Genomic DNA, 57,671 nt, shown 5'->3' with positions numbered 1-57,671 from the left:
GCGTGGCTCGCCTGCCGCTATGAGGATGTTCGGCAGGTACTTCGGTCGGATGCATTCTCGCGAGCACGGGCGGAGTCCGAGTCAGCCCCACGAATGTCGAAGATGGTGCTGCCGTCGACAACGCTCATGGGCATGGACCCACCCGCGCACACGCGAGTCCGGCGGGCACTAGCACCTCTGCTTTCGCAGCGACGTGCGGATAGGGCGCGCGAGGGGATTCGACGAGCAGCAGATCAGCTGCTCTCCGACTTCATAGACGATGGTTCATCCGGCGACATCGTCTCTATCACCAGACGCCTGCCCGCCATATCGATCTGCCACCTGCTCGGTATCGACGGCCAGGACGCGGATTCGCTTGCCGAACTGGCGACTGCAGTCCTCACCGTCACCCCGACTGATAATGACGAGCGGAAGAAGCGAGGAGAGCAACTGGAAGAGGCCATTCGAACTATCCTCGACGCATCGGATATTCGCGTCCGAACTGCAGCCGTGAGCGAGCTGCAAGAAGATTCCAGTTTGAGTCGCGATGAAGTTATTCAGCTGGTGAAGTCGCTCTTTATGGGTGGTATAGGAGCGCCAATGACTCTGCTGTCCAGCTCCGTGCTCTTCCTCATGAGTGACCCCACGCTTGTCGAGACCATCGCTCGAGACAACGACTACGTGCCCCGAGCGGCCGATGAGCTGATCCGCCTGGTTCCAACCGGCGTGGGCGGCTTCACAAGACTCGCGATCCGTAACACCCAGGTAGGCCAAACGATTGTGAAACGAAATGAGATCGTGGTGCCAGTAACAACAGCGGCCAACAGGGATCCGAAAGTGTTTCGGAACCCAAGCGCATTCGACCTCACACGGACGGCACCCGCAAGTATCGCGTTCGGGGCAGGACGCCACTATTGCCCCGGCGCTAAAATCACAAGAGTAGAAGTCCAGGAGTTTTTGCGGGCCATGGTCAAGCGGGCACCGAATCTTCACCTCTCCAACCGTGCCCGTGCGATTGAGTGGCAGGACGGCACTATGGTTCGACGACTGAGTCGATTAGAGGTGGAGTGGGATTGACTCACGGACTGCAGCGCAGTTCGCGGCACCGGCGCGCTAGCCAGAGGGAACTGGGTGATGCCGACTGGATCGCTGGCGTGGGCTAGCGCGACAAGCCACGGGACCACAACGTGAGGCTTACACGATCCGGACCACTGGGGCGCCCAACGCTGTCTCACGGAACTCGCGAACCAGTCCGGTGATTTGGCTCCGCAAGCAGCGGCGCTCCGTGTGACCCTGTGAGCTACGGTCCGTCTGCCACCGGCAACTCGACAAGGTTGCCGTCGTACCCGATAGCTACGAGCACTGGAGTTGGGGGCGACCGCATGAAGTGGATCAAGCAAGCCCCGATGAGCGCGATCAGCGCACTCAATACCGGGGTGGGCATGCCACCAGCCATCTCGAGTCCCATGAAGGTTCTCCTAGAGAAAGTGCGCTTCCTTGCAGAGAGTCTACGTGCAGTGACATTCGAGGAACATCTCCACCAGGCCAATGCCCGCCGGCAGTTTGGGACATGGTCCGCCGGACCGGTGACAGCAAGCAGTATCTCGAACCGTCGATCGGCAGATCCAAGCCAGGACACGCCGGAGTGCTCTCAAGCAGGTCAAGACCACCGGAGTTCAGGACAGGAGCCCGTCATCCTCACAGCTCTCTCGCCCCGCGTTGTCTGGTGGTTCGGCGGGCGGAACCCAGCGCTGAGCGTGCTAGGTCCAGATCGCGAGTCAGCTCGGGGCATCGGCCTGCAGCGGAATGTAATTCTCAGGACTGGGTATGACATAGGCGAGTCCGTCGGTTGCTCGTTCCAGGTCTTCGGCGTAGTCGCGGTCGATGGTGGACAGTGCGATCATCAGCAGCCCTGATCTGGGATGTGGTGCTGTCATGGTGATTCTGGGCTGGGCATCGGCGACTGGTCGGTCCTTGCTTCGGAGCCAGGCTCGGACTCCGTCAATCTCGGTCCGCGATGGCTTCCAGCGGCGGACTCGCAGGTTGTTTGGACGCGTGAGTAGCCCGGGCAACTCTGTCTGGGCTCTGACCATCTCGTCATGGTTTGCGACGTTGACGATGAAGTAGGAATAGCCGTTCCTGGCTACGCCGTGTGGACGCATTGATCGCCACGAATCATCGTCGTCGGAATCTGCTACTTCTGTCAGCCGGACGGACCCGGTGGCGTTGGCCTGGATCCAGGCCTCGATGACCTGCCGATCCGCGACCGATGAATCGTGCTGCGTTTGGTCCGTCACCCTCAATGCTCCTTTCGCCCGTACTGCAGCGCTCTGGATCTACCCATCTGGCCTAGACCCGTCTATCGTCATTTGTGGGGGTGGGGCAGATGGTTCGAGCCAAGGCACGTAGGGCAATGCTGATTTTCGCCGCGGCCATCGCTGCGGTCGTCCTAGCATCGACCGCCAACGCGACAGGGCCGATCAGTCAGGGAGGCGATCCAAAGGACCCTTCAGGTCCGATCTCAGGAGAACTGCTGCCAACGCCGGAAGAGACGACGGCCCAGGCGTTGATGCAGTGGCTCTCGCTGAACCCGAACACCAGTGTCGGCGGCGTCCGGATACTCGATGACCATAAGACCGTCGTCGTCTATTGGAAAGGGAGTCCTCCACCAGCGCTGCAGGACTTCGCGAGCACCCTGCCAGTGCCAGTCACGTCCCGCGGAGCCGCGTACAGCAAGGACGAACTGGTCGCCGCTGGACATGAGGTAATGCGCGAGAACCCTGAGGTGACGTCGGCCGCGCCGAGCCGCGACTACTCCGGCGTTACGATCACCCTGAGCTCCAAGACCGCGGCGCCGGCGACAACCCTGACCACAATAAGAGCGCAAAGCGCGGTGCCGATCGTGCTCCGCGGAATCGAAGATATCAACTCGCTGGCGCGCACCACGTCGTCGGCCACCGTCTGCCCGGTCCCGGCACGATGCGGCGACCAGGCGCCGTGGTTCGGCGGCGGCTTGATACGCAAGTACGGTGTATCCGGTAGCGCGTGCTCGATCGGCGCCAGCGTCTATGCCGGCCCCTACAGCTACGTCACCACAGCATGGCACTGCGGTGGAGGGACTTGGAAGGGATACAGCAGCGGCAACACAGTCGGAGTCGGCACGGACTGGCAGGAGAACCAAGGACACGACATCAGAGTCATCCCAGCCACGAGTGGCCCAAGGATCTGGACCGGTAATGGCTACACCACGTCCTCGCGGGCGGTATACGCGGCCGTGAATCCGGCAGACTTCGTGCGCGTCGTGTGCAGCTGCGGCGCATCGGGCAGCAGCCTCATCGCCCAGTATGTCAGTTTCACGTACATCGAGTGGCGAGATACACTTGGGGCTGCCTACTACCCGGGCTTCAGAGTCGAGACCTACACAAACAGCTTTACGGGCACTGTCCAGCCGGGGGATTCCGGCAGCCCGATAATCCGCTCGAACTCCCAAGGCAACTTTGAGGTTAACGGCTTCCTGTCAGGTGGTGTCCGCGGCTACGAAACGGTGGACTGCCAGGACGGCAGGCACGAAGGTTTCGACGGGCCCTGCTATAACGCTTACTACGCCGCCAATTCGATCGAAGCGTTGGCAAGCATGGGCCTGCACCTGAAGCTTGGGGCGTGACGACCTCGAGAACCTCGCAGGCCTCTCTCCGGCATGCAGGTGATGCCCGCCCGCGAAGTGGATCAGCCGACGTCATGGGGGCGGCGGAGCAGCGCGCATCGACCGCGACTGTCGGGGGCGGCTCTAGTGGGCCCGTGCCATAGTCCGGTGAGGCCCGCGGACGCCCGCGCGGAGTGCGAGACCAGCATTCAGCAGGAGCACTGCCAGATCACCGCGCATCAGCATGGGCGGATACTGCCGCTTCAAGCGGCCAGACAGGATTCTGACGAGCATGCCACTACGGACGCGAGAGGACCCGCTGCGCCGCCCCCACCGGCATGTTCGATCTTGCGCCGCCGCCGGGCGCCACTCGGGTTCTGCGGCCATTAGCTGTTACCTGCCGTTTGGGCGGCTCGGGAGTTCTTGGCCTCTTGAGTTCTGAGTCGTCGGTGCGGTCAGCGTACGGGTTGCTGGTTAAGGCTGTGGGTGAGCCGCTAGGAGTCGGTTCCGGTCTCGATGATATGGCCCACACCCGTTCGTCTGGAGGCCGAAGGTCAGGCGGTCGACGATGGCGGCATAGAGTCTTGGGTCGGTGAATGTTCGCCGCCGCCGGCGAACGACTCGTTCGAGGCGATCGCGTCGCGTCGGAATTCTTTTCCTCCCGCTCGGTCAAGACTTCGAGCAGCAGTTCGGCGCCGCGTCGGTCGAGGTACATGTATCCAAGTTCGTCGATGCAAAGCAGGTCGCCGCGTCCGTAGCGGGCGATGATCTTGGTGAGGGTCTTGTCATCGGCGTCTCGACCCGGAATCCGGCCATCGCGGCCTCTGCGGGCCGCGGCCCACCAGGTGTCGTGGATCGGCGTGAACTTGCCCGCTCCCCGCGCCTGTTCCAGCGCGGTCGCGCCGGGCAGTGCCTGGCTTCGCGGAGCAGTGCCTCGAGGAAGTGGTTCAGGTCTGTTCGCCGCCTTTGGCGATCAGCCGCTCGTGCCGGGCGACCGGTTCACCACTGGTCCGGCCGTCGAACACCAGCAGTTCGGACGCGTTCAGCAGCACCCTCACCTGGCGCCCGGTCAGCCGGCTCGGCACCGAGTACCGGTTGGTGCGGACCGCGATCTCGGCGTACTGGTCGAGGCGCTGGTTGAACCAGCGCGCCCAGTCTCGAACCGTTCCATCGGCAGTTGCTGTAGGAGCGGTTGCTCGACAGCGAACATCTCAGCGATCGGCCGGCGGCCGGCGGCCGGCGACCGGCTCCGACGGGCATCGTCGGCGGTGTCCATTGATCGATCAGTCCGTTGAGTTCGGCCAACGAGTCGACTTCAGGGACCGGGACCAGGTGGTTTCGCCGAAGCCAGCCGATCTGCCCCTCCGCCCCGCCCTACTCATGCGCACCACTGATGCCAGGCTGGCAGTGGAAGGCATCCAGCCTGAATTGGGACCGGAAGGCCGTCCGCCGTTCGGTCTCAACCCGTGCTCGGGAGAACTCGATCACCTGCGCCACCGCGCTCTGCGCGTTGTCATCGCGCACCTTGCCGGTTGGGACGCCGCCCATGTTTCCGAGGCCTCGGCCACACCGACTCCAGCGCGGCCGTGACCGTGCGGTACCCCACCCGTACTTCGCGGCAACGCCCATTCGCCGTCGCCACCCGGGCATTACGACGGGTCGCGGCGTACAGATCCCCCCTCGACATCGGCGACATGCCCGCCTCCACCAACAGGCCGCACTAGACTCTTTCGTCGTACGCCTTCATGCCACGCCGACCACCTCGATGCTCTCCAGATTTACCGCTGCTGACCGGGTCGTAGGAGTTCTCGCGCTTCTCGCACGTGCCGGCGACCTGGGCGTCGCGCATGGACGGCCAGGCATATTGAGGCGGGTAGCGCCGGTAGCGAATCGCCGCGCGGCCGTTCGCTGAAGCCTCAGGAAATTGGCGGCGAGCCGCCCGAGCGATGACTCGATAGATCGATGGTCGACCGTCCGGTGTGCACTCGCCTCGACGTGCCTGACCCCGGAACCACCAATCGAGGTTGCGATGGTCGCATCCTGGGCGAGCAAGGGCCTTCGACCTCGGCATGATCAGGCTCAGGATTCGGCCCGGATGCCTTCAGCAACCGATTGCGGACCGTCTCCTGGCTGACCCGAGCGCGCAGTCTTGCTCACAACGTGGACAGCGGCCCGGGGCTCGGGCACCGTGATTCATTCCGGCGTGCGCTGATCCAGTTCTCGCCTAGGGAGGGTCACCATCATGTCACTCAACCGTTCCGTGCATCGCCAGGAAGGGCACCGCGGGTCTGAAGAAGCTCGCAGCCCGAGACCCCGCTGCCTCCTCCGACTCTGCACGGCGCTGACCATCTTCCTGTTCGTCGGACTACCGACGCCCTCAGCAGAAGCGGCTGAGCAACCGGGCGATCAGACCTTGAGCGCTACGCTTCAGGACGTTCCGGACATCGTCGGCAACCTGAGGATCGTCGTTGGTGGCCCCTGGATTAGCGCGCTGCCGTTCAGGATCCGAGTGGCAGACCAGTCGTCACCCATTGCGTACAGCCTGAATCTTCGCCGCCCGCCGGCGTTCGGCACATCATGGCGTGCTGTGACAGAGGTCGGCGAGAGGGTCAGCAAGACGGGGGTCGAGGACCCGGCCATCGCGACGCTGATTGCCCGCGGAGCGCCGAGTGGTCAAGCCGAGGTGTACCCAAGGAACGACTTCGAAGCGGCCGCACGCCAGATCGCGATCTGGCACTACACGAACAGCCTTACGATATCGGCCGCAACTGTGCCGGATCCCGCTCTCGCCCGTGCCGCCTCGCGGATCGTGTCAGAGACCGACAGTGCGATCGCCTGGAAAGTCAAGATTCCTCTTCAGCCAGCGACGTACGGAATCGACTTGTTCACCAGGCAGGTGACCGCGACCGAGGTGCGCGTCGGCATCGCGCTCCGCGTCGACGCGAACACCCACCTCGGCTCTGCACAGGACATCGACCTCTATCTCGACGGGACGCGCCTGACAGTCAAGACCCACCACCTCACCCGCGTGCACAACGATGGCGTCGGGAGCTACGCGGCGGATGCACCCGAAGATCTACCCTCCGGCGAGAACGAGCTCGCCGAGGTTGGCGTGAAACGGAATACGAAGGTCGTCGATCTCGCGGCGATCTGGGTCAACGTCACGTCCGAAGCGGGCATGACCTTCGTTTCCGACGGCGGCGGGCCGTCAGTGATCACCGCACAGCCCGCGACCTACAACTTCCGCAAATCCATGACTCTCGACCCTGCAACGTACCCGGGTCCAACGGAACTGCTCGGCTCGATCGCGACCACGCTGCTGACTTTCCTACCGGGACCATGGAGCATCGTGGCAATCATCGTCGGCCTGTACCTCATCGCCAGACTCGGGCGGGGCGTCGACCGTCTGCTGCTGAAGGCCTGGTCGAGAATCCGCCGCTCCCGGAAGGTTCCAAAGGCGAGCCATGAACCCGCCGCCCGACCAAACGAGAAGCCGCCTCCTGAGACGTTCTGGGGTTAGCTCGGACCAACCGGCCGATGGTCAGCTTGGCAACGCGCAAGACCAGCTCCTCAGAGACATTCGAGATAGGCAAGGCAGCGAGTCGCTGTATGCGGACCACGAGTCGACAACAGCCAGCTCAGCGGGTTGGCATCCCGCACATCGGATTTACGACCCGGTACCGCCTTCATGTGCGCTTGACGGCCCGCGTCGAGATGCCGATGGAGGCCGACGGTCAGGCGCAGTCGTCGGCGGCAATGTTGCAGCCGTCAATGCTCGATCGTCGGTTTGGCTGTGGACGTGGTGGAACGAGTGCTTGAGGCTGGATCAGGTGTCGCTGGCTCTATGGCCACGCCGCCTTGGATGTCCTGGAACCTTCGCTTGAGGTGATTGTGGTGGCGCTGCTGGACGTGCGCTGTGGGTGGCGCTGAGCCGAGGGGATCCGGCGCGTGGACTTGATAGCGCTCGCGGTAGGCGGCGATGTCGCGGATGAGTTGGTGCCGTCGCTCGGTCGGCTCTGGAACGGACTTCGTGAGGTGTCGGTACCACGGCTCGTTGGCCGACGCGGCTTGTTCGACGAGCCAGTCAGCGCGTTGGGCGATCTGTGACTCGATCTCTTGAAGGCCGGCTTTGTAGGTGGGGTTGGTGACGTAGACGGAAGGTGTGAGGAGGCCGGCGATGAGGGTGGGCGGTGTCGTGCGCGTACGGCGTGCTGCTCGGCTGATGATTCGTTCGACGCGGGCGTGGAGGACTGAGGCGAGGTCCTTGGCGTTGGTGAGGGAGGACTGGGTGACGGCCTGGCGGAGGGTCGTGGGGACGTCCAGGCCTAGGTGTTCGGCTCGGCGTAGGGCGGTGATGAGGGGGCCGAAGGCGGAGGAGGATAGGAGGGCGGCTTGGTCGACGGAGTCGAGGCCGCTGTTGGTGATGGCGGGGCGATAGTGTTCGCGGGCGTCGAGTTGGCAGAGGTGTTCGTGGATGGGGACTAGGCGGTTGAGGCGGGTGGCGTTGTCGAGTTCTGTGCGCATGATCTCGTGTGCCGAGCGTTCGATGCCGTCTTGTTCGAGGACGCTCTCAAGAACGTCTTGCATGGTCTGGGGGAACTGGGGTTCATGCATCTCGGCGGTTGTCGTGTGGGTCGCGACGTATGCGCGGTTGCTGTGGCGGCCGCGAGTCATGCCGACGTACATGAGGGCTCGGGTGAGCTTGTCGGTGACGAGTAGGTGTGCGGTGTCGACGGTGGCGCCTTGGGCGCGGTGCACGGTGGTTGCGTAGGCGAGTTCGACTGATTCGCGGACGTAGGCGCTGGGGAGGGTGACTGTTTGCAGGTCGTCGTTCTGAACGGTGAGCGAGCCGTCGTCCCAGCAGCGGATGACGGTCCAGCGGTTGCCGTTCTGGACGAAGCCGCGTTGGCCGATGCGGAGGCGGCGGTTGTTGAGGCGGGTGACGATGTGGTCGCCGAGGCCGACGTGGTTGCCGTCGTGGAGAGTGATTCCGTCTGGTTCGACTTCGCCGGTGGTGACTCGGTCGAGTCGGGCGCGGGCGTTGATGCGGGTGACGGTGGCGTTGTCGGCGGCGATGAGGAGGCTGGTTTGTCCCGCAGCCGTGTCGGCTTGCCAGGCCAGGTAGGCGGCGCTCTCCATGTCGTCGAGCGATCCATGTGAGAGCCGGTTGTGTTCGTCGTAGACATCAATGACTTGGCGTTCTCCGTTGCGGAGTTGGAGGCTGGCTTCGCGTTCCCAGTGTTTGCTGAAGCGCCACACATCACTGAGTTCGGCCGCTTGGGTGTCGTTGGCGATGAGGCGGAAGGCGCCGCCGACATCTGCGGCGCCGAGTTGGGCGTCGTCGCCGACGAGCAGGAGTTTGGCGCCGGCCTTGTCGGCTTCGCGGGCGAGCGTGGCGAGTTCCATGGTGCCGGCCATCGAGGCTTCGTCGACTATGACGAGTTGGCCCCGGCGGAACTGCCATCTGTCGCGTTCGGTGTACGCGCGGGCAAGTGCTGCGACGATCCGCTGGTGCCGTCGGCGGCGGCCGGCTGTCTCGGCTGCCTGGGCCGCGTGTTCGAGCTCGCCGATCCAACGGTTGCGTTGATCGGCTGCGACGCCGACGGCTTCGTGGATCCATTTGGCGACGTTGTCCGCGGGGAGACCGAGGGTGTCGGACAGTACGGTTGCTGCGGCGGATGAGGGGGCGAGGGCGATGATGGATCCTTCGCCGTGTTCTGCTTCCCAGTTCGTTCTGAACGCAGCGAGAAGGCTGGTCTTACCAGTGCCAGCTGGTCCGACGAGAGCTTCGACCGTCTGGCCGCTGAGTGCCATCCGGTGGAGTGCTTGGATCTTGTCGTCGCTCAGGTTCGGAGCGCGAAGTTGGCGGTCAGGGATGGTCGGGCCGTCGAGCTTGGCGGCGAGATCGAGAAGCACACTCTCGGCGCCGAGGATCACGGGGGACGTGAAGATCTCTCCGTTATGGACTGTGAAGGCGCTCTGGCCGTCGGCGCGACTGAGCGGTGCTGTGAAGGTGGCGGGTGGTGTGATGCTGATCGACTGGCGCTCGGCGTCGTGCACGATTGCCTTGAGCACCTGAAGGCGGTCTCCGGTGCTCGCCAGGCGTAGCAGGCGACTCTGCCGGGCTGCCTCGGCGAGGAGGTTCCACCGTGTCCAGGTGGAGCGCTTCGTCTGCAGAGCGAGCACTGTCGTGGCACCGTACGCATGGATTGTCTCGGTGCTCAGGTCGGCGGCGGTGAGGGGCCGGTCCGCGGTCCGGTTGAGGACCTTCTCGATGATGGCGGCCGCCTGGCCGTACGTGACCCGCTCCGCGCGTTGGCGCCAGTCGCGCATCATGTCGGCGAGCGGCTTGGCCAGATGTTTGGCCGGCCGATTCATCAGGGTTGCTTGTTGTCGAAGGACGTACATCTCGCGTCGACCGGGTGGATGGGCCTCGTCTGCGCGTTCGGTCAGGAGCATGTCGAGATTGGCCTCGATCTGTTCAGTGCGTGATGAGAACTCGCGGATCAACTCGTCCGGGATTCCGTCGATCTCGAAGGCGGGGTTTCGGCGTTCCCCGCGTTCGTGCAGTTGCCAGGCGACGCCGAGTCGGCGACTGAGGTTGTCGGCGAGCAGTGCGTTGTGTACCTCGGACATGGCCACGGCCGCGGCGTACAGGACTCTGCCGTCGATCGTGCGCCATCGACCATCGTCTGCGCCTTGAACACGGTTCGCGACGACGAGGTGAGTGTGGAGTTGCGGGTCGCCACTTCTGGTGTCCCAGTGATCGAACGCGGTCGCGATCACGCCGCGGGTTTCGACTTGCGCGAAGCCGTCCTCGCCGGTCCTGGTGAACACGGCTTGGTCTTCGAGCAACGCCAGTACGTCGTTGACGGCCTCATGGTGGGCGGTGACGATCTGCTCCTGTACGCCGACGTCAGAGATTGTCCACAGCGCCGATACCGACTTGACCGGGGAGAAAGTCAGGTCGTAGCCGGCAACTGCTTGCCTCGTCTTCACGCGTGATTCGGCCTTGCGGATGAGCGCGATCGCCAATTCGCGCTCTCCTTGCGTCATGGCCGGATCGAGTGCGCGCACCTGCTCAGCTACGCGTTCGATGGGGGTCTTGTAAATGCGGTACGGCTCACCGAGCGTCGTACCCGTGAATGGATCTTCCGCTCGTCCGAAGAGTGCAGCCATCTGCCGCTCGGTGACTTCGCTTCCGGTCGTCAGCTGACCGTTGCCGACTCCACTTAAGCCGCGTCCAAGCCACCGACCGGCGGGGTATCCGGATGACGTGTAGTACGCCGTCAGCGGAGTGGCCATGCGCCGATCCACGTCGCCGGCGGCAACGTGCTTGAGCAGATAGGTGTAGCCGTCGCCGGCAGTCAGCCGGTGGATGCTCAACATCCGTCGCTGCGATCACTTGGCGGTGCGCCGCTGGGATCTGCACCCAGTACGCGCAATCGAAGTACTGCGTTCTGGCGGCAGAGTCGAACTGTCTCTCGTTCGAGATCGGTGAGCTCGGCAACGGCTGTCCGCACCTGTTCGACAACAGCGTTCGGTGAGTTCTCGTCGAGCAGGCCAAACAGGACTTCCCGAACTGTCCGTGTAGGTGCTGTGGCCGGATCGCTTTCGGACGCCGATGCACTGACGGTAGCTTTCAGTAGGCGCCAATGGCGCAGACGGCAGCGATCCGAGCAGAAGCGTTGATCGGATCGACGGGCGACGAAGAACGCGGCGCAATGCTCGCATGCTCGGTCGTTGACGTGCCCAGATCTGTTCAGGCTGTGGTCCATAGATGCTCAACGCTGGGGCGGCAACCAGATCGCATCTAGTCGTTTCGGCGACAGAAACGCCTTGCATGCAAGAAGTGTGACCAGTTCGGACCCCTTCGACGCCGCATCGGATCCCGCGAGCGGTCAGGGCAGTGGCCGCTCGTGTCTGAGCGTCCTGACTCCGAAACGTTGAACCTCTGGATGAGTTGCGCGCTGCAGTCAGGGTCCTGTGTTGGCGCAGTTGTCCACAGATTCGTTCGGGTCGGGCTGAAACGGGATCAGTTCGGCGCATCTTCTCTGTGACGAAAGGGAGTTCATGAGCAACTTCGAAGTACCCCGTCGACTGGCGAACCTGGTGATCCAGGCCGAGGCGATCATCGAAGCGTTGGAGGCGAAACAGCCCGGCGGCCGATGGGCGATGACGGCCTTCAGCCGATACCGAGCTCAACAGTTGCTCGGCTTCTCGTACGAGCCGTTCGACGGAGACCTCGACGCCGATCCGGCCGCGCTGTTCGAGCAAGCGGCCGGCTTGGTTGACCAGCTCGACGTACCGATCGAGGACCTGAGCTGGCGCTTCGCGCTCGCCGATGCCTTGCGGTCCGCAGCCACGGACATCCGGATGGTCCAGGATGCGCACGACGTATGAGGACCTGCTCCGCGCCGTGAGACGAGACGCAACCACCACGTACAACTCGGCTGGCATCGACACGACGGACCTGATTGCCGGATGGCAGGCAACGCTGACCGCCGCGCGGCATCACTTCCGCTGGCTCCGTGTCGAGTTGTGCACAAACGACTTCGGGCGGGCGGGCCTAGTCGCCGCGGATGGGCCCTTCGCTGCGCTGGCGCGATCAATCGGCGCCGGCGGCGATCTGCTCGCGTCGCAAGACCGCCGTACGCGCGCCGCGTGGGGCGACGAGGAGGGCCTTGCCGCTGCCCGGGAAGAGCTGGCATCGATCACGGATTGGGCTGCCCGGGCGGTGGTCGCGCGACTTGGCACCGCGCAGATCTGCTGTGAGGACGTGCGAGAACGGCTGTCCCGGCACCTGGCCGCCCTGATCGCTGAACTTGGCCCCCTCGGCAAACGCGGACACCTAGATGTCGGCGCCCTACGCGGCCTGACGACAACTTTGCCGTACGCCGCAGTCGACCAACCGTCGCAGGTAATCCTGCTGGCCGCCCGCTGGCAATCGGCGCACCTGGCTACGAACCGTCGGAGTGTGTTGACCCGCGACCTTCGATCGACCACCGCTCAGTTGCGTACGGTCATCGGCTACAGCGCGCATCTCATCGCTTTGCTGGGGCAGTACGACGCAACCGCAGAAGTGTCCCGAGAACTTGTCCAGGCCCTCCGGACTGCTGCCAAGGCGACGCAACGCCTCGCACACGTGTGGCGTACCCGCCTGTCGGACCTGAACGGTCGTAGCGAAGGGCCGGCCGAGTCGTCGTTCGTCGAACTGGCCAGCGTCCTGCGAGCCTGGTTGTCCGACGGAGAACGGCTGAAGAAGCCGCAGGATGTCGTGCCTGACGAGCTAGCCAGGACGGGGGTCGCGAACACCATTGACGAGCTGATGCACTCGGCTCATCGGGTGGCCCAGGTTCAGCAGGAGACCGTTGCGTGGCTGGTCAGCGATGGACGTCTTTTCGTTCCAGGTGTGGAGCTTGCCAAGCACGACCCCGCGTTCAGCCGTCAACCTCAAGTTTGGCGTCTGAAACATCCACAGACCTGGGTCTGGACCAACGTCTCGGCCTGCTTCGACGAAGCGACGGCAGCCCTGGCCGACGTCAAGGATCACCTGGCTGCCGCGGCGCGATCGGCGCAGATCCTCGCGGGCACATCCGACTTGCGTCGCCCGTGCGGACACGAGCGTTTTGTCAAGCCTCCCAAGCGGGTCGCGCAGGTCGCGACTCCGCAGGCGGACACGAGATCGCCGCGAGGTCGTTATCGACCCGAGTACTGGGATCTCATTCCGGAAATCTACAGAGATCTGGACGGTCCCGAACGTTGAGCTATCTCTGACTCAACTTGGAGGATTGATGGAGCGGCCAAGAGTTACCCCCGAGGATCTGCGCGATGCACTTCACTCGGAGATCCGCCAGCACAGCTCGGGCGTTGAGTGGGTCCGATGGCTTGACGCCTCAGTTGCTTTGCGCAACTACAGCTTCCGGAACGTCGTGCTGATCCCGCTGCAGATGCCGTACGCCAGCCACGTGGCCAGGGCCGACATCTGGAAGAGGTTCGGACGATCCGTCTCGGGGAATCAGCAGGACCGGGACATCCGGATTCTGGCACCAGTGATCCAGCACGGTTCCCGGAGGACCGCACGGGAGAACCACGCAGAGCTCGAGTTGGACCGGGGTCGGTCGGCACGTGGTGGTGGCCGGCTCGTCGGCTTCAAAGTCGGATCGGTCTGGGATATCTCGCAGACCGATGGGCCGCCCGTCCAACCGTCGAGCAACTCGCCTGCGGGCACGCCGATGAGCGATCTCTGGCAGGCGCTCGCACATCACGTCCATTCGGCCGGCTACCAGCTCGTCGAAGGAAACGTCGGCCACCGCGGTCTTGAGGGGTTTACGAACTACCAATCCCGGACCGTCGTCATCAGAACAGGGTTGGACGATGTCACCTCCATTACCCGGCTGGCGCACGAGGTCGCGCACCTGCGGATGCACGGTCCGAGGGCGATTGCCCCGTCTGGAACCGCTATGTGCCACGGAATCCGTGAAATCGAGGCAGAGTCCGTCGCTTACCTCCTGATGGCTCACCACGGCTGGTCGACCGGCGGATCGTCGTTCCGATCCATCTCGAGCTTGGCGGCCGCGGTGAACAAGCATGAACCCGAGAAGGTGATCGAGCGGACAGGCGCTCGCGTGGTGTCGGTCGCACGCCGCCTGATCGAATCGGTCGACCGCCGACTTCAGCGTGGTGGATCGGTCGAGCGACGTCTCGTTCTGCGCCCTGTCTTGTTCGATCAGGTGATGATCCGCCCCGAAGAAGTCAGCCGACCGCACGACGGTCCCGTGTTGTGATGGAGGCGAGGAATGTCCACTTCAAGAGTTGCCGCCCTTAGGCGTGCACGACAGCGACAAGGACGCATCGAGGAAGCCACCGCGCGTGCGGCTCGGGCACAAGTTGCGCTTGATCGGGCAATCAAGAACCGAGCATCGGCGGCTGAACGCCACGATGAACGAGTCCGAGTCGCCGCGCAAGCGTCCGCTGCGGAGGCGGCCGAGCTAGCAAAGGTGTGCGGAAGCGCCGATGCAGCAGCTGAGATTCTCGGCTGGACTGTGCGAGACGTCCGCAAGGTCCTCAAGGGCGAGTATGAGCAAGGTCCTGACGCGCCTGCGCGGACCGTCCGCGCGCCGCGTTCCTCGCCTCTGACTTTGCCAGCTCATGAAGGAGGCGACAATGCAGACGCCCGAGATGCTTGATCCGCTCTGGGACATCGACCAAGTGTCGGCGTACCTCAAGGTCCCGAAGCGCACCCTCTATCGCTGGCGAACCCACAACTACGGACCACGCGGGATTCGGGTCGGGCGCCACGTGCGATACCGGCAAAGCGTGGTGATCGAGTGGGTCGACCTCATGGAGCACAGCGATGGTGAGTAGGCCGCGCCACCGAGGGAATGGTTGTGGCTGGCGTCAGGTTCCGGGGCGGTAGTGGAGCTGGGTGTCTTCGGCGCTTCGGTGGGTCTCCTGCAGGACGAGTGGCCGTCCGTTGTGGGTTGCGATGCGGCGGGTCACGAGCATCGCGGTTCCGTCGGGGATGTGGAGTTTGCGGGCGTGGGCGGGGTTTGGGATGCGGGCGGTGACATAGTCGTTGAATTCGGGTGTCATGCCGGCGTCTCGTGCTGCTTTGTAAACCTGGCGGGCGGAGATATAGGGGTGCCGGGCGAGTTTGCGGATCTCGCGGGCGACGAAGGCCGGCAGGTAGGTGCGAACGAAGATGCGTGTTCCGATGTTGTTCTCGAGCAGCCGGTCGGATGCGTAGAACGAGGTTCCTTGCGCGACACCGAGTGCGAGTGCCAGGGGTGCGTCGGCGTCGGTGCGGTACTTGTGCAGTGGTTCGGCCTCGTGCCATTCGCCTGCAGTGCTTTCGTTGTCGACGTAGTTGCCGTCGCCGTCCACGGTGATCGTGCGCGCATGGACGTGGGTGGGCCAGTCGCCTGCGCGCCGGACGAACGCTCCCTTGCCGGGGATGACCTGCACGAGGCCTTCTGAGCGCAGTTGGGCGATGGCGGCCCGGACTGTGATCCGCGAAACGCCGTGGATGTCGATCAACTGCCGCTCGGACGGCAGGACAGCCGCCGGGGCGAGCTGTCCGGAGACGATCTGGTTGCGCAGCACCGCGGACAGTTGCTCGGTCTTGCTGGCCGTCGAGTTGCGCCGGCTCTCGCCGTCACCGGACATGCCGCCGGGCCCGCTGGTTGCGGCTCTTGCATTCACGATGGCCCCTTTGACGTCAGCGAGTCCTGGATGCGGAGACCAGGATTCCTTGAACTTCCATCCAGTACAGCTCGGCTGAGCCTCCGAAACGTTGAACCCACCAGTTGACGAACACGCGTGAGCAGCCGTCCCACTGGTCATAATAGGTGGTTGCTCCGCTCGTGTCGATTGAACTAACCTGACAGCACTGGATATAACCAGTGGTAGGAGTGGAGAGGGGTGAGGGTGATGAGGGGTAGCAGGTGCTACGTGTTCGAGATTGCAACACGGAGAGGCGGTCCGTGGGCGGTCGTTGCTGGCGGCTCGGGCGTGTTCAGTAGGGCGCCTAAGGCAACGGTTCGCAGCATTGCCGAGCGGTGGATCTTCGAGCAGGCTGGCCAGCTTCGCGGCGGGCGGCTCGTCATCGTCGGCAAGCGGAACAGATCTTGCCGATCATTCGAGGCGTTCGTCCGGGTCCGTGTCCTCGATGACCGCCGCGGTCAACTCGCGGCGGCCTATGTCGGAGTCGAGCAAGGCCGAGCGCCTGCTTTGCAGGCCGGTGGCGATCGAACGTTCGGTCGGGTCAGCGACATCGCATCTGCGATGTTCGTGCGCCCGGCGGTGGTGGTCGTCGCAGGACGTGAACGTGGCTGAACGGGAGCGGCAGCCCAACACGTTGCTCCGGTCAGCTCGGGGATTGATGTCCCAGGCGGAGCTGGCTGACTTGATCAATGCCGAATTTTTCGCGCCACCGGCAAAGTGGCGGCTATATCGTCAAAGTCGATCTCCGACTGGGAGCGGGGCTGGTACACCTGGCCATGGGTCGATGTGCGCTCCGCGATGCGCAACATTCTGGGGACGGCGACTGACTCCGAGCTCGGTTTCTTCAAGCAGCGCACCCGCCAGAGCGACAACAGACCGCGCGAGGTCGTCGCGCTTGACGCCCCGGTCGCGGGCCGGGAGTCAGCGCAAGTCGGCGCGATCGAGGCCGTGTTGGTACCGGCAGGGCGGTCGTTCGCGGGCCTCGAGGTTGCTGCACATCACTACACCGCCGAGCGAGCCGCCCAGGAGTGGCTGATGGTCAAGCCAGACGCCAACCTGACGGCGTCGCTGCGCCGTCCCGATCACCGGTCAATGGTGATCGCTGTCGACCGCGAGCAGAACTACTACATCTCCGATGGCCGGCGCTTCGCCGGCCGAACGGATCGCCGTACCGGTCCGCAACCGCTGCCGTCGGGCAACCTGCTCGACGACCTGACCATCGGCATCGTCTGGGCCGTCACGAACACCGACACCGCCCTCCTGGCCGATGACGCCCTGCTCGAAGCCAGCCAGGCCCGCTTGGCGTACCACGAGCAGCGGCTCACTTCCGAGGTAGCGCTCAACGAGGTACCCCATCTGCACGCGGTGTCGAGCCGCTGGCTGGGTTCGCGGTTCTGCGCGCGGCACGTGACCCGGCACATCCATCTACTCGACGGCGCCCGTTCTTCTGGACCCCAGAACAACGCGGTGAGGAAGCCGCATCCTGGCTCATCTCGTCGCACAAATATGACCTTCTCCGACGGACCTCCCGGGCGTTCACAGGTGTGCGTCGTGGCTTCGGTATCCCAGCGAACGAAGTCGCGGCATCCCCGAGGTACGAGCGGGTGGTCCTGCTACTCGCGATGGCCCTGATGGAGGCGTTCGGAATCAGGGTTGAAGTCAGCACCGAGCCCGAGCTCGGCGACGTCGAAAGCTTCGTCCTCGCCGGTGAAGTGATCGTCGCAGACTGGCTCCGCGCCTCGCGCCTGTGGTCCGTAGACGTTGGCGCGGCACCGGACCGCATGGCGACGTACCGGGACCTCGCGGCTCACCTCGCCACCAATTCCGTGCCTACTCCGCCCGCATCTGCGGCTCGGCTCGAGGCTATTGCCGCCTACTTGAACGTGCCGTGGACATGGTTCCGTACACGGTGCCACGAAGTTGCCCTCTGCGGTGTGGACGACATTGCCCATCCCCGCAGCCGACTGCTGTCCACCCGTGGCTTGAACACCGCTGTCCGCTATGTCGCCAACCTCGACACTCTTGAAGGACCTGCTCTTCCGCCGCTGAACTGACCGCACGCCCGACCCCCGTCTTTCACCCTTGACCACGGTGATTTCCACACTGGGCTTGCGGGGTTCTGCGCCGAGTGCGACGTACGGCAGGGCTTAGCCCCGATGTTCAAGCGCTACACGGACCATCCGACTCGTGGGCACTTGCGAAAGCTGGAGAACCCCGACACGACGCTACCGGGCGCGCCGTCCGGCCCGAGGAAGTCCTGGATCTTCGTTGCAGGGTTCGGACACTCGGCCGGCCACGCCACCCTCGAATCGATGATCTGTGATCAGGCATCGGTGGGAGGACCGTGCGGCTACTGCGCCGTTCGTCGCGGGGTGACGACGTCCTGCGTCGCCGGCGCCCCAGATCCACAGATGCCGCCCGACGCTGTGGCCATCTACCGCATCAGCCGCTGGCAGGTGGGCCCTCAAACGTTGAGCTTCCCAACTGGGGAAGGGACATTTGAATGAACCGTGTACGAGTGACTGTTGATGACCTGCGAAGGGCGGCCGGTGCTGAAGTGCGGAATACGTGGTCCGCCGCCCAATGGTTACGTTGGCTCGATGCTGCAGCGATGCTCCACGGACAGAGCTTCCGGAACATTGTGCTGATCAAGTTGCAGATGCCTGACGCGAGCTGGGTTGCGGAGCGAGAGGTGTGGCAACGCGGGGGCTGGCGCGTCGGCCGCAAGCAGTCGGGCATCAGGATCATCGCCCCGGCGAAGGCACATCCCGTTGATCTCATGATGGGATCTGTGCAAGGACATGGGGTCGCGACCGTGTGGGATGTCAGCCAGACCGTTGGCCAGCCTGCTCTGCAACGAGTGGTTCAAGCGGGCGCTGGGATTGCGCCACAGGGCTTGATTGGCGCGTTGGTACAAATCGCGAGCGACGCGGGCTTCACTCTCAGCCGGGAGCCGTTGCCGATGCATGTCGGGGAGTCGGTCACGAATTACGCGCGGCGGCGGATCGTTGTGGATCAGGATCTTGACGAGGTTTCGGTTGTGGCCCGGTTGGCCCATGAGCTCGCGCACATACGCATGCACAAGCCAGCGCGGGCCGACTCTGCGAATCCGTGCGTGGGCCTGGGCAAGGTTGAAGCCGAATCTGTTGCCTACGTCCTCTTATCGCGTTTCGGAGTGCCGGCCGACGGGGCCTCGTCAGGCGCGCTCCTTGCGGCACGGATGATCACGAAGCAACGCGCGGAGCAGGTCGTGCAGACACTGGGCGGACGAGTTGTCGCCGCGGCGGAGCGCTTGATGAACGCCACTGAGCAGTATCTACAGCAGCCTCCGACCGGACACCCTCCGGCACGGCGTGCATTTCTCACGCGCCAGTCGGCAGCACCAGGCCGAGATCATCTTCCCGAACCGGGCGGAGCCAGCCCAGGTCTTTAGCCAGCTGGTGACGCCAGCTCGGCAAGAACGGCGTCGCGCGTTGTCGGGGAACTTGGCGGGTCGATTATGACGACCAGGCCTCGAAGGTGCTTTCGCGGCCAAGGCGGATATGCGCCGACGGATGCTTTGTCTGCACCGCCGCCAGTTGTGCGATTACGTCGTCGACCGGTCCGGGGACGATGGTGGCGAGCGCTGGGCAGAATGTGTTGTTCGGGCAGGGTGAGGCCGAGCCGGTTCCAAGCGAACAGGATGTGGTGGGCCAGGACCGCGCGCAGGCCGCGTTGCAACTGGCGCTGGTGTTGTGGACTGCGATGGCTTGCTCGGCGGTGTCGAACGCGGTGATCCAGTCGGTGGCCGGTGCGAGTGGTTGCCGTGGCGCGGCGAGGCAGGTGATGGTGGCGAAGTCCCCGGCTCTCGGGGGAGGCGCCTCGAACCAAAGCAAGACAGGGGTCTCGCAAAGGATGGATCGAGGGGCCGGGGACTTCGGTCAATGGGGACGGGACCGGCGGAGTCTCGGTCGGTGAGGAGTTCGGCAGCCCCGCACCTGGCTCTCGCGTGAGGATCCAGTGCCGGTCCTGTCCTCGTTTCAGGGGAAGATCTCCTGCACGTCAACTCGGACGCGTGCCAAGTGGTCGTGTTTGGTGTCGCCAAGCGGCTCGCCGTCGACGACGACTGGTGTGTTGAGGTGCGCCAGACTGGTGACCAGTACTAGCTGCGGGGGATTGCGTTCGATTGAGGCCAGCAGGCTGCGAAAGCCGAGGCCGTTTTCGCCAGGACGATCCACGTAGGTGTAGATCAGCGTGAGCTGATGCCGTTCGGCATACTCGCGGATGCGAGCGGACTGGGCGTCGAGGTCGGAGTTGCGTTGCATCCCGGTGGCGTCGACATATCCAAGGGTCCACACCGTGCCCGGTTGGCGTGTCACCGGGCTCAGAGTCGGCTCGCCGGTTACTCGGGCGCCGGCCGCGAGAAGGGCTTCGACAGCATCGTAGCCAGGTTGCCGCTCGTGGCTCATCCACTGCCTACCGATCATGACCGTTGTCCCGCTAACGGCTGGACCCTCGCCTTGGTGCGGCCGTCAATCAGCTCCTGCCGGGTCTGGTTCCCGTGCCGCTTGTCCGCGTGTGTCGCGACGTGCATGAGGTTCGGGACCAGGATCAGTTGCGGGTTGTAGCGGACAGCCGCGATCAGCAGTACGCCAAATCCTGACCCGCCCAGGCCTGGGTAGTCGACGTAGACATGACCCAGCGCCAGGTGGTTCCTGTCGGCGTACCGGGCCATGCGTGCTCGTATCCGGGTGACCGCGGCCTGGCCGCCACGAGGCAGGCTGGCCGCATCGACATAGCCGATGACGAACGGGCGCGGCTCCTGGCCCGGGCTGGCCAGTTCGTGCAGAGGCCCGGCTCCAGCCGCAAGTGCGCTCGGCAGGAGCGCTGGTCCTCTTGATGAGCTGAGATCAAGGGTGACGACGCCGGCCATCAGTTGCCCCTTACTTTCGGCAGCAATCTTGCCGCAGATCTTGTGGTGGGCCGCGGCCGCGATCAGCGCCGGGATGGTAGCCAGGCGCTCGACTGTGTCGCCGGGCATCAGGGGCCGGTCTTCTTGCCGATACCGCCGGCGATAGCGGTCGTGATCATCGGAGGGTCGTCGTCTTCTTCGTGCGGCCAGTGAAGGCACGGGACGACGCCGGGTCCCATTAGGTCTTGGTCTGGGAACAGCTGTGCGATCTCTTCGATCGTTCGGCAGTGCACGGGGGCGTGCAGGCGGACGAAGAGTGCGTCGGCGAACTGCTGCATGTCCCATCCGTTTTCGTCGAAATCGAGGAAGTGCGTGAGGACTGTGCAGGAGCCAACGGGCACGGCATCGAGGTAGGTCTGCATCAGGTCGGCGACGTCGGCAGTGGTGCCGGGGTAGTAGTGCAGGACAGCAGTGCAGATGATCGCGATTGGTTTGCTGAAGTCCAGGAAGGTGGTGACTTCTTCGTCGGCGAGCAGCGCCTTTGGGTCGAAGATGTCGGCGTCGACGACCAGTTGTTGCCCTGGGCGACCATTGAATGCGCCGCGGGCGCGCGTCAGAACGATGCGGTCGGTGTCGACGTAGACCACTTTGGCGGACGGGTTGTACCGCTGGACCGTGTCATGGATATAGATGCCGTCTGGCGGGATCCCAGGTCCGAGGACCAGGAACTGTTGCATGCGGTGCGACGCCACGAGGTAAATCAGAGCCCGAAGCAAGAACTGGTGATTGGCCCGGGCCATCCATCCCAGTACATTGGGGAACTGGCCCGTGTTCATGCTCTCGACCACCTTGCGGTCGGGGGCGAATTCGTCCTTTCCGCCGGCCGCGTACGACCAGACCCGTGCGATGTTCGGGTGCTGTAAGTACTCCGGGAATTCGGGCTCCTCCTGGCCCTGGTCCTTGGCCCGGGATGAACCGCGGCGGGTCATCGCAGAACCCGCTCGGTCGAAGAGGGGTCCCGATCAGGTCCGGCAGGTACGGAGCCGCTGGTCACGATGGCCGAACCGTCCGTGTGAACTCGTCCCAGGGAGCGCCAGTACTGGGCATCGCGGCAGACCTTTCGTTCCGTGGTCGGGTAGGTGCTTGGGAGTGCTGGGGGCGTGATGCCGGTACCGGCCGCGTGGTGAAACCGCCCACCAGCCATTTGGAGCCGGCCGCCCCGTGGGGGGAGAAGGAGAGGGGGCTCGACCACCGCTAGGCCGGGAAGGTGGGTCGAGTGCCGTAGTCCAGCTCGCCCGGTGGCGGGACGAGCGATCGCCCTTTGCGCGATACCGGTAATGAAGGCCCGGGCGCCCCGCCACCAGCTCAGATGTCTTCGTCGCGCCAGCGGCGGAAGCAGTCGTTGAGTCGTTCCCACGTGCGATCCGACCCGCGGTGCAGGGCACACGCCAGGCGGGCGCGGCGACTGCTCAGCGTGGCTTGTGGGCTCGAGGTGCCGCGCGGGCAGCTCGGCCCTTGGTGTGGTCGTACCAGAGTCGTCATCGGGGTCACCGCTCCATCACTCAATGCGAGAGCTTCATCGAAGCATATGGCATGCCATAATGGCAATGCCAACATGGCATGCCACTTTGAGATTTCTGACATAGGGTGATCGTGTGGGCGGCGTGGACAAAGAGTCCGCTCGGGGAACGTTGCTACTGTTTGGCCGCTTCAGAGGGAGGTCAGATGACGGAACCACCGAGTGGTGCGCTGGCGCGGTTTGCGATCGGGCCGCAGCTGAAGGAGTACCGCTCCCGGGCCGGGCTCACGATGAAGGACGTCGAGGCGCGAACGGAGATCTCAGCGTCGAAGCTGTCACGGATCGAACGTGGTATAGGCACCACCCGCATCCACGACGTCGACGACCTGTGCAAGCTCTACGGCATCACGGATGAAGCCGCGGTCCGCGAGCTGAAGGAGCTCGCGAAGGCCACCAAGATTCCGAACACGTTCCGGTCGTACGCCGATGTCGTGAGTGGGAACTTCCGCAGGTACGTCGAACTGGAAGAGCAGGCGGCTCTGTTCTCCTGGTATGAGAACGTCAACGTGCCGGGGCTGTTGCAGACCCCGGACTTCGCACGCACGGTCATGGCCAACCAGCGCCGTACGGGCTTCGCACTCGACGACGGCAAGCTGGAACGGCGGCTGGAAGTGCGACTCAAGCGGCAGGAGATCCTCAATCGTGCAGCGCCGCCGGCGCTGAACGTCGTTCTGAACGAAGTCGTGCTGGTCTACGACTATGGCAAGCCGCAGCGCCTCGCTGGACAACTTGAGCACTTCCTCGAGATGACGGAACGGCCGAACATCGACATCCGAGTGATGCCGCCCGGCCGGGCGCACGCAGGTCTGGCGACCGGATCGTTCATCATCATCGACTTTCCCGGGGAAGGAACCGTCCAGCTTCCATCCAGCGTGTACATCGACGGCCTCCTCAACTTCACTCTGACCGATCAGAAGGAGGAGATCGCGCTGTTCCGGACGTCCTGGGACGACATCCGGTCCGCCGCGCTCAGCCCCGGTGAGTCGGTCGCCGTCATCGGCCGCCACTTGAAGGAACTCCAGCGCCACCTCTGAGAGGGCGGGCGCTGCGAGGCGCTCGCACCAGCTTCGTTGCGCTCCGGAGGTTCTAGGGTTCGGCGATGAGGCCCGGGAGATAGCGCCCGCCGGCCCTACCAGGGAGTTGGTCTTGCATCGGCGAAGAACCCGCCGGTCGGTCCGTTGCTGGGCAGGGTTGCAAGCCAGACTGGGGTCGCTGCGCCTTGTTCGACGCTGGTAGGAGCCTTGGGGCCGCCAAGGTCGGTGCGGACCCAGCCGGGGGAGCAGGTGTTGACGAGTATGCCAGTGTCGGCGAGGTCTGCTGCCAGGACGCGGGTCAAGGCGTTGAGTGCGGTTTTGGACACGCGGTAGGCCGGCTCGGTTCCGCCGGTCATGGTGCTTAGGGCGGCCAAACGGCTGCTGACGTTGACGATCCGCCCGTATCCCTGATCGCGCATCAGAGGGATGACAGCGCTAGCACATTGCCAGGCGCCGAGGAGGTTGACCTCGAGAATCCGGCGCACCTCATCTGCCGGAATGGTGGCCGCCCGTTCGTCCCCATCCGTGACGCCAGCGTTGTTGATCAGGATGTCGATGCGTTGCAGGCCGGCGATTGCCGCGGCGATCGAGCTTGGATCGGTGACGTCCACCCACGCGCTGGAGACCGCCAGTCCCTCGTTTCGCAGCTTCGCGGCCGCCTCGTCGGCTGCGGCGATATTCCGGGCGGTCATAACTACGTGGATCCGCCTGATGGCGAGCTGGCGGGCGATCTCTCGGCCGAGGCCTCGGTTCGCGCCGGTGACGAGAGCGACGCGTTGCTGGTCCGGCATAGGCACAAGGTTAGGCGGTGGATTAGGCGGTGAGGGCCAGGAGGTGTTCGTCCAGTGTGCGCACCGCCGGATCGGCGGCGTGCTTGTTCATCCGTCCCCGGAGGCTTTGGATCGTTGAGACAGACCGGGCAGAGCGGGACTGGAGTGCGAGGCCGGTGGCTATCTGCAGCAGGTCACAGCTGTGCTCCAGCTCGCCGAGCTGCAGGTGCGCCGACGCCTGCCGGACGTGATAGATCGTCCGGTCCCGGACGTAGCTCGGGTCGATCGTGTCCAAGGCGTAGTCCAGCAGACGAAGGGCGTCCTGGGGCTGCCGCAGGTCGAGCCAGCACGCACCGACCTGTGCTACGAGCTCCGCCTCATCGAAGTAGTACACCCACTCCGGCTCGGTGCCGCTGTCGGAGGCGCCCTCGAGGTACCGCTCGGCGCGGCGGAGGGCTTCGCCGCATTCGCGGTGGTTTCCCGCTTTCGCGTGGGCTCGGGCCTCGCGGGTCGCGATCATCGCCTTGACCCGCGGTACGCCGGATGACGCTTTGACGCTGTCCTGCGCGGCTTGCGCCAGGGCAATGCCGTCGCTGGGGTGGCCTGTCAGGGCGGACTGGAAGCTCATGCAGGCCAGCACGTTGGCGCCGAGCAGCCGGTCGTCTGCGGACTGGGCAGCGTGCAGCCCGGCCTGGTAGTAGCGCTGCCCTGCGGACTGCAAACCGGAGTCGAACGAGACCCAGCCAGCGAGCTGCGCGAGCTCGGCGGCGGCGCACTGCAGCCGCAACCGTTGCGAGTCGATCAGGAAAGCGCGGGACAGCAGATCGTTTACCACCCGCAGGTCAGCGTCGATCACGTTGCGGAGGACCTCGCCGCCGAGCCGGTCGTCCATGCGGCGTAGCGCGGGGACCTTCTGGTCGATCCAGGCGAGGACCTCTTCATCGATGCGGCCGCCGGCGGCCGTGACTCGGTTGATCTTGGCGACGGCAGGCTCGGCGTCGGCCCAGCCACCCGCGACCGCGGTCAGTAGGGCCCCGGTGAGGGTCAGAAAGCCTCTGCGATCCTGCACGGCGTACTCCAGGGTGTCGGTCAAGACGGTGCGGGTGCCGTCAGCGGTCCAGGCATAGTCGGTCCGAATGTCCTCGCCGGTCGGCAACCACCGCGGCCAGGGCAAGCGCCGCACTCGATCCATGGAGACATCCAGAGCAGCAGCCAGCGCCTGCTGGCTCGCCGCACCAGGTACGACGCCTACATGCTCCCAGCGCCAGACTTTCTGACGCTGTGCGGACGGCGAGCCGAGTCGCAACTCTCGGGAGTGCACCGCGATGGCCTCTGCGACGTCTTGGTGAGTCCAGCCCCGTTCAGCACGGATCCACGCCAACGGGTGGCGATGGATCGGCTGCTGTCCAACCTGATCGCTCACGATGCCTCCTGTTCGTTCACTGAACGTACTCGCGCCGTCGCGTGAACCCAACAAGCCTGCCAGGTGAAAGCCAGCCCAGGCCACAGAAGACCACAAGGAGACTACAAAGTCCGAAAGATGCTACAAGGAGGCCACACAGACACTACAAATCACATCTAGTCACCCACACTTCGCTGCGTGATGTTGGGTTCCATGAGCACAACGACGGGGACCCGGCCGATGGCACCACAACCTGGCGCCACACTGACCGAGGCGGAACTGACGGAGCTGATCGGGCGATGCCCCGCCAGTCAGCGATGGGCCTTCGAGGGATGGCTGCGCGGCACGCGTGACCTTGCGGGCGACCCGATCGGACATGGCGTCGAAGACCCTCAAACGACACAGGTCCAAGGCTGATGGCGACCTTCATAGATCGCGTTGAGTCCCGGGATGACCGAGTCGTACGGCTGTGGTTCGGTGAGTACTGCATCAGCGAACTCAAAGCCGAGCCGAAGCTCGCCGGGCGGTATGTCGGTGCCTGGCGAAGCCGCTTTCCGGGTCTTCGGATCACCGATGATCCGGCCGAGCTGGCACCGGCGGTGCGGCCGTGATCGCGCCCGCGGGCCGGTTGCCCCTGGACTACGTGCGGCACTTCGCGCCCGGCGCCGACCGGTTGCGCGGGCAGCTTGCTGCTCCGAAGCCGGTGAGCGGGCAAGGTCGACCTGTGCGTCCCGAGCCCGCTCGCCGTTCTACCTCCGGGATCGGACGGGATCCCGGTCAGGGCCCTGCCGCGCCCGCTCCGGGCGAGCCGAGCGGGCACGGTACACGGGCCGCGGAACGCATTCCCGCGGCCGCATGGCGCAGGTCCAGGTACAGCACCGACCCGGGTGACTGCCTTGAGTACGCCGTGCTGCCTGGTGGTGGTGCCGCCCTGCGCCACAGCCGTCAACCCGACGTCGTGCTGACGTACACCAAGGGGGAGTGGGAGGCGTTCGTGGCTGGGGTTGGCGAAGGAGAGTTCAATCCGGCCGCACTCGCCTTTGCAGCAGGTCAGCCTGGTCAGGTAGCGCCGTGACGCAAACCAAGCCGGTCATGGTCGGCTATGTCGTCCGTCCGCTGACCGAGTCGGGCAGGCAGGCGGACCAAGTCGAGGCTCAGTTGCGTGGCTTTGCCGAGCGCACGGGCCACGAGCCAACCAGGATTTTCCGCGACGAGCTCCACGGCCGGCCGTGCGCCGTGAACGCGATGATCACGCACGTGCGCTGCATCCAGGTCACCACCGTCGCGCTCGTCGATGGCGCTGCACTTCAGGCGGAGCACCGCACCGACCTCGAGGCAGCCGGGGTGCAGGTTCTTTGCGCTGAGCCGGGGCCATGATCCGGCGGGGCCGGAAGTCTTCATCCTCCTCATTCCGCAACCAATTTCACGATTGCGGATTGGCATCCGGCCCCGTCTGCACGGTCCTGTTCGTGCGCCCACTTCTCCTGTCGGGTGCACGAACAGGACTCCCCAAGGCCGGCCGGCGGCGCGGGCCTGAAACACCAGGTGCGGTCGGCCGCCGTTCCACCCGGGATCGGGCGGGGTCCCGCTGGGGCCCTGCCGTCCCCCGCCGCAAGGTGGCGTGGGACGGCAGCCGGCCCGGCAAAACGCTGCACCTGCGTCCGCCCAACCAGACGAAGCCAGCGGAAGGAAAGACTGATGACCGATCTCACTCGCGCTGTATGGCACAAGTCCAGCAGGTCCGGCCCGAACAACAACTGCGTCGAGGTCGCGCGCGTATCCCGTGGGACTATCGCCATCCGCGACAGCAAGTTGGGCGACGCGAGCCCCGTTCTGCTGGCCGCTACCTCGGCCTGGACTGACTTCCTGGCCAGCATCAGCGATGGCCACGACGATCCGTCGACGTGAACCGTTCTCCAGCTCTCCGCGTCTCATGGTCTTCCCGGTGGGTGTCACCACCACTGATCGTCCGGCTGCGTCGACGCTCCGTGCTAGTGCTGGGCCAACTGTGTGACTAGGACTGCGTTGCGCTCGTCCAGGACGGCAATCTCCTTCATCTGCCCCAGGATGGCTGGGGCAGATGAGGGCTCACCGCGGTTCACGGCGTCGTTCTCGATGGATGGTGGTGTGTTCGGTTCCCTGGGCGACCTGCTCGAAGTCGTCCCAGCTGACAGGCTCCGGTCTGTCCGCGGCCGACCACCACATTGTGGCTGGGCTGCCTACGGGTGTCGTGGGGACGTCGGAGGCTGGTGTGATGCGGCTCGCGGTTGCACCAGTGGCTCTGACTGTGAATTGCGGAGTCGTTTGATCGCGAATGGTGGTGTCGGTCGGGCTGTGGTGATGGTCGAGATCTCCGCGAATTTTGATGTCGGTCGTGGGCGGTCGGGCGAACCAGTGGTGTTCGACCGGCCTCCCGCTGGGCGCCGTATGCACAGACAGCTGAGGTCTGCTGCCGACTAACTGCGGCCGGGCAAGACAACGCCGAGTAGTCGGCGCGCCCGCCGTCGGCCTGAAAGCCGCGCATCCACAGGCGTCATCGTCCTTAGCGGCGCATCGCCGGGTCGAGGTGCGACGGGTCGTGGGCGTGCCTAACACGAGCCGTCGTCTTTGTCGATGGGGTGCGTGTCGTCTGCAGCAACCTGCAACTTGGCCACTTGACATCCGCAGTCTGGTTTAGACCGGTATCTGGTGGATATAACCCAGTGTGACTCGTCGGCGTTACTCGGGGTGCGCCGGATTCCCGCCCAGTTTTGGAGTGTCGATGCGCCCCGCCCATAGGTTGCTGAGGTATGCCCTGATCCTGTCCCTCCCGGCATCCCTCGGAGTCCCTGCCACCGCCCTCGCACACCCCCAACAAGTCGCGCAGGCCGCTGTACAACATGCGCCTCTTGCGGCTGTTGGGCCGTTGGCGCCGCCGCTTCCCGCGCGCGTTGCGAACGCGTCCACGACGTCGGCTGCGGTCGGGAAGCCAACACGGGTGCGGGAGTTGGAGGAGCGGCGTACGGAGTCGTCGACGTCGTATCGCATGAGTGACGGGACGACGCAGGTCGAGTTGTCGACGGAGCCGGTGCATTACAAGGATTCCAAGGGCAAGTGGCGGGACATCGACACGAACGTCGTCGCTGGTACGGGTGAGGATTCGTTCGAGAACGCGAAGAACTCGTTCCGGACGCGGTTCGGTAAGTCGAGCGATCGGCTGCTGACCTTCGGGGCCGGTGATGGCGGCGGCGAGTCGATCAGCCTGGGCGCGGCCGGTGACAAGCGGCCGTTGACGCCGTTGGTGAAGGATTCGTCGGTGGCGTTTGCCGACGTGTTCGGTACGGCGGACGTGCGGTACTACGTTTCGCGCACCGGCGTGAAGGAGACCGTCGTACTGACCGCTGTGGCGGATGCGGCGGACGAGTACACGTTCGAGTTGCACACCAGCGGTCTGACGGCGAAGGCGCAGCCGGACGGGTCGATCGAGTTCTTCAAGCAGAACGGTGACACGCGTCCGAAGTACGTGATCCCGGCGCCGAACATGTATGACTCGTCGGCGGCGAACCGGCTCGGTCAGCCGGGCTACTCGGAGAAGATCACGCAGACGATCAGCCAGCAGGGCGGTAAGACGCTGCTCACGCTGAAGCCGGACCAGGCGTGGCTGACCGGCAAGGAGTGGGTTTTCCCGATCGTCATCGACCCCACGATCGTCGTCGTGCCGGATCCGGCCGCCGCACAGGACACCTCGATCTCCGAGGCGAACGCCACCACGAACTACGGCACCAACCCGAACGTGCTCGTCGGCGACGATCTGAGCCACAACACGTGGCGCGGCCTGCTCAAGTTCGACACATCGATGATCCCGACGACCACGACGATCCGGTCGGCTGACCTGAACATGCATTATGGGGCGGGGTTCGGCGGAGATTACGCGCTGCCCTTCTCGGCGGTGAAGGTGACTCAGGATTGGTCGGAGTCGACGGCGACGTGGGCGTCGATGAACAGCTTCTTCAACGGGACGTATGCGACCAACATCGTGCAGGTCGACGACCAGGACACGTTGTCGTCGTCGTACGAGGGGTCGTGGAAGGACCAGTCGAACGCGAGCGCGGTGAACGGCTGGTTCTCCTACGCCCCGACCGGCACCACGGCGGACACGTTCAGCTGGGATGCGCGGGTGCCGAGCGAAGGCGACTACCAGGTGCAGGGGCACTACTTCCAGTCCAGCGTGCGGGGCAAGCTGCCGACGACGCTCGTCGGTGCGAAGCGGTCGGGGCCGGGGACGCCGATCCAGCAGGTGGTGGCGAACACGACCTGGGATCAGACGGCCGGTACGACGGGTGCTGCGTTGTGGTACACGTTGGGCACGATCCACGCGCTGCCGGACGCGACGACGCGGGTGAAGATCACCCGTGACCAGTCCGGGACCGCGACGATCCCGGTCGCGGACGCGGTGAAGTGGGTCAAATACTCGACCGCGACCAAGCAGGTCGGTGATCGTGACGGTGGCATTCGTTCGGGCTGGGTAGCTATGTGCAGTCGTGGGTGGCTAATCCGGCGTCGAACTTCGGTGTGATGCTGAAGGCCGTCGACGAGAACCCGGCGACGGCTCCTGCAGGTGGGTTGTACTACAGCGCGAGCGAGGCGACCTACGGCGGGGAGACCGCGGCCCGGCCGAACTTGGAGATCACCTACGACGAGCCGGGCGTGACGCTGAACTCGCCGTCGACGATCAACTCGTCCGGCCCGGAGCTGTCGTGGGGCAAGTACATCGACCCGACGCCGGCCGATGACGACGACCTGGTCGAGTACCAGATCTTCCGCGGCTGCCGTGCCCTGCCGGCGGATGGTTGCACGGCGCCGGTGGGTGACTACTTCTCGACCACCTCACCAGCAGCGCTGGAACTGGTCGGGACCGTCGCGCCCGACGTGACGTCGTTCACGGACGACACGGCGAAGCCGTCGACGCTCACGGGCACCGGTGACGCCGACCCGGCGACGTACAACTACTGGGTCGTGGCCCGCACGGTCGGTGACGGAGCGTCGAACGGCAAGGCGGCGTCGAACGTGCAGACCGTGACGACGCCGCGTGAGGGCCGGATCCTGCGTTCGTTCACCGGTGATCCCATCAGCGGGATCTCCGATACGACGTTGAGCAAGTCTCTGCCGACGGTGAACGTGTCGCGTCCCGACGGCGGCGGTACGGCGAATACGCGGTACTGGGTGCAGGTAGGTAACAACCACCCGACCTATGGTGTCGAGCGAGGTGTGTTCAAGTTCGACGCGGCGGCGGTCAAGCAGGGCACGAAGGTCACCGATGCGCGAGTGGAGCTGTACTCGAACTACGGCTCCGGGAGTGGGCGGGCGGACTTCGATCTGTATGCGCTGACCCGTCCGTTCACCGAGGACCAGGCCACCTGGAACCAATCCGAGTCGACGATCAACTGGACCGCGCCGGGCGGTGACTACGACGCGACCAAGCTGCTGGCCACGGTCCACCCCGACGGCAACGCCCAACGGCTGACGTTCGCGCCGACCAGTCAGAACCAGAACCTGCTGACGAAGGTGCAGTCATGGGTGGACAATCCGGGCGACAACCACGGGCTGTTGTTGCGGACGAGGGATGAGGCGCCGGCCGCGGCGGGGCAGCAGTTGATCAGCATCACGAACGGCGAGTCGCCGGACACGTTGTTCCGGCCGCGGTTGTGGATCGAGTCGTTGGCCAAGAATCAGGCCGAGACCTATCAGGCCGACGAGATGCCGGAGCGGTTCGTTCCTGGTACGACCATCACGACGCCGGTGACGGTGACGAACACGACGAACCAGGCCTGGCCGACCGGTTTGCAGTTGTCGTATCGATGGACCGAGCCGGGCAGTCCGACGGATATCACCGTGCCGGGCGACCGCAACTTCGTGCCGCTCGGCAAGGCGTTGGCGCCGGGAGAGGCCGTCAGGCTGAACCTGCCGATCCGGACGCCGATCAACTCCGACACTGGCACCAAGCGCCTGGCCTACGACATCTACCTGGATCTGTGGACCGGCTCGGACTGGTTCTCCACGACGGTTCCGCCGTCGTCGAACACGACGCATCCGTCGCAGGGTTGTGTGGTCGTCACCACCGGGTACTTGTGTGTGGACCGGTATGTGGAGGATCCGGGGTCTGACCAGTTGGGTCTGGAGAAGTTCTTGTCGTATGCCGGTGAGGAGACCGGCGGTGGAGCGCAGTTGCTGACCAACCTGTACAGCGGCAACGCGGTCTGGTCCTATGACGCGTTGTCGAACCCGTCGATCGGGCCGTCGGCGTTCGTCCGGTTGGCCTACAACTCCATGGACGGCACCAGCCCCCGCGCCGGGTTCGGGTTCTCCGTCCAGGCGGCCACGCTGACCCGGCTGGGCAGTGACCTGCCGGTGCCGACCGGCGGCAGCACCAACAACCTGATGACGTTCATCGACGGTGACGGCACGACCCACACCTACAAGCTCGCCACCCAGACCTCCAGCCTGTTGACCTACACCCGCCCGCCCGGCGTCGACCTCGACCTGACCCGCGACCTGACCGCCGACGCGGCGCACCAGTGGGTGTTCAGCCGCCCGGACGGGACCCGGTTCTACTTCAATCAGGACACCGGCCGACAGACATCGGTGGTCGACCGCAACGGCAACACCATGACGTTCAGCTACGACACGAGCGGGCGCTTGCTGACGGTTCGGGACGCCAAGCATGTCGATCCTGTGCTGACGCTCGGGTACGAGACCGGCGGCACCCGGAAGCTGGTGTGGATCCGGGACATCTCCGGGCGCGCCTTGAAGTTCAACTACAACGCGTCGTCGCAGTTGATCAAGCTCGAGGACGGCGGCGCGTTCGACCCGGTCACCGCGACGTTCGGTGCGGGTGCGCCGGTGAAGTCGTTCCAGTTCGCCTACACCGACACCAACAACAACGGCAACACGAAGCTGATCTCGGTCAAGGACCCGCGCAACCCCCAGACCGGCGCGGAGACGAAGGTGCAGTACTACACGTCGACGGAGAACTCGACCTTCGCGTCGTGGCCGAAGAGCTATACCGACCGGCGCGGGAACGACACGACGTTCTCGTACGCCGATCCGGACGGTTCGGCCGCGAAGGACCTCGTCGCCACGGTCACTGACGTCAACGGTTCCACGCCGTCGGTCACGACGTACAGGATGGACGGCTACGGCCGCACCACGAGCATCCTGGACGCGAACCAGAACGCCACCGGCGGCACCAAGGCGACGCTGCTGGGCTGGGACAGCGACCACAACGTGATCCGGCTGCAGGAGCCGAACGGTGCGGTGTCGACGTGGGAGTACGACCCGGCCACCGGTTACCCGCTGATCGTGAAGGACGCGATGGCGGTCAAGAACGGCCTGGCTGGCGTCGTCCTGACCTACCAGACGCTGACCACCGGCGCGAAGCCGACCGTGCTGATGTCGAAGAAGAGCGCCGCCGGCCGCACGGACACGTTCACCTACGACGCGAACGGCAACGTCAAGACGGTCAAGAACGGCCGCGGCTTCGGGCCGACCTATACCTACAACCCGAACGGGACCCTGGCGACGGCTACTGACGCCCGCGGCAACGCGACCCAGTACGGCGCCGACAGCAACTACGACCCCAGCGGCTACCCGCTGTCGATCACCGACCCCGAACTCGCCAAGACCGACTTCCTCTACGATGCTCGCGGCAACGTCGTGCAGGTCACCGACGCACAGCAGCGGATCACCACGGCGGAGTACGACGCCTTCGGCCGGCCGGCCAAGGTGTCGAAGCCGTACGACGGGACCGTGGTTCGGACCACGGCGACCGACTACGACCTGAACGACAACGTCACCAAGGAAACGGCGCCGAACGGTGCGCAGTCGGTGTCCACGTTCGATGCCGCCGACAACTTGTCGACCAAGACGCTGCCGGACAACAACACCACCGGCCGGCAGCTCGCCTACACCTACGACGTACTGGGTCGGAAGGTCACTGAGACCGCGCCGAAGGGTATCGCGACCACGACGGACCCGAACGACTTCGTCGCGAAGTACACCTATGACCGGATCGGTCAGGTGTTGAAGGTCGAGACCCCGTTCGTTGAGGGCGGGTCGACGAAGACGCCGACGACGACGTACGAGTATGACCTGGTCGGTAACCAGGTAACGGTGATGGATCCGCTGCGGAACGCTTCTCCGGCGACCGACTACACGACCAAGACGGTCTACGACCTGAACCACCGGCCCACCGCAGTGACGGATGCGGCTGGTTACACGAGCAAGAAGGTGTACGACGCCGACGGCCTCGTGACCGCCGAGATCAACCAGACCGGCCACACGCGGAAGATCGACTACGACGAGGCGGGTCAGCCGATCGCCGTCCACGTCCCGCACACCCCGATAGGTGGCCACCAAGAGGACCGGGTCACGACGCGGACGTACGACCAGGTCGGCAACATCACCCGAGAAACCCCGCCGAGCGGCTTATTTACCGACACCGTCTACGACAAGAACAACCGTCCGGTACAGAAGAAGTCCGCGTTCGACACCACGACGACGCTGTACAAGACCCCGTCGAGCACGTTCATCCAGTACTACCCGACCGGCGAGATCAAGGCCCAGTCCGAACCGACGTTCGCCGCCACGGCACCGCCGGCCGCGCAGTGGACGAACTTCACCTACTACGGCTCCGGTGACATCAAAACCTCCACGGACCCGTGGCAGATCACCGCGACCTATGGCTACAACCAGCTCGGCCAGCAAACCGACCGGACACTCACCGTGCCGGGCGACGACGCCAAACGCACCCAGGCGCGGGGCTACTACCCCGACGGCGCGCTGCAGTCCCGTTCCGACACCGCCGCCCAGCAGCCGGTCGACATCGTCGACAACGCCGACACCTGGCAAACCAGCTCGACAGGCACGTGGGCGACGGTCACCGGTGGTACGAACACGCAGGGTGCGAACTACAGGACACACGCCGCCGCCGCGGTGGGCACGCCGGAAGCCAGTGACACGTTCAACTGGCGGGTGCTGCCGGATGTTGCGGGCTCGTTCGACGTCTACGCCTCCTGCCCGGTCGCCGCCGGCGCAACAACAACGGCGACGTACACGATCAACCACTCCACAGGCGCGGCCACCAAGACGGTCGACCAGTCTGTGTGTACCGCGGCGACCCCGTGGATCAGCCTGGGCAACTTCAGCTTCCCGAACGGCGTCGCGAAGACGATCACGCTGAAGCCTTCTGCCGTTGGTGTGGTGTCCGCCGATGCGATCAAGCTGGTCTCGACCAACCCGGTCGACAGCCGGGCATTCACCTACAGCTACGACCAGAACGGTCAGCAAACCGAGGTCAAGGACAACAACCCGAACGCCGCAACCGATACGTTCAAGGTCACCACCGATGGCCTGGCCCGAACGACTCAGGTCCAGGAACTCAAGTCCGGCAACAACAAGGCGACAACCGACTACACCTACGACCTCGATTCCAACGTCTTGTCGACCAACGCCCAACGTCCCACGGACGCGAACACCGTCGGCGTGACCCGCTACACGGGCTACACCTGGGACGTCCGCAACCTCGTCGACACAGTGAAGGCTGGCTCCACGTCGACGAGCACGGATACCTGGAGTTATACCTACGACCCCCGCGGCCTGCGCTCCACGATCACCAAGCCGAACGGGAACGTGGCGACGTTGACGTATCACGAGGACGGTCTGCAGCGGATCCTGACCGAGAAGACCGGCGGTGGCCAGCTCGTCTCCTCACACTCGCTGAAGTACAACCTCGACGGGGACAGGTCCCAGGACGTCGAGAAGGTCCTGCAGGCCAACTCGTCGCTGTATCTGGACCAGGCATCGACCTACACCTACACCCCTTCCCGGCAGCTCGCCGCGGTGGTCAAGACCGGGGTCGACAAGGGCGACAACGAGGCGTACGAGTACGACGCAGCTGGCAACACCACCAAACAAACCATCGGCGCGACGACGTCGACGATGACCTACGACCGCAGCCGGCTCACAAAGACGGTCACGGGGTCGACCACGCTCAACTACCGCTACGACCCGTTCGGCCGCTCCACGACCGTGGACGCCGGCACTCAGGTGGTCGAGCAGAGCGCTTACGACGGCTACGACCGCCTCACCCGCCAACAGAAGTTCGATTCGACCGGCACGGCGACGTTCACCCGCAACCAGACCTACGACCCGTTCGACCGGGTGGTGAACCAGTCCGAGAAGGTCGGCACGAACGCCTCGATCACCACCAGGTACACGTTCGTCGGTCTGGCGAACCAGGTCACCGCCGAGGAAGAGCAAGACAGCACTGGCACATGGAAGACGTCCAAGTCGTATGCCTACGGGGCGTCCGGGGAGAACCTGTCGCTGGTCGACTCGCCAGTCAGCGGTAGTACGTCGAAGAAGTCGTACTACGGCACCAACCCGCACGGCGACGTCGAAACCCTCACCGATGCCACCACCGGTACGACCACGTCGACGTACCGGTACACCGCCTACGGCCAACCGGACAAGGTCGGCACAACCGGCGACGACAAGTTCAAGGACATCGCGGCAGACGACGCCGACATCGTCAACCCGTACCGGTTCAACAGCAAGCGCTTCGACGGCGCCACGAACACGTATGACATGGGGTTCCGGGAATACAACCCTGGCCTGAACCGGTACCTGTCCCGCGACTACTACAACGGCGCATTGAAAGACCTCGCCCTCGGCGCCGACCCATGGAACACCAACCGCTACGCCTTCGCTGGCGGCAACCCGATCACCGGTGTCGAACTCGATGGTCACTGCGTGATGGCCGACGAAGGCGGCTGCGACTCAGGCGCCAGCTACTCAGGCCCGATACAGCCGCAGCAAACCGTCCCGCAAACCACGACCGAAGCAGCCACACAGGCCTGCTCAGAGTCCGGCGGAGGCTGCACCGTCCACAAGGGTGATCCCGACGCCGCCCTCGGCTACTTCAAGAGCTGTGAGAACTACGCATCCGGAACATGCTCCGGCCAAGACGAACTGCAGAGCATGGGCGACTACATGCGCGCCGGCGGCAGCAAAGGCACCGGCTACGACATCCCAGGCGTCATCTTCCCCGACCGCGGCAAGCCCAAGCTGCTCACCGCGCTCGAGGTGATTGATACCGCCATCGCCGTCGGGCAGATCATGCACATGTCAGCGAAGGTACTTGCTGCCGCGCTCGAGAAGGCTAGTCTCGTCACCGGCAGGAACGCGCGGGATCTCGCGGTATTGGGCCGTGAGGCTCCAGACGCGAAAAGGATACTTGGCCGGAAGATTGGCCTCAGCGCTGCGCAAAATCAACGTGTTCAGGCGGACGCGGCACTGGCGAAGGAGATGGGTGCGACTGATGTCAGGATGAATCAGTGGCAGGTGAACGCCAGCGGCAAGGTGGTTGGAATCAATCGGCCGGACCTGCAGTACACGTTCCGAGGTAGTCGGTTCTACGTCGAGTACGATACCGAGATGTCGACACGGGGAGTTGATCACTTCCGTCGGATCCTCGCCAACGACCCCGACGCCGAGATCTGGCTGATCACGATGAACTGAAGCGGAGCGCCATGACGTCCGAACTGCCCATTCCCGGCCGAGGCATGGGGTTCTTCAAGACGAACGTCGCTGTCACCGCAGAAGCATTGGAACGATGGCGTCGATCGCACGCGTGGTTCGCGAAGTGGCCACCGGGCCTCGTCGTGGAGAAGTTGAAAGGCCCGCTCTCGTCCGGCATCGAACGGCTGCTGCCGTTCGGTCCCGGACGTGACCGGGAACTGCTGTGGGACTGCGGCGACGGCACCTGGACGGCGTACTTCGACGACATGCCCGCATCCGACGCAGTGACAGCGGTGAGCGGCCTGTGCAGCCGCGCTGACTTCGAGGGCATCGTCCTCCTCGATCGCACCTCGGAGTGGGATGGCGGCCGGAATCTTCAACTCATCGTTCACAAAGGCGCGGACACGGTGCGGGCGTTGGAGTCGATGTGGGAGGGCCGTAGAACGTTTGAGACCTATGGTGATCCGCTGCCGTTCGAGGAGACCGAGCGGTACACACGACGCCTCAAGCGTGAACGCCTGACCTCGGACATGCTTGAACGGTACTGTGCACACCTGGGCCTCTTCCCGTACGACCCCACGTTCTATCGACAGTCGGGTTACCTCCTGAGCGACGTAAGAACCGAGTTTCAAAAGCAATCGTTCAACTTCTGATCTACGGGAGCCCAGGGTTGGTCGACAGACCCTGCTGCAAGGATCCCTCCCCGTGACCCCGGCTCCGCTGTTCCCCGCCGGGAGTTTGAACCTGTGTGGTCGCCTTCGGTGCCGGGCAGGGCAGCGCCTCCGATGTCGTGAAAGCTGATAAAGCGTTGGCGGCCGAATTTGGTGCCGACTGGCCCGCGCCGGGTCAGGTGGGTGTGTGGGTGAGGCGGTAGGACTCGGTGCCGGTTTCGATGACGTTGCCGCCGAAGGTGAGGCGGTCGACGATCGCGGTGCAGAGCCGTGGGTCGGTGAAGGTCTTGCCCCAACCGGTGAATGACTCGTTGGAGGCGATCGCGACCGAGTTCTTCTCCTCGCGTTCGGTCAATACCTGGAAGAGGAGTTCGGCGGCGCGGCGGTCGAGTTTCATGTATCCGAGTTCGTCAATGCAGAGCAGGTCGACGCGGCCGTAGCGGGCGATGGTCTTCGTCAGGATCTTCTCGTCCGCGGCCTCGACCAGCGCGTGAGCCAGGCGGGCGGCGAGGGCGTACTTGACTCGGTAGCCAGCCATCGCCGCCTCGGTTCCCAAAGCGATGAGGAGGGGGGACTTGCCGGTGCCGGAGTTGCCGATCAGACACAGCGGCAGGCCCTTCTTCACCCACTCGCAGGTCGCCAGATGATTGATCACCGCCGGGTCGATGTTCGGGTTGGCGTCGAAATCGAACGCACGCAGCGACTTCTCCCGCGGGAACTGGGCCGCCTTGATCCGGCGCTCGGAACGGCGCCGTGCCCGGTCATCGCACTCGGCCAGCAGTAGTTCGGCCAGGAACACCCGGTACGACATCTGGTCGCCGGCGGCGCGCTCGACCAGGTCGGGGAACCGGGTCCGGATGGTCGGCAGCCGCAACGACCGGCAGGCCTGGTCGACGGCCGCCTCAGCGGCTTGTTCGGTCATCGTGCGTCGACGTGGACTCATGACAGCTTCTTCTTCCGGGATGTCCGCGCTGGTGCCGATACCGCGCGGGGATCGGGTGTGGCCGGCCCTGATGCCTGCGCAGCGGCCTTGGCGGCGGCTTCGGCGGCCGCCGTGCATACGGAGCCCGTGGCTGCGGCCACGCGGATGTCAGCGCGTTGTTGACCGTTCGCCAACTGACGCCGTACCTGCGCTGCAGAGCCCGGCTCGAGAGCCCTGCGTGGGAGTCACGCCGCAGCGCGGCATACAACTCGACTCTCGACGGTCCAGGCGGCATCGGCAGTGCTCCCTCACTGAGCACATTCACCTTGCCACCGCAACCTCCAAAGTGACACCCGAATTCGCTGACAACTTCCGGGCCCATCCGCAGGTGACGACAACTTTCACGGAGATCTGACGCCCTCAAACACGGTCAGAACCACACCAGTGATTCCGGAGCTCGCGGTCGTCAGGGTTCAGGGTTGGCGCAAGAGCTCGGTGTCTGCTGGACAGTTCGCCCCGTATTGTGCCTGGTGGATGTTGTTGCCCAAGGCCCCTGCGGGTTCGGTGTTGGGTGAGGCTCGGTTGCGCGCGGCCCTGAACGGAGTGGGCCCATGTGTCATGCCACGACATGGGTTGCAGGTGCTGGCCGAACCGGAGCCGTTTGTCCGGCGTCGGCGTACAGCGGCGCAGTGATGGTTCGCTGAATGGGTCTGGAATCAGGTCAAGGACGGTTCCCGGTCGCCTGTGTCGGCGCCGTAGTCCAGGTCGGCAACGACCCGCAGTCGGGGCGATCGACCACGCCGACGTCCTCCCGTCGAACACGCACATCTCCCGGGCGGCACCTCTCGACGACCCTTGACGCGGATGCCGAGCCGTTCTTGCCGGTCTACCACGTGGCCAGCAAGAACGGCTGGCGCGGCAACGGCCGCAACGTCGCGGCATCACGCCAACGCCTGGATCAACGCCGACCGGGGATGCGCGTCCAGTGATCGCCGAGGCAGATCGTCGACCGATGACTTGCGAGGTCAGTCTCCACGCATCCTTGACACCAACAACGCCTGAGCTTGTTACGCGACTGCGGGCGGTCGTGGCGCCGACGCCGTTTCGACCCCGTCTCCCATCCCCATCTGTGACAGGTCTTCGCCAGCAAGGCTGGTCCCGAGTAGCTCGTCGAGCAGGTCGAGCGTCACGTCCAATGCGTGGGCGATGCGTGGCCGAGCCCACAGCGATGGGGTCGTATCGCCGGACTCCCAGCGAGCGACCGTGGACCGCTGGACTCCAACGTCCATGGCCAGACTCTCCTGAGTTTTGCACAGCTCACGTCTACGGCGAGCCAGCGAGTCTCGTCGCGGCAGCGTGGGCGGGCTCTCCATGCCTTCGCCCGCGGCGAGCCGAGCCGACTCGTCCGTCGCCTGAGCATTTTCCTTGTCGGTGTTCGCGAGCACGACCACGATGACAGCGGCGTGGTCATTCCGTGCGGTGAGCTGTTCGAGCGCCCGCGCATTGCCGGCAGCCTGGAGCAGGCGCTCGATGTCGCGCCTCTGGAGAGTGACTGCCTGGGTTGCCACGCGTCCTCCTTGGTGGATGGATCCCGACAGAACCAGACTCCGGGAACCGCGGGCTCGGAACTACCCCAAGGTGGGGTACTTCCGCCACCAGCAACGCTTGACGAGGGGTCAGGTGGTGCCGGTTGTGGCAGACCCGATCCATGCCGCCAGCGCTCGAACCTCTTCGCCGACCCTGCGGTGGCGGCCTGCTAAGACGCGTACAGCTTCGCGCGCCATCGGGTGGTATCGCGTCTGCTGCGGTGCCACTGCACGGGCCTGTTGCAGCGCAGCCAGCGCGGCATCGTGATCGCCGATGGCGATGAACGCTCGGGTAGCGTCGATGAGATGGTGGCCTCGGCGGGTGCGGGGCATCGATGCGGGTAGGTGGAGCGCCGAGCCCGTTCGGCCGCGACGTCGACGTGCTTGAGTTCGATCTGCGCGGCGATGTCGTGGACGGATGTGTTCACCGGCCCGAAGGTCAGGTGGTAGTGAACGAGGTCAACGCCGTCGGGCACGTGCTCGGCCAAGTGCCGGGCTTCGTCGAGGTGATGCGCAGTGGCGTCTTCGTCGCGGGCACGGGAGGCCTGGGTGACCTGACGGAGGCGAATGCTGCCCAGCAGGGTGATCGCAGCACCCGACGGGTCGGAGCCGACGGCGTCCTGGAGTTGATCGTAGGACTGTTCGAGGAGACGCAGCCCTGTGTTGTAGTCCTTGGCAATCTGGAACCCATTGGCGCGGGTCCATTGCGACAGACCGATCGAGAGGGGATCGTCGGCCAGCGTCGATGCCCACTGGAGCCGTTCCTCCAGAATCGAGGCGAGGTCGAGATAACCGAGGCGGGAGGCCAGGCAGTAGGCCATGTAATAACACGAGGCCAGGAGGCGGGCTGCACGGCGCCGGGCTTGGCCATCCAGCTGGTGTACACACGCGGTGAGCTCTTCGAGGAGCGCCGGGAGCATTTCGCCCAGTGCTGTGTACCGGGCGGCGGCACGGTAGTTCGTTGCCTGGTCGACTTCGCGTGCGATGGCGTCGACGGACCGCGGAGCAGGGCGCCATTCGGGTGGGAGGTCGTAGGCTCGCGCGATTCCGCGGATCGCGGCGATCGGTGCGTGGACGCGGGCATCGGCTCGTTCCCGGCTGGGGTACGGCTGGCCCGTGAGTTGCTCGACGCTAACCGCGAGGGTTCTAGCGGCGGTATTGAGGAAGCCGTAGGTCGGCAGGCGCTCACCTTGCTCGACCTTGCGGATCGCACCGAGTGAGAGGTGAGAGTGGTCGGCGAACTCGCGCTGGGTGTACCCCGCGAGTTTGCGGCATCTCGCGATGCGTGACCCTACGGTCTCTTCGGCTTCTCCGCCTTCTTGGCTGCTGTCGGTCATCCTGACCTCCTCTCACCACCAAGTGTCTTCCAGCAGACTACTGGCGGCCCATCCCTCCAGTCAGCGCACTGCGGACACCCAGTCGGTGATCGCCTCGATGACCTCGCCCTGCCAGGCCAGGGTCTGCGGCTGCCGGTAAGCCTTGTCGCCAGCGACCGCGAATCCGTGACCGGCACCTTCGATGACCATGAGCCGCGACTGCTGGTTGAGCTCCTTGATCGCGTCGTAGGACGGGCCGATCGGGACCTGGGTGTCGGCATCACCGTGGACCAGCAGCGTCGGGGCAACGACGCTGCCGAGCGCGGTATGCGGCTGGAGCCAGAAGACCTCGTTGAGGAACGCGCGCCCATGCCGGAACGACGTCGAGTACTGCAAGAAGCCGTCCCTGGTCAGCAGGTCCGCGTGCTCGTCGTCCAGGTGGTCGGCCACCCAGTACGGCCGACCGTCGATCGTGCGTGCCTTGTAGTCGATGCGAGGACACAGCATCACCAGTCGCTCCACCTCCGCCGGTCGTTTCGTAGAGTAGTAGGCACAGACCCCACCAGCGAACGACTGCCCCACCAGCGAGGTTCTTGTCACGCCTGTCTCGGCGCGCAGCACCTCGAAGCCGGCCCGGACGTCGTTCAGCAGACCGGCCAGCGTCACATCCTCCTGTGTGCCTTCCGACTCGCCGTGCCCGCGCAGGTCGAACCGGAGCGACGCGAAACCGGACGCTGCCAGCCCTTCGGCGATCCGGTCGAAGAAGCCGGACTCGTGCCGGGTCACCCCGCGGCCATGGATCAGAAGCACACCCATCAGCGGCGTCATATCGGGTACGACGACGTCGCCGACCAGCCGCAGGCCGTCGAGCGAGCGGAACTCCACACGGGACTCGGTGGACATGGCGTTCTCCTGGTCGATCAGGGCACTGACGTGCTCAGTGTGCCCCACGGTTCACCGCTCGCGGGCGATGGTCCACTCCGGCCATCGCTCGCTCGTGCTACAGAGATGCGACAGGAGTGCCGCGGTCATGCGCTGTTGTATCCGCTGACATCTGGCTTCGATGAGAGACGACAACTGTTCCCCTCATCGAGAGGCACACCCATGGCAGAACCGATCGCGGTCTTGGACCGCACCGAGAGCGACCTGGACCGCTTGGCAGCCGTCCTGTTCGATCTGGACGTCCGCACTCTGCAGGTCCCCATGGCCTGCACCAACCACACCAACGACGGCTGCTCGGCGAGCTGTCCAAGCAGAGGCTGCTCGAAGACTTGCAGCTGCACCAACTGCAACTGCAAGAAGTAGGGGCGGTGGCGATGAAGCGCGAGCGCACATTCGCGCTGCATCCGGATTTCTCGGTCCTGGCGCGCACGCCGCTACTCCCGAGCGATCCAGCCTCCCGTTCGGCACGCGTGCTGTCCGGTTCGCTTCTGGAGGCGGTGCGCTTCGCCTCGCGCTCCCTCGCCACGGTCACCGACGAGGACCTGGACGCTGACGAGCGGCTCGCTACGACGGTGCACGCCTACCAGCTTCGCGCCCGGACACGGGCGACGCCGCGGGGTGCGTTCGCCGGCGTCCAGGTTGCACAGGTAACTGAGAGAGATGCCCGGTTCCATGTCGGGGCGAATCATCGCGCTCGGAGCACGCCGTCGGCCGGCTGGCTGAACGATGTCGCCAACCAGCTCCTCGACGACACTGCTGTGCTGAATGCCGTGCGGCTGGTGTCCAACGACCTCGCCGCGCGTCGCGGCGACCGGTACGAACACGAGTGGGCGATCGGGTCCCTGAAGCCCGAACGGATCACGCTGCGCGCGACGCCGGCAGTCGAACTGATCTTGGAGACGTGCCGCACCCCGGCCCGCCTGGCGCGGATCGATGCCGCCATCAATGCCCGCTGGCCGAGCGTTCCGGCCGAGACCGTACACGCAACGGTGGAGAAGCTGGTCCGGACCGGCCTGCTGCTCACGGACCTGCTGCCGGACGACGTCGCACAGGATCCGCTCAAGCACCTCCTGGCCCGGGTTCCCGTCTCACACGAGCTGGTCGGGCCGCTGGTCGAGCTGCGCGACCTGCTCGCCGAGGCAGACAAGTACCCGCCGGGTACCGACCAGCGCCTCGACGCCCTGACCGAGGCACGCGCGATCTGCGACCGGCTCGCGCCCCAGGACAACCCGATCATGGTTGACGTCGCGATCGACGCAGACATCCACGTCCCGGGCCCGCTCCTTGCCGAGGCCGCCGAAGCGGCCAGCATGCTGTGGAGCATCACGCCGTCATCCGAGATCCTGGCTGAGTACCACTCCCGGTTCGTCGACCATTACGGCATCAGACGGCGGGTCCCGCTACTGGCCGTCATCGACTCAGTGATCGGCCTCGGCAGCCCAGACGACGACGAACCCCCGGAGCCGGCGAAGAACCCGGACCGTGGACGAGTGCTGGCCGGCCTCATTGCCGATGCGGCTGCTAGGCACAGCACTGAGGTCATGCTCACCGATGAGGCTGTAGCTGCGCTGCGTGTCACGGGTGAACGCGTGCCGCCGTCCAGCGCCGAGCTGTATGCGCGAGTCCTGTCCGCGTCGCACGAGGACCTTGCCAAGGGCAAGTACATGCTGGCGGCATACCTCGGCAACAGCGTGGACGCCGGGTCGACGCTGGGGCGGTTCTCTTCGCTCTTACAGTTGCCCTGCCTTCGCGTCGATCCCGAGGGACCGCTGTGCGCAGAGGTGGTCGTCCGACCGCGCCTGGCAGCTCTGTCGACCGTTGCGTTGCCGTCCGGGTTCGTGCCGCAGCGGATCTGCGTCGGTACTGTGCCCAGTCCGGGCGACCTGACGCTGTCCGATCTCGATCTGGCCTCCGACGGGAACGGGCTCACGCTGTGGTCGCGCAGTCTCGATCGGCAGATCGCCCCCGTTCTCTTCTCCCGGGTCGGCCTCGCCTACGTCACACCCGCTGTCCGCCTGCTCCAGGACCTCGCGAACGCTGGAGCACAACCGTGGCATGCCTGGACGTGGGGTCCACTCGCCGACGCGCCGTTCTTGCCCCAGGTGCGGTGCCGGAACACAATCCTGTCCCCGGCCCGCTGGCGCCTGCCCCACCCGCTCGTCGCGGCAGTCGCAGACAAGCTCGCGTGGGAGTCTGAGCTCGCTAAGTGGCGTGCTGCGGCCGTCCCCACGGTGCCGCGGATCGTGGTCACGCAGGACGCCGACCAGCGCCTGCTGCTAGATCTGGACGATACTCGCGACCGTGAGCTCCTGCGCCGGTACGTCCGTCGTGGCGCGGACGCAGTGACCGCCCAGCCCGGTGGGCCCAATGCGGCCCAGGCTGTCGCGGACGGCCCAGATGGTCGGCACGTCCTTGAGTTGGTCGTACCGCTCCAAGGACCCCGGCGCAGCCCCGTGGCGGACGACGATCAGCCGGCGGCCTGGACTCCTTCAGTCATCCATCTACCGGGCAGCCGGTGGCTGTCCCTGACCATCCCGTCGCCGAGGATTCACCACGACCATCTACTCGGACAGATCGGTCGTCTGGCCGCCACGCTGCGTAGTGAGGTCGATCACTGGTTCTGGCTCCGCTACGACAGTCCCGCCCACGGGCCGCACCTGCGCGTCCGGTTCGCGGGCGAACCCTCGGTCCTGAGTACGACGGTGCTCCCAGCTCTGTCAGAGCGTTACGCCAACTGGATGGCCCATGGCCTGGTGGGACGCCTGGTCATCGAAGCCTACGAACCGGAGAGCGACCGCTACGGCGGCCCTGGGGCGATCCATGCTGCCGAGCGAGTCTTCGACGCCGACAGCGACCTGGCACTGAGGCTTTTGGCGGACGTGCCCGACGAGGACGCCCGACTCGTGCTCGCTGCGTTCTCGGCCGTCGAAATCGCCCGCGGCCTCACCGATGAGTCCACTGCAGCGGTCGGTCGTCCGCGGCTGGAACGCGCCCGACGACGACGTGTCAACGAACTACGTGCGGCAGCCCCGTCCGGTCCAGACGCGCTGCTCGACTCGCCAGCACAGGAGATGTGGGACCAGCGCAATGGCGCGCTCAACGTCTATCGCGACGCTGTACCGGTCGCTCGACGCGCGGACTGTGCCTCGTCGATGATCCACATGCACGCCAACCGGCTGGGCCTCGATCGGGACCAGGAACATGTCGCTCGTGCGCTGGCGGCCGACCTCCTTGCCCGGCAGCGCGGATGAACTCCGCAGAGGCTGCTCTGGCCATCGCTGAACGGCTCCTCGACCCGCAACGAGTGGCAACAGCCGCCCCGCCGTACGGAATCGCAACTCTCGCCGACGGTCTACCAGGCACCGCGCTGCTCCATGCGCGCCTATCCGCCGTCGACCCAGTCTTCGGTGAGGCTGCCACTGCCCACTGGGCCTCTGCCGCCGCGCACGCCGCCACTGCTCGCGACCAGGGGGATGGGATCTACGGGGCCGTGGGAGGGCTGGCCGCTTCGCTGGTCCTCGGCTCGGCCTATCTGCCCGACCCGGACGTCGCGGTGAAGGCGACGGCCAGGTCGGTCCGCTGGCTGTCGGCTCGCGCCGCCAACATCGCGGGCCTCTACGCCGAGTCGATTCGCGTAGGCGAGGCCGGGACGTCGTGGCACGTGTATGACACGATCTCCGGTCTGGCCGGGATCGGCCGCCTCCTGCTTGCTGCTGTGGTCGACGGTTACGCCTCCGCGGAGCCAGGGCTCGTGGCCGCGCTGACAGCGATGACCGCGATGCTGACCGACCACGGAGTGCCCCACCCCGGATGGTGGGTACCGACCGATCACCACCCCGCGGTCGTCGCCGCTCGGCTCGACCAGACTGGCGCCGCGGACACAGGTCTCGCCCACGGCGTCGCCGGTCCCCTCGCGCTGCTGTCACTGGCCCACGTCGCCGGACACACCGTCACCGGGCAAGAGACAGCGATCCAAGATGCCATCAGCTGGCTCGACCGATGGCGGGCCGACGACCACGGCTGGCCAGACCACGCTACAGGCCAGGACCTCTTCGACGGCGCCAGCATGATTCAGCCCGGACGGTCCGCAGCGTGGTGCTACGGGGCGCCCGGGATTGCCCGCAGCCTCCTGCACGCGGGACGAGCGCTCGACGATGCTCTCCTGACCAAGACAGCCCGCGCGGACCTCGCGCCCCTCGGCTCCCCACATGCCGCCTGGGACGCCGAAGGGCCCACACTGTGCCACGGGTACGCCGGAGTCCTGCGCTGCGTGGCCGGCATCGATACCGTGGTCGCCGAGCATGCGGCGGCCGGAGTCACACAGTCGCTCGACCGTGACCGCCCGTTTCTCGTGGCGCATGTCGAGCATGGGATCAGCCACGACAACCCCGGATTCCTGACAGGCGCGGCGGGAGTTGCTCTGACCCTGAGCGAGCGCGCCATCCTTCCCTCGCGCCCGGTCACCACGCCTTGGGATGCGCTGCTCCTCATCACATGAACCGGACCGACATGGCGTGAAGAAGGCCCTGACACGGTCGTCCGGGCCTTCTTCGCGCGTGTCGTCCGCGCGGCGCTACACCTCGACGGACATCGCGGTCGGAACAATGCTCACGACGAACACATGGTCCATCTTGTCGACGACCAACAAGGCCTCGTCCTCTCCGGGAAGCGGCGCCGAGGAGAACCTCCGCGCCGCGATCCTCGCTTCGACCCCACCCGCCGTTTCCTCCTGCCATGCCCGGACCCGGTCCGTGAGCAGCCGCGCCAGGCCGGCGCCGTCGGGCCCGAAACCGCACGCACCGACCTGCAGCATCGGCATCTCCGCGGTCCCGCCGACCTGCCGTACCGTCAAGTAGGCCAGGGACTCATCCGAGTAGACGCCCCACGCACCCCACGGGTCCTTCGACCGGGGAATCCGTCCCTCCGCGACAGCTTCTGCGTTGATGAACACCCGACAGTAGCCGGGCAGCGTGGCCAGCCAGAAGTCCTGCTCCGGCGTCCACGCCCACGGCGCCACGACGTCGGTCCACTCCAGCGTGGGCTCGGTGTCCAGGGCCTGCAGCAGTGCCGGGTCCACCGTTTGCGCATCGTCGATCCGAAGCGTCAGGTCCGGGCCAGGGCCGAGTGGGACGTTCTTCTCCGGCATCGCGCCGATGCCCTTCATCGGGATGAACCCGTCCTCGACCACCGACACGCTCCGCAGCCCGGAACCGTCTCGTTCGAACGCGACCACCCGCGTCAGACCACGCAGACGCAGCGGTAACACCACACGCCCGTCGGGCGCAAGCTGCTCGATCCAAGCCGGCGCCACATCCCAGGCTCCGGCCGTCACCAGAATCCGATCGAACGGACCATCCTCGGCCGAACCCAGCGTCCCGTCGCCGGTCACAACCCGCACCAGGTCCGCTCCGTAGGTGGCCAGATGCGTCCGCGCGGCGTCCGCGACGTCGGCGTCGTACTCGATTGTGGTGACCGAACCCGACGGCCCCACCAGGTGCGCCAGGAGCGCGGCGTTGTACCCGGTTCCTGCGCCGATCTCCAGCACCCGCTGCCCCGGCCGGACCTGCGCCTGCTCCAGCATCCCTGCAACTGTGCCCGGCGCGGACGCCGAACTCGTCGGCACACCTCGCCCGTCCCAGTGCGTCACCACCGCGCCCAGCCCGTACGCCTCCGGCAATGGGGCCTCCGGCACGAACACGTGCCGCGGCACCATCGTCATCGCGGCGGCCACATCGCTGGCCAGCGGACGGCCCCGCATCGCCGCCAGGCGGTCCAACATCCCAAACCGCAATCTCACGTCGTCCCCTTGTGTCTCATCCACTCATAGAGGCTATGACGGAGGCCCGGCAACGTCCCAGCTCGGCGCGGCCCCAGCACCCAAGTGCGACGAAGATGCGACGTGCGATGCCGGCCCTCGCGACGACGGCGTGCGCCCGAGAGGCAGGCAGGAGAAGATGGAGTCAGCTGAGTGGACGGGGAAGGGGCCTTGCGCCGATGAAGCCTAGTGAAATTCGCGCTGAGCTTGAGCGGCGATCGGCTCGAGATCAGGAAGCTCGTCACGCGGTGGAGGGCCGGTCGGCTGATCCGCGCGCCGAGCTGCGCATAGTTGTCGGCGAGGTGGACGCGTTTTAGTCTCGTTTCCCGTGTCCTGCTGTTGATCAAGGGGAGACCTGCTGATGGAAACCCGGAGCACGTTGTCTGCCAAGGGCGGCCGGATGCTCAGCGAGCACCCCGTCGCAGCAGAGTTCCACCCCAAACGCAACGAGCCGCTGACGCCGGACCAAGTTCCCTATAGCTGGAAGGAGAAGGTCTGGTGGCAGTGCCAGAAGTATCCCGCGCACGTCTGGGACGCAACGCCGAACAACAGGACAAAGAAGACGAGGCCCACGGGTTGTCGTGGCTGCCGCGGGAAGCATCTCGGCGGCAAGGTTCCCTTTGAGAGAAGCCTGGAGGGCCGGTTCCCGGAGATAGCTGCGGAGCTCAACGCCGAGCGATCCGGCTTCACCGCCACTGAAATCCTCTACGGCGCAAAGGCCGAGGCATGGTGGGGATGTCCGAAGTCGTTCGGGCACCCGGACTACCCGATGCCGGTCAACAGCCGAACTAACCAGGCCCAGAAGCAGGGCTGTTCCTACTGCGCAGGGAAGCGCCTGTCACCCGAGCGGTCGCTTGTTTCCATCGCACCTCTGGTCGCTCGGGAGTTCCTGGGTGAGGTGAACGGCACCCCACCCGAGGAGATTTTTTCCCAGGACAACCGGCGATACGTCTGGAGGTGCTCGAAGGTCCCCCCTCATCGTTGGGCGGCGAGCCCGAACAACCGGGTTGGGAAGAAGTCCGGCTGCCCTTATTGCAGTGGTGCCCGAGTTTGGGAGCTCAACCGACTCGGCGACCTCCGCCCGGACCTGATCTCCCAGTGGGACAGCGAGCGCAATGGCCTGCTGACTCCGTGGACCGTCTCCGTCGGGTCGAGCCACTCGGTTCACTGGAAGTGCCCCAAGGGAGACGATCACCGCTGGCAGGCGCGTGTCCACAAGCGTGCCGCGGGTGGTCAGGGTTGCCGGTTCTGTGCTGGCCACGAGGCGTCGGAGACCACGAGTCTGCTGGCCTTGCGACCGGACTTGGCGGCTCAGTTGGATGCCGAGAAGTCCGGGGTCAGCGCCGCCGAGTTGACCCTGGCCAGCAATCAGATGGTCCACTGGATCTGCCCGATCAACCCCGAGGCCCACACCTGGCCGGCGAAGGTCCTCAACCGGACCCTCAACGGCACTGGTTGCCCGGAATGCAACCTGCCAGGCGCGTCAGCGCAGGAGATTCGACTCGCCGCTGAACTCGCCACGGTGCTCGACCTGGACTTCGACCACCACACGATCCGAACAGAAAAGCGCGTCGAGCGCGTGGATATCTATGTGCCCTCATTGTCGCTGATCCTAGAGTTCGACGGCTCTTACTGGCACGAAAGCACGGAAGAGACCGATGCTGAGAAGTCGCAACGGCTTCGCGCGATCGTCAGCCACGTAGTCCGTGTCCGAGAACACCCCCTGGAATGCCTCGATCCGGTCCACGATGTTGTAGTTCCGTTCCAAGCCGCCCCCGAGACGGCAGCGGGCATCGTGCTGGACCACCTCGTCAAGCTCAACGTGATCCCACTCTCCGCTCTCGAGGACTATCGGCTCCTCCCCGGTCCGCGGGCTGCTGTCCGCGCAGAGGAGATCCTGACTGATCTGCGTACTCGCGTCCGCGAACGAAAGGCTGCCAAGAATCAATTGGGACAGCAGGTCGAACCGATCGAAGACGGCGAAGGCCAGAGGTCGCAGCCTTCGCTGACGCTGTGGTGACGCTCAAAGAGACCGCCTCCATGAGGGCATTCGGAGACTTCCGATACCCGACTCCACCATTAGCGGTCTGCCGCCCCGAGACGATCGAGGCCCATCGAGCGTCCATCCACCCGTTGCCGATCCTCCCGCCCCAGCGAGGAATACCGGACCCCGAGCGACGAAGAGTGAGACGCTATCCTGGCCCACTTTGAGAAGCGGACCCTGTCCATCGCCGCCTGCGCACGCGCCTTCGGAACCACCGGGTCGCGCTGCCGGGGTCAAGCTGGAGTTGGCCCGGCGACCGTCGGATCGATCGTGCGACAAACCGGGCGCCAGGTGCTTACCAAGGCAGCGCGGCTGACCGGCTTGGATGCCTTCATGTGTTCGACTCCGGGCGGCATGGGCTGGCGCCCCGCTACTACATCCAGTCGCTGCGGCTGGCCAAAGCCGGGTGCCCGAGCGCTCAGGGCTCACATCCTCGCGGACATGTCGATCCAGGCCTAGGACCTCGGACAAGTCCGTGAGGCGCTGGCCCCGGCCGAAGCTAGCCACCGCGCAGCACGCGACTGCGGCTCACCGTCAACCGCCGCCCGGTGCAGCGTGCTCCAGGCCCGCGCGCACGGACTCGCCGGGGACGCTGCCGCGACCGCGCGCGCGATGACTGCCGCCGAGCAGGAGCTGGCTCGGGCCGATCTGCCCGATGAGCCGACGTGGATCCAGCTTCTTAACGAGGAGCAGTTGGCCGCGGAGATCATGTACGCCTCGCACGACCTGGGGCAGGCCGGGCAGGTCCAGCAGTACGCGCCGACGGTACTGACGAGCTCGGCCGGGATGCAGCGCCGCGAGGTCCTGGCTGCTACAGCCCTGGCCGCGTCGTAGCTTCCGTCGCGACACGGTGCCACGAGCGCAGTCGACGTCGAGCTGGCTTGCAAGATCCTCACTGATGCCCTTCCCTCAGCGGCAGGCCTGACGAGCGCCGGTGGTCTGTCGTCGATCAACGCGGTACGGCGCCAGCTCGCTCCCTATCGCGCACGGGCGAATGTCCACCAGGTCGAGGAAGGCATCAGACAGCTCGCAGGAGTGGCCACCTAAAGTGGTTCGCCGTGCCCATTCTTCTGGACGACGCCATCGTAATCGCGTGCCGGCACAACCAGCTCGATGCCCGCGCAGCCCGTCTGATCCACCATTACAGCAACGCGGTCTATCTGCTGCCTGCCGTGCCGGCGATTGCCCGGATCTCGCCGGGCGCGGATCCCGCTGGGCTGCGCGCTACGCAGATCGTCACCGGCTGGCTCGGGCAGCAAGGGTTCGCTGCCACCACGCCCCTGCCCGGTACCGAGCTGGTCGAAGTCGGTACCAACGCCGTCACCTTCTGGACCTACTACCCCCAGCCCGGCCCGGAGGTCGAACCGCTGACGTCGCGCCATCTGGGCGCGCTGGTCCGCACGCTCCACGACACCGGCGAACCACCAGCAGCGCTGCCGGAGTGGCAACCTCTTGAATCCCTCAGCCAGGCCCTGGAATCACCAGCGGCACCAGAGGCACTCAACGCCGAGGAGCTCGACTGGCTCTGCCAGCGGATTACCGAGATCCGCGCACAACTGGCCGAGCTCGACTGGCCGCTCGGTCGCGGGCTGATCCACGCAGACGCCTGGGCAGGCAATCTGCTGTGGGACACCACGCGCGGCACGCGACGGCCTATCTTGGGCGACTGGGACAACGTCAGCCACGGCCCGCGCGAGGTTGACCTGATCCCAACCTGGCATGCCGCCATCCGCTACGGCCGCGACGAGGCCTGGATCAAGGACTTCGTCGACCGCTACGGCTACGACCTGCGCGACTGGGCCGGCTACGACGTGCTTCTCGCCATGCGCGACCTGGCGCAGATCCCCGGACCACTGCGCCGATCGGCCAACCCACCCCACGCCGCGGCACTTCGCCAGAGACTCAATGCGATCCGCGCCGACGACCGGACCAGCACCTGGGTCGCGCTATAGGCCGCTGAGGTCCTACACGGGTCAGGTTATCCCACACCGCGGTTCACTTGCGGCGTCGCACCAGCTGCAGAGGCGGGCTCTCGCCTGCCCAGGCTGGGCTCCTGTTGGGGCTGCGTGGCATGCTGCCTGGTACTCCTCTCAGTGCAACCTTCGGGGCTGCGCGAAACAGTTGCCGTAGGCCCTGATGCTGTAGCTCGAGCGGCGTCAGATCGCCGCAGCATTGGGCATGCCAGCCCATCCGAACGCCGCGGCGAGTCGTTGCCTCCCCGCTGCACCGACTATCCCTCTCCTCGCGCTTTCGCGCGGGTCCGCCAAGATGCCCGCACTCTCTTTCATACCGGGTGTGCGGGCATCTCCCTTGCAACCAGCAACGACCTAGACGACCGGCGGCTGGCCGTGTCTCCGCCCTCGAGACAGTGAGCCACATCGTCGTCAAGGATCGCCTGATCGCCGCAGCCCTCACCTGCCGCACGCTGACACTCCCTGCTCTCAGCCTCCACGGCTAACGGGCGCTGCCAGGCTCCACCGGCACCGGCACACATCGACACCAAGGTCACGGTTGGTATCGTTGCGGTGATATTCCGTAGTCGTCGGAGGGGAAGGGCTGCTTGATGGAGTGCTCGTCGGCAGCGGTTCGAGCGCACGCTGGAGCGAGGTAGGTGCGCGACTTTCGACCTGGGCGCGATGGCCGTCTCGATCAGTCCGCCGGTCGGAATCCGGACGAAGGCGACGATGGCGAATCGGCGCGGGACCGTACGGAGCGTGCTCCCGATCGGCCGGCAGATCGGGCGATTGAAGCTCGCGAGCGCCACATGGACGAACAGGTGCTGCGGGCTCGGCGCCGAGAGCGGGACTCGCGGATCGCCGCGGCGGCTGAGCGGGGTGTCAGCCGCGAGGAGTTCGAAGTCAGAGAGGCCGATGCGGCTGAGGACGCGCGGTGTGCGCATGAGTTGGAGGTAGCTCGGTATGAGGTGAGGCAGGGGCCGCCGGAGTACGTCGGGACTGTGAAGGTGAGCGACGCGGAGAAGGAGGCGTTCTGGGCCGAACGGATCGCGAGGCAGGAGAAGGCCTTGCAGCGGTTCCGGTCCGAATCGGTCGAGGGTCCTGACAGTCATCCGATCGATCCGGAGCGGCATCGTGATTTCGTGGCGGGTTCGTGGCGGCAAGGTGATCCGCCGTTCCCGCCGGGCGATCTCGGCCGGCGGGACGAGTTGGTCTACACACGCCGAGAGCCAAGTGAGCGGCACAGGCCTGCCAGTTCGGACGGCGCGGACTCGAAGACGAGGCCGGAGTTGGCCGGTGAGACCGTTCCGGTGAAGGAGCAGCTCTCGGAGCGGTTTCCTGACGGTGTTCGCTACGACGATGCTGGCCGTCCCGACCTGTCACGGTATGCCAGCAAGACGGTTCGGCTGGACAACGGCTACGACGACCCCGGCAGCGCTGAGCGCCCTGGCGCTGACGCCCGCGCCAATGAACTATTCGGTTGGACCAGCACCCCGGAGGGCATGTCTTGGCACAAGGCCGGTGACGGCCGAACGGTGCTGCTGGTCGACTCTGAGCTCCACGACGAGTTCGGGCCGGACGATCGCACTGAGGGCGGTGCGAGCGAGCAGCAGGGGCCTCCCGGCGACGCGGCCGAGAACTCCGTCGAGAGCAGGGCTGACGCCCAGTACTCACACGGTGCGACTGATCGTCAGGATGCGGCGGAGAGCGACGACATGATTGACGGCGTCGACGCTGCGGCAGCGCTGGTGGTTCGTGGGGATGCCGCCTTGGCGGGGCTGTCGTTCGATCCGTCGAAGCGCGCCGAGGAGCTTGGTGATTGCTTCCGTCCGGGCGCGTACGACGTACACCGGGTGCTCGATCAGATGCCTCGAGTTGAGGCGGGCGACCTGGTGCGCACGGTGCAGCGTGCTGCGGACCTCGGTGCGCGTGTCGACATGCGGGAGGAGCATCCGGTCCTCGCCGTTCGGTGGGACGCCCGCGATGCAGCGACATTCACGGATTGCGAGTCGCTCGAGGCGTTCCTCGACCGCGGACCTGCCTCGGAGACTGCAAGCGGCTCGGAGCTGTCGGCGCCGATGTCGCGTGCTGACACGTCGGCTGGAGTCTTGGCTGGGTTCGAGGAGAACCTGTGGATGGATCCCGAGAAGCGCCGGAGCTGGGTCGAGGAGCGACTGGCGGATCCGACGCATACGAAGGCAGTCACGTCGGATTTGGAGTGGGCGCGCTACCAGAGGGCACGAGTTGGAGATGTCGAGGTGGAATTGGAGACGGCTGAACCTGGTAGCACGATCTGGGCGGATGGTTTGGAGATCGACCCAGACGCGGTGGTTGTGGTGGAGGTGAAGTATGTGATGCGACCGGATCGCAGTCTGTACGAGGGGAAGGTCCCGGAGCGCATGCTCGACGTGTTGCTGTATCCGTTCGACGACGAGATGGAACGCTACGCGAGTGTCGTGCAGCACAACGCCAACCCGGTCGAGAGGATCAGGCTCGTGACAAGTACCGATGCCGCGGCGCGCTTCCTCGGGGAGCGGGCGCGAAAGATCCTTGGCGAGGACATCGACCTGGACGTCCAGGTCTGGCAGGAAGAGGAACGCTGATGCCGAACATCATCATTCTGTCTCCCGACTCTGCCGCCTTCGACCTGGCCAAAGAACGGTTCGAGGAATCGGTCGTCGCAGGCTTCGGTAGTCAGGCGACGTCACTCGTGGAGCGCGCAGGCGACGAGTCCCCGGTGGATGTCGCGGCGCGCATCGACCGCCCCGACGAGCCCGCGTTCCAGATCTTTCACTTCCGCACCCGCGACGGCATCTCCACCGACGGCACCGCCGACCAGGCGATCGAGGTCATGCTGTGGATGCGGTCTGTCCTTCCCGAGGATCCCGGGGGGCGGATCTGGGCTGTCGACGAGGCGTACAACGGACACGTTGAGCTGACGCCGGGGATGACCGCGGACGACATCAAGTCGGGCTGGGTCGACCACGCGGAGAATCCACCCGAGTAGAGCTCGGCGAACCACCTGAATCGCCCCGGGTTTCGTGGAGGCTCGGCTATCTGGAACCGTTCCCGGTCAGGACGGGTGTCTCAGGGTAGTGCTCGGTGGTGGTCTGGGCACAGTGGTTGGTCTCGAACTCGGCGGGTGGCACGAGGCCGAGCTCGCCGTGAAGCCTTCGGTGGCTGAACCAGTCGACCTATTCGCCGACCGCGATCTCGACGTCGGCCACGGACTTTCAGCCGACCGCCTTTCTGTGCGGGTCGCACGAGAGCCTGTTCGTTTGCAGCGTCGTACTCAGCCCTCGCGTCACCACCCACGAGTCAGAACACTGATTGGGAGTTCTGACTCAGCAGTGCCACGACATCAAGGCTCATCATCGGTCTCGACGCGGCCGAGCCGCTGGACGATCAGGTCGTCCAGACTGGTCGGCGTCCAGGGCTCGTCGGCGAGTAGGTAGCTTCGAAGCAGCTTGCGGAGCAGAAACACTCCCATGTGGTTCGTCGAGTACTCGGAGTCCTCGAACCGAACCTTCGAGTTCTTCGGCGTGCTTCCGTGAACGATTTGGGATCGCTGCGTGTAGACCTGTTTGAGGAGCTGATAGACAGCGTCGGAGCGGAACTCTCCAGCCAAGGCGGCAGCGGCCCGCTGTGACATTCTGTGCGTCAGCTCATCTCGGCCGTGGCTCAACAGCGCTTCGATGCCGATGGTTGCGTCGAGGATCTCGTCCTCGATGTCTGCGCGAAAGGTCGATCGGAAGCATCTGCGTGCGGCGAGTTGGACGTTCTTCGGTGCTCTGGTCAGGGCTGCCAGGACGGCTGCGATCTCTGCCGTCGCATCCTTGGAGATGGGTTCTTTCGACCGCAACCAGCCACCGTCGAAGCTGTCCGGATACGCCTTCGTCGTTACGGCTCTCCAGACGTGCGGTAGATCGCCGATCCAGCCGGACCAGGAAACCCAGCTATCCGCTCTCACGAGAACCTGCGCATAGCCGGTTCTCTTGCCGGTCACCAAGTGGATACATTCGAGAACTCGCTCGACAGTCTCGAGCGGTACAGGCGACCGATCGGCACCGCGCTGAAGTATTGGCGGCCACATCGTGTTAGGAAACACGACATCGCGTTGAACGATCGCGTGCGTTGCCGCTGCTGCGATCCACGGTGACGCGGCTTCCTCGTACATCTGATTCAGCGCACGTGCACGCTGCAGTTCCACGCCAATCGGTTCAAGCCAGAACGAACCCAGCAGATGGACCGGCTCAGACGCATCGAAGGCAGTCAGTACCAGAGGGACAATGATGTCGCCGGCGAGCTCCGTCGCGAACCGACCACGCTCGACCTGAAGGTAGAGATCGAGCAGACTGTCCTCGTCCTCGGCACCCAGGGACTCTGCGCGACCGAGAATGTCGCCGACAATCGACAGGAACTCGATCTGTAAGTAACGCGTACGGCGATCTGGATCTGCGACTTCATAGAGGTAAGTCAGCCTTTTGGCGAACTCGATGTCCCGCTCGGCGAGATCAACTGCGGCTCGCATTCCCTGTGCCAGTGCAGGAACTTCGTCGACCAGCACCTTCGACATCTGGCCGGACTCTGCTGAGAAGAGTGAGCGCCAGTTCGGTGATCCTTCAGCGAACATTCGATCAGCAACGATGAGCGGCCAGCCCGTGTCGCTTTCGGGGTACTTGCGCTCGTCGATCCGTTCCACATAGCGATTCGACTCGAGGTACTGCCTCCCGGCCTCCCGTGCCGGTTCTAGCGTCGGGCGGACAACGTCCCAGAAGTCTTGCCTGATCAGTTCGCGCACATGCAGAACGTACCGTCGACCTGGAGGCTGGTGGCAATTATGCAGTCTGTCGGCAGGTTGTGCACACCGTGAGATAGTCGCCGGTCTTGCTCGCGGAGCGATCGTCTGCAGGGGCCGACGCGAGGCTCAGACGCTCGACGTCCGAGCCGCAGACGGAGCAGCGCCAGTTGTCTCGGTCATAGACCCGTTTACGCGTCTCGGGGCTGACGTCTACTGGGTCTGGCCCGATGGAGTCGAAGAGGGTCTCGGGTTCCCGGATGTTGTTGAGGACGGAGATGACGAGCCATGTGGTTCGTTGATTGTTCATGTTCCCGACCAGCAGGGACGACGACGGTTTCAGGTGGAGAGCGTCCGGCAGGTTCTCACGGAAGTACTGGTCATCATGTTTGCGTTGCAGTTCGAAGCATCCCCAGTCCCGGAGCATAAGGTTGTGGTTGCCGCACTCGTCGCGGAACCTCAGGCGGGGCATCCACCGGAATCGGCGGGCACCCGATGCTGACTCGTTCTCGCCGCCGTCGAACAAGGTCAGTTGAGCGCCTG

At 65.3% G+C, this 57,671-nt stretch carries 46 protein-coding genes (2 of these 46 only partly in view); 27 read left to right on the top strand and 19 right to left on the bottom strand.

Translation table 11 applies throughout. The annotated features are described in order from the left end of the window. A protein-coding gene (locus ACWF0M_RS12730) for a cytochrome P450 (RefSeq protein WP_452235780.1) crosses the window boundary here: on the top strand, positions 1-1,056 show its 3' portion. 126 nt of this gene lie to the left of the window's left edge; 1,056 of the gene's 1,182 nt are visible here — the last part of the coding sequence; the start codon falls outside the window, past its left edge; the stop codon is at positions 1,054-1,056. A 223-nt stretch (positions 1,057-1,279) separates the two neighbouring features. Here the strand turns inward: ACWF0M_RS12730 and ACWF0M_RS12725 are convergent, their stop codons facing one another. Both ACWF0M_RS12725 and ACWF0M_RS12720 read right to left on the bottom strand, forming a co-directional pair. Beyond that, positions 1,280-1,447 (bottom strand): hypothetical protein, encoded by a 168-nt coding sequence (locus ACWF0M_RS12725; protein ID WP_452235779.1) that lies wholly within the window; start codon positions 1,445-1,447, stop codon positions 1,280-1,282. A gap of 310 nt (positions 1,448-1,757) precedes the next feature. Then, complete coding sequence (locus tag ACWF0M_RS12720) at positions 1,758-2,276, bottom strand: hypothetical protein (RefSeq protein WP_452235778.1); 519 nt, start codon at positions 2,274-2,276, stop codon at positions 1,758-1,760. Positions 2,277-2,392: 116 nt separating this feature from the next. Between ACWF0M_RS12720 and ACWF0M_RS12715 the strand changes: the two genes are divergently transcribed. After that, complete coding sequence (locus ACWF0M_RS12715) at positions 2,393-3,643, top strand: hypothetical protein (RefSeq protein WP_452235777.1); 1,251 nt, start codon at positions 2,393-2,395, stop codon at positions 3,641-3,643. Between the two features lie 277 nt (positions 3,644-3,920). On the opposite strand, the gene ACWF0M_RS12710 is transcribed toward ACWF0M_RS12715, so the two are convergent. Together ACWF0M_RS12710 and ACWF0M_RS12705 are read right to left on the bottom strand one after the other, a co-directional pair. Next, positions 3,921-4,355, bottom strand: a complete 435-nt coding sequence (locus ACWF0M_RS12710) for a hypothetical protein (RefSeq protein WP_452235841.1) — start codon at positions 4,353-4,355, stop codon at positions 3,921-3,923. Between the two features lie 214 nt (positions 4,356-4,569). Beyond that, positions 4,570-4,734: a Mu transposase domain-containing protein gene (locus tag ACWF0M_RS12705; RefSeq protein ID WP_452235840.1), complete on the bottom strand. Its 165-nt coding sequence runs from the start codon at positions 4,732-4,734 to the stop codon at positions 4,570-4,572. Positions 4,735-5,864: 1,130 nt separating this feature from the next. Between ACWF0M_RS12705 and ACWF0M_RS12700 the strand changes: the two genes are divergently transcribed. Beyond that, the gene (locus ACWF0M_RS12700) at positions 5,865-7,142 is read left to right on the top strand and encodes a hypothetical protein (protein WP_452235776.1); all 1,278 of its coding nucleotides are present in this window, start codon (positions 5,865-5,867) and stop codon (positions 7,140-7,142) included. 248 nt (positions 7,143-7,390) lie between these two features. Here the strand turns inward: ACWF0M_RS12700 and mobF are convergent, their stop codons facing one another. Next, positions 7,391-11,011 carry a MobF family relaxase gene (gene mobF / locus ACWF0M_RS12695; protein WP_452235775.1) on the bottom strand — a complete coding sequence of 1,207 codons (3,621 nt, stop codon included), beginning with the start codon at positions 11,009-11,011 and terminating at the stop codon, positions 7,391-7,393. A gap of 684 nt (positions 11,012-11,695) precedes the next feature. On the opposite strand from mobF, the gene ACWF0M_RS12690 reads away from it, so the two are divergent. The 4 genes from ACWF0M_RS12690 to ACWF0M_RS12675 all read left to right on the top strand — a co-directional run bounded on the left by ACWF0M_RS12690 (position 11,696) and on the right by ACWF0M_RS12675 (position 14,989). Then, the gene (locus ACWF0M_RS12690; RefSeq protein ID WP_452235774.1) at positions 11,696-12,025 is read left to right on the top strand and encodes a hypothetical protein; all 330 of its coding nucleotides are present in this window, start codon (positions 11,696-11,698) and stop codon (positions 12,023-12,025) included. Continuing rightward, entirely contained in the window at positions 12,009-13,388 is a 1,380-nt protein-coding gene (locus tag ACWF0M_RS12685) for a hypothetical protein (protein ID WP_452235773.1), read from the top strand. Before ACWF0M_RS12690 ends, ACWF0M_RS12685 begins: the two co-directional genes overlap by 17 nt. Positions 13,389-13,416: 28 nt before the next feature. Then, complete coding sequence (locus tag ACWF0M_RS12680; RefSeq protein ID WP_452235772.1) at positions 13,417-14,409, top strand: hypothetical protein; 993 nt, start codon at positions 13,417-13,419, stop codon at positions 14,407-14,409. 379 nt (positions 14,410-14,788) lie between these two features. Then, a complete protein-coding gene (locus ACWF0M_RS12675; RefSeq protein WP_452235771.1) occupies positions 14,789-14,989 on the top strand; it encodes a helix-turn-helix transcriptional regulator in 201 nt (66 codons plus the stop codon). Between the two features lie 33 nt (positions 14,990-15,022). Here the strand turns inward: ACWF0M_RS12675 and ACWF0M_RS12670 are convergent, their stop codons facing one another. Continuing rightward, positions 15,023-15,826 carry a GntR family transcriptional regulator gene (locus ACWF0M_RS12670; RefSeq protein WP_452235770.1) on the bottom strand — a complete coding sequence of 268 codons (804 nt, stop codon included), beginning with the start codon at positions 15,824-15,826 and terminating at the stop codon, positions 15,023-15,025. Between the two features lie 249 nt (positions 15,827-16,075). On the opposite strand from ACWF0M_RS12670, the gene ACWF0M_RS12665 reads away from it, so the two are divergent. From ACWF0M_RS12665 to ACWF0M_RS12650, 4 genes are all read left to right on the top strand, one after another. Next, entirely contained in the window at positions 16,076-16,459 is a 384-nt protein-coding gene (locus tag ACWF0M_RS12665) for a hypothetical protein (protein ID WP_452235769.1), read from the top strand. A gap of 186 nt (positions 16,460-16,645) precedes the next feature. Further along, on the top strand, positions 16,646-17,479 hold the full coding sequence (locus tag ACWF0M_RS12660; protein WP_452235768.1) for a hypothetical protein: 834 nt from the start codon (positions 16,646-16,648) through the stop codon (positions 17,477-17,479). Next, positions 17,470-17,901, top strand: coding sequence for a hypothetical protein (locus ACWF0M_RS12655; RefSeq protein ID WP_452235767.1), 432 nt, complete (start codon positions 17,470-17,472; stop codon positions 17,899-17,901). The genes ACWF0M_RS12660 and ACWF0M_RS12655 overlap by 10 nt, the downstream gene beginning before the upstream one ends. Before the next feature lie 464 nt (positions 17,902-18,365). After that, positions 18,366-19,280: a hypothetical protein gene (locus tag ACWF0M_RS12650; protein ID WP_452235766.1), complete on the top strand. Its 915-nt coding sequence runs from the start codon at positions 18,366-18,368 to the stop codon at positions 19,278-19,280. Positions 19,281-19,344: 64 nt separating this feature from the next. Here ACWF0M_RS12650 and ACWF0M_RS12645 read toward each other — a convergent pair whose 3' ends face one another. From ACWF0M_RS12645 to ACWF0M_RS12630, 4 genes are all read right to left on the bottom strand, one after another. Continuing rightward, the gene (locus ACWF0M_RS12645; RefSeq protein WP_452235765.1) at positions 19,345-19,722 is read right to left on the bottom strand and encodes a hypothetical protein; all 378 of its coding nucleotides are present in this window, start codon (positions 19,720-19,722) and stop codon (positions 19,345-19,347) included. Positions 19,723-19,866: 144 nt separating this feature from the next. After that, a complete protein-coding gene (locus ACWF0M_RS12640; RefSeq protein WP_452235764.1) occupies positions 19,867-20,313 on the bottom strand; it encodes a recombinase family protein in 447 nt (148 codons plus the stop codon). Further along, positions 20,310-20,867, bottom strand: a complete 558-nt coding sequence (locus tag ACWF0M_RS12635) for a hypothetical protein (RefSeq protein ID WP_452235763.1) — start codon at positions 20,865-20,867, stop codon at positions 20,310-20,312. Before ACWF0M_RS12635 ends, ACWF0M_RS12640 begins: the two co-directional genes overlap by 4 nt. Beyond that, on the bottom strand, positions 20,867-21,727 hold the full coding sequence (locus ACWF0M_RS12630) for an SAM-dependent methyltransferase (protein WP_452235762.1): 861 nt from the start codon (positions 21,725-21,727) through the stop codon (positions 20,867-20,869). Before ACWF0M_RS12630 ends, ACWF0M_RS12635 begins: the two co-directional genes overlap by 1 nt. 736 nt (positions 21,728-22,463) lie before the next feature. Here ACWF0M_RS12630 and ACWF0M_RS12625 point away from each other — a divergent pair. After that, entirely contained in the window at positions 22,464-23,351 is an 888-nt protein-coding gene (locus tag ACWF0M_RS12625) for a helix-turn-helix domain-containing protein (protein ID WP_452235761.1), read from the top strand. Between the two features lie 95 nt (positions 23,352-23,446). On the opposite strand, the gene ACWF0M_RS12620 is transcribed toward ACWF0M_RS12625, so the two are convergent. Then, positions 23,447-24,142 (bottom strand): SDR family NAD(P)-dependent oxidoreductase, encoded by a 696-nt coding sequence (locus tag ACWF0M_RS12620; protein WP_452235760.1) that lies wholly within the window; start codon positions 24,140-24,142, stop codon positions 23,447-23,449. A gap of 22 nt (positions 24,143-24,164) precedes the next feature. Continuing rightward, entirely contained in the window at positions 24,165-25,544 is a 1,380-nt protein-coding gene (locus tag ACWF0M_RS12615) for a hypothetical protein (RefSeq protein ID WP_452235759.1), read from the bottom strand. A 395-nt stretch (positions 25,545-25,939) separates the two neighbouring features. Here ACWF0M_RS12615 and ACWF0M_RS12610 point away from each other — a divergent pair, with 395 nt between their 5' ends. From ACWF0M_RS12610 to ACWF0M_RS12580, 7 genes are all read left to right on the top strand, one after another. Further along, on the top strand, positions 25,940-26,134 hold the full coding sequence (locus ACWF0M_RS12610) for a hypothetical protein (protein WP_452235758.1): 195 nt from the start codon (positions 25,940-25,942) through the stop codon (positions 26,132-26,134). Further along, on the top strand, positions 26,131-26,598 hold the full coding sequence (locus ACWF0M_RS12605; protein ID WP_452235757.1) for a DUF397 domain-containing protein: 468 nt from the start codon (positions 26,131-26,133) through the stop codon (positions 26,596-26,598). Before ACWF0M_RS12610 ends, ACWF0M_RS12605 begins: the two co-directional genes overlap by 4 nt. Further along, positions 26,595-26,900 carry a hypothetical protein gene (locus ACWF0M_RS12600; RefSeq protein ID WP_452235756.1) on the top strand — a complete coding sequence of 102 codons (306 nt, stop codon included), beginning with the start codon at positions 26,595-26,597 and terminating at the stop codon, positions 26,898-26,900. The genes ACWF0M_RS12605 and ACWF0M_RS12600 overlap by 4 nt, the downstream gene beginning before the upstream one ends. A 321-nt stretch (positions 26,901-27,221) precedes the next feature. Then, a complete protein-coding gene (locus ACWF0M_RS12595) occupies positions 27,222-27,431 on the top strand; it encodes a DUF397 domain-containing protein (RefSeq protein ID WP_452235755.1) in 210 nt (69 codons plus the stop codon). Between the two features lie 1,117 nt (positions 27,432-28,548). Beyond that, a complete protein-coding gene (locus tag ACWF0M_RS12590) occupies positions 28,549-30,078 on the top strand; it encodes a DNRLRE domain-containing protein (RefSeq protein WP_452235754.1) in 1,530 nt (509 codons plus the stop codon). Beyond that, positions 30,048-37,079, top strand: coding sequence for a golvesin C-terminal-like domain-containing protein (locus ACWF0M_RS12585; protein WP_452235753.1), 7,032 nt, complete (start codon positions 30,048-30,050; stop codon positions 37,077-37,079). The genes ACWF0M_RS12590 and ACWF0M_RS12585 overlap by 31 nt, the downstream gene beginning before the upstream one ends. 11 nt (positions 37,080-37,090) lie before the next feature. Then, positions 37,091-37,732, top strand: a complete 642-nt coding sequence (locus tag ACWF0M_RS12580; RefSeq protein ID WP_452235752.1) for a hypothetical protein — start codon at positions 37,091-37,093, stop codon at positions 37,730-37,732. A gap of 193 nt (positions 37,733-37,925) precedes the next feature. Here the strand turns inward: ACWF0M_RS12580 and istB are convergent, their stop codons facing one another. After that, entirely contained in the window at positions 37,926-38,693 is a 768-nt protein-coding gene (gene istB / locus ACWF0M_RS12575; protein WP_452235751.1) for an IS21-like element helper ATPase IstB, read from the bottom strand. A gap of 683 nt (positions 38,694-39,376) precedes the next feature. Between istB and ACWF0M_RS12570 the strand changes: the two genes are divergently transcribed. Continuing rightward, entirely contained in the window at positions 39,377-39,661 is a 285-nt protein-coding gene (locus ACWF0M_RS12570; protein WP_452235750.1) for a hypothetical protein, read from the top strand. A 78-nt stretch (positions 39,662-39,739) separates the two neighbouring features. On the opposite strand, the gene ACWF0M_RS12565 is transcribed toward ACWF0M_RS12570, so the two are convergent. From ACWF0M_RS12565 to ACWF0M_RS12555, 3 genes are all read right to left on the bottom strand, one after another. Further along, positions 39,740-40,240 carry a helix-turn-helix transcriptional regulator gene (locus ACWF0M_RS12565; RefSeq protein ID WP_452235749.1) on the bottom strand — a complete coding sequence of 167 codons (501 nt, stop codon included), beginning with the start codon at positions 40,238-40,240 and terminating at the stop codon, positions 39,740-39,742. Positions 40,241-40,428: 188 nt separating this feature from the next. Further along, positions 40,429-41,595 (bottom strand): helix-turn-helix domain-containing protein, encoded by a 1,167-nt coding sequence (locus ACWF0M_RS12560; protein WP_452235748.1) that lies wholly within the window; start codon positions 41,593-41,595, stop codon positions 40,429-40,431. Positions 41,596-41,655: 60 nt separating this feature from the next. Then, on the bottom strand, positions 41,656-42,477 hold the full coding sequence (locus ACWF0M_RS12555) for an alpha/beta hydrolase family protein (RefSeq protein ID WP_452235747.1): 822 nt from the start codon (positions 42,475-42,477) through the stop codon (positions 41,656-41,658). A 413-nt stretch (positions 42,478-42,890) separates the two neighbouring features. Here ACWF0M_RS12555 and ACWF0M_RS12550 point away from each other — a divergent pair, with 413 nt between their 5' ends. Both ACWF0M_RS12550 and ACWF0M_RS12545 read left to right on the top strand, forming a co-directional pair. Beyond that, complete coding sequence (locus ACWF0M_RS12550; RefSeq protein ID WP_452235839.1) at positions 42,891-45,767, top strand: lantibiotic dehydratase; 2,877 nt, start codon at positions 42,891-42,893, stop codon at positions 45,765-45,767. Next, on the top strand, positions 45,764-47,014 hold the full coding sequence (locus ACWF0M_RS12545; protein WP_452235746.1) for a lanthionine synthetase C family protein: 1,251 nt from the start codon (positions 45,764-45,766) through the stop codon (positions 47,012-47,014). Before ACWF0M_RS12550 ends, ACWF0M_RS12545 begins: the two co-directional genes overlap by 4 nt. Positions 47,015-47,089: 75 nt before the next feature. Here ACWF0M_RS12545 and fxlM read toward each other — a convergent pair whose 3' ends face one another. Further along, on the bottom strand, positions 47,090-48,313 hold the full coding sequence (gene fxlM / locus ACWF0M_RS12540; protein ID WP_452235745.1) for a methyltransferase, FxLD system: 1,224 nt from the start codon (positions 48,311-48,313) through the stop codon (positions 47,090-47,092). A gap of 418 nt (positions 48,314-48,731) precedes the next feature. Here fxlM and ACWF0M_RS12535 point away from each other — a divergent pair, with 418 nt between their 5' ends. The 5 genes from ACWF0M_RS12535 to ACWF0M_RS12515 all read left to right on the top strand — a co-directional run bounded on the left by ACWF0M_RS12535 (position 48,732) and on the right by ACWF0M_RS12515 (position 55,337). Next, on the top strand, positions 48,732-50,351 hold the full coding sequence (locus ACWF0M_RS12535; RefSeq protein ID WP_452235744.1) for a zinc-ribbon domain-containing protein: 1,620 nt from the start codon (positions 48,732-48,734) through the stop codon (positions 50,349-50,351). Positions 50,352-50,930: 579 nt separating this feature from the next. Continuing rightward, the gene (locus ACWF0M_RS12530; RefSeq protein ID WP_452235743.1) at positions 50,931-51,209 is read left to right on the top strand and encodes a hypothetical protein; all 279 of its coding nucleotides are present in this window, start codon (positions 50,931-50,933) and stop codon (positions 51,207-51,209) included. Between the two features lie 224 nt (positions 51,210-51,433). Then, positions 51,434-52,327, top strand: a complete 894-nt coding sequence (locus tag ACWF0M_RS12525; RefSeq protein WP_452235742.1) for a phosphotransferase — start codon at positions 51,434-51,436, stop codon at positions 52,325-52,327. 812 nt (positions 52,328-53,139) lie between these two features. Further along, positions 53,140-54,933, top strand: coding sequence for a restriction endonuclease fold toxin-2 domain-containing protein (locus ACWF0M_RS12520; protein WP_452235741.1), 1,794 nt, complete (start codon positions 53,140-53,142; stop codon positions 54,931-54,933). Continuing rightward, positions 54,933-55,337 (top strand): hypothetical protein, encoded by a 405-nt coding sequence (locus tag ACWF0M_RS12515; protein WP_452235740.1) that lies wholly within the window; start codon positions 54,933-54,935, stop codon positions 55,335-55,337. The genes ACWF0M_RS12520 and ACWF0M_RS12515 overlap by 1 nt, the downstream gene beginning before the upstream one ends. A gap of 354 nt (positions 55,338-55,691) precedes the next feature. On the opposite strand, the gene ACWF0M_RS12510 is transcribed toward ACWF0M_RS12515, so the two are convergent. Together ACWF0M_RS12510 and ACWF0M_RS12505 are read right to left on the bottom strand one after the other, a co-directional pair. Further along, positions 55,692-57,131, bottom strand: coding sequence for a hypothetical protein (locus ACWF0M_RS12510; RefSeq protein ID WP_452235739.1), 1,440 nt, complete (start codon positions 57,129-57,131; stop codon positions 55,692-55,694). Positions 57,132-57,168: 37 nt separating this feature from the next. Next, on the bottom strand, positions 57,169-57,671 hold the 3' portion of the coding sequence (locus ACWF0M_RS12505; protein WP_452235738.1) for a hypothetical protein. 430 nt of this gene lie beyond the right edge of the window; only the last 503 of its 933 coding nucleotides appear in the window; the start codon falls outside the window, past its right edge; the stop codon is at positions 57,169-57,171.

The organism is Kribbella sp. NPDC055110 (assembly GCF_053607525.1).
The sequence above is the reverse complement of the archived record's forward strand: the minus strand, read 5'-3'. Positions and strand labels throughout refer to the sequence as shown.

Excerpts from the sequence above, each read along its gene's own strand:
- ACWF0M_RS12725 (WP_452235779.1), bottom strand. The coding sequence starts at position 1,447 with ATGGGACTCGAGATGGCTGGTGGCATGCCCACCCCGGTATTGAGTGCG.
- ACWF0M_RS12715 (WP_452235777.1), top strand. The coding sequence starts at position 2,393 with ATGCTGATTTTCGCCGCGGCCATCGCTGCGGTCGTCCTAGCATCGACC.
- ACWF0M_RS12700 (WP_452235776.1), top strand. The coding sequence starts at position 5,865 with ATGTCACTCAACCGTTCCGTGCATCGCCAGGAAGGGCACCGCGGGTCT.
- mobF (WP_452235775.1), bottom strand. The coding sequence starts at position 11,011 with ATGTTGAGCATCCACCGGCTGACTGCCGGCGACGGCTACACCTATCTG.
- ACWF0M_RS12690 (WP_452235774.1), top strand. The coding sequence starts at position 11,696 with ATGAGCAACTTCGAAGTACCCCGTCGACTGGCGAACCTGGTGATCCAG.
- ACWF0M_RS12685 (WP_452235773.1), top strand. The coding sequence starts at position 12,009 with ATGCGCACGACGTATGAGGACCTGCTCCGCGCCGTGAGACGAGACGCA.
- ACWF0M_RS12680 (WP_452235772.1), top strand. The coding sequence starts at position 13,417 with ATGGAGCGGCCAAGAGTTACCCCCGAGGATCTGCGCGATGCACTTCAC.
- ACWF0M_RS12675 (WP_452235771.1), top strand. The coding sequence starts at position 14,789 with ATGCAGACGCCCGAGATGCTTGATCCGCTCTGGGACATCGACCAAGTG.
- ACWF0M_RS12660 (WP_452235768.1), top strand. The coding sequence starts at position 16,646 with ATGCGCAACATTCTGGGGACGGCGACTGACTCCGAGCTCGGTTTCTTC.
- ACWF0M_RS12655 (WP_452235767.1), top strand. The coding sequence starts at position 17,470 with ATGGCCCTGATGGAGGCGTTCGGAATCAGGGTTGAAGTCAGCACCGAG.
- ACWF0M_RS12640 (WP_452235764.1), bottom strand. The coding sequence starts at position 20,313 with ATGATCGGTAGGCAGTGGATGAGCCACGAGCGGCAACCTGGCTACGAT.
- ACWF0M_RS12635 (WP_452235763.1), bottom strand. The coding sequence starts at position 20,867 with ATGCCCGGCGACACAGTCGAGCGCCTGGCTACCATCCCGGCGCTGATC.
- ACWF0M_RS12630 (WP_452235762.1), bottom strand. The coding sequence starts at position 21,727 with ATGACCCGCCGCGGTTCATCCCGGGCCAAGGACCAGGGCCAGGAGGAG.
- ACWF0M_RS12625 (WP_452235761.1), top strand. The coding sequence starts at position 22,464 with ATGACGGAACCACCGAGTGGTGCGCTGGCGCGGTTTGCGATCGGGCCG.
- ACWF0M_RS12620 (WP_452235760.1), bottom strand. The coding sequence starts at position 24,142 with ATGCCGGACCAGCAACGCGTCGCTCTCGTCACCGGCGCGAACCGAGGC.
- ACWF0M_RS12610 (WP_452235758.1), top strand. The coding sequence starts at position 25,940 with ATGGCGACCTTCATAGATCGCGTTGAGTCCCGGGATGACCGAGTCGTA.
- ACWF0M_RS12595 (WP_452235755.1), top strand. The coding sequence starts at position 27,222 with ATGACCGATCTCACTCGCGCTGTATGGCACAAGTCCAGCAGGTCCGGC.
- ACWF0M_RS12590 (WP_452235754.1), top strand. The coding sequence starts at position 28,549 with ATGAGTGACGGGACGACGCAGGTCGAGTTGTCGACGGAGCCGGTGCAT.
- ACWF0M_RS12580 (WP_452235752.1), top strand. The coding sequence starts at position 37,091 with ATGACGTCCGAACTGCCCATTCCCGGCCGAGGCATGGGGTTCTTCAAG.
- istB (WP_452235751.1), bottom strand. The coding sequence starts at position 38,693 with ATGAGTCCACGTCGACGCACGATGACCGAACAAGCCGCTGAGGCGGCC.
- ACWF0M_RS12570 (WP_452235750.1), top strand. The coding sequence starts at position 39,377 with ATGGGTCTGGAATCAGGTCAAGGACGGTTCCCGGTCGCCTGTGTCGGC.
- ACWF0M_RS12560 (WP_452235748.1), bottom strand. The coding sequence starts at position 41,595 with ATGACCGACAGCAGCCAAGAAGGCGGAGAAGCCGAAGAGACCGTAGGG.
- ACWF0M_RS12555 (WP_452235747.1), bottom strand. The coding sequence starts at position 42,477 with ATGTCCACCGAGTCCCGTGTGGAGTTCCGCTCGCTCGACGGCCTGCGG.
- ACWF0M_RS12550 (WP_452235839.1), top strand. The coding sequence starts at position 42,891 with ATGAAGCGCGAGCGCACATTCGCGCTGCATCCGGATTTCTCGGTCCTG.
- ACWF0M_RS12545 (WP_452235746.1), top strand. The coding sequence starts at position 45,764 with ATGAACTCCGCAGAGGCTGCTCTGGCCATCGCTGAACGGCTCCTCGAC.
- ACWF0M_RS12535 (WP_452235744.1), top strand. The coding sequence starts at position 48,732 with ATGCTCAGCGAGCACCCCGTCGCAGCAGAGTTCCACCCCAAACGCAAC.
- ACWF0M_RS12520 (WP_452235741.1), top strand. The coding sequence starts at position 53,140 with ATGGACGAACAGGTGCTGCGGGCTCGGCGCCGAGAGCGGGACTCGCGG.
- ACWF0M_RS12515 (WP_452235740.1), top strand. The coding sequence starts at position 54,933 with ATGCCGAACATCATCATTCTGTCTCCCGACTCTGCCGCCTTCGACCTG.